Raw genomic sequence first — 56266 nt, forward strand, 5'->3', positions numbered from 1 at the left:
CGAGCTCCGCCTCGATCCGCCGGTGCATGGCGGTCAGCAGGTCGAGCCGGCCGTGCACATCGCCGATCGCGTAGAGACGCATGCCTTGCGGTCCGCGCGCCTCGTAGAAACTGATGCCGGGCTCCGTCAATGCCTGCGTCGCCTCCGTGGTCATGCCGTCACGGGACTTTAGCGCCGAAGCTGATCCTTGCCCATGTCGGTGACCAGACGCTTTCCGCACAGAGCCAGCGTTATGTCCATCTCCTTGCGGATGATTTCCAGCGCCTTGGTAACCCCTTCCTTGCCGAGTGCGCCGAGGCCGTACAGGAAAGGCCGGCCGATATAGGTGCCCTTGGCGCCGAGGCACAGCGCCTTGAGCACGTCCTGGCCGGAGCGGATGCCGCCGTCCATATGCACCTCGATCGCGTCGCCGACGGCGTCGGCGATCTCTTCGACCGCCATGATCGACGACGAGGCGCCGTCGAGTTGGCGGCCGCCATGGTTGGAAACGATGATCGCGTCGGCGCCTGTCCTGGCCGCCATCAGCGCATCCTCCTTGTCGAGTATGCCTTTCAGGATCAGCTTGCCGCCCCAGCGCTCCTTGATCCAGGCGACGTCCTTCCACGACAGATGCGGATCGAACTGCTCCTTCGTCCACGACGACAGCGAGGCGAGGTCGCCGACGCCCTTGGCATGGCCGACGATGTTGCGGAAGCTCCGGCGCTTGGTGCCGGCCATGCCGACGCACCAGCGCGGCCTTGTCGCCATCTGCCAGAGGTGCTTCGGCGTCATTCGCGGCGGCGCCGAAAGCCCGTTGCGGATATCCTTGTGGCGCTGACCGAGGATCTGCAGGTCGAGCGTCAGCACCAGCGCCGAACATTTCGCCGCTTTTGCGCGATCGATCAAATCGAAGACGAAGTCCTTGTCGCGCAGCACATAGAGCTGGAACCAGAACGGCTTCCTGGTCACCGCCGCGACATCCTCGATCGAGCAGATGCTCATTGTCGACAGCGTGAACGGCACACCGAATTCTTCCGCCGCCTGGGCCGCCAGCATCTCGCCGTCCGGATGCTGCATGCCGGTCATGCCGGTCGGCGCCAGCGCCACCGGCATCGTCACCTTCTCGCCGATCATGGTCGATTCCAGCGAGCGGTTGTCCATGTCGACAAGCACACGCTGGCGGAACTTGATCTTCTGGAAATCCTCTTCGTTGGCGCGGTAGGTGCTTTCGGTCCAGGCGCCGGAATCGGCGTAGTCGAAGAACATCTTCGGCACGCGGCGGCGCGCCAGGTCCTTGAGGTCGGCGATGGTGAGAATGCTGCTCATGGATCTTTTTCCGCTGGTTCTTCGCTGGTTCGTCGTTGAATTTTCTGGGCGGTGCCTACGGCTGTTTTCTTGCCGGCTCACCGTCACCGGGCTCGGAGCGCTGCCTGAGCCTCAGCCGCGACACGCGCTGCCAGTCGCCGCTGCGCTCGGCCTCGGCCATCGACCGTTCGACATAAGAGATGTGGTCCATCGCCGCCTGCCGCGCCGCGGCTGCATCGCCGGCCTTGACCGCCGTGTAGATTGCCCGGTGCTGCGAAAGCAGCGTCTCGCGCGCGCCCGGCACGCTGAACACCAGCCGCCGGTTCTGGAACACGCCTTCCGACAGCAGCCGATAGCACGAGCGCAGCGTGTGCAGCAGGATGATGTTGTGCGCGCATTCGCAGATCGCGTGGTGGAACTCGACGTCGATTTCCGCCTCGTCGTCGAAATTGCCGGTCCGGTGCGCCTCGTCCATACGTGCCATGATGCGGTCGAGCAGCGCCAGATCGTCCGATGTGGCACGCCGCGCCGCATATTCCGCCGCCACCGCCTCGATCTCGCGGCGGTACTCCAGATAGTCGGTCACCGCCTTGCGATGCATCGAGATCAGGTCGGTCACCGGCTTGGTGAACAGCTGGCCGATGACATCGGCGACATGGGTGCCGCCGCCTGGCCGTGTCGTCAACAGCCCGCGCCCTTCCAAGGCTTTCAAGGCATCGCGCAGGATCGGCCGCGACACCTCGAACTGGCGCGCCAGTTCGCGCTCGCCCGGCAGCCGGTCGCCGGTGCGCAGGACACCTTCGAGGATCAGGCTCTCGATCTGCTGCACCACCTCGTCGGCGGTGCGCGAATGCTCGATCCGGGAGAAAATGTCGCTCAAACGGGATGCCTGGGGGTTGAACCGATGTCGCGCAAGATAAAGCCAGCGTCGCCAACTGGTCAAATTATTTATCCAATTCGCCGTGGCCGGGTCCGTTTCACAGCCGCGGCGCCATATCATCTTCAGCTAAATTGGGCGTTTGCGTCCCCTGGCGATTGCCTCTAGAGGGACGTCATTGCCAAGGGCTCACAGAAGCCCGGGGGACCAGCCGTGCCAGACGCCGACCCTTCCAACCTCGAATTCCAGCTGCGCGCCAAAGCCGTGGGCGGCACCGTCATGGGCTTTCCGGCGCATGAAGGTCGGCCGGGCGCGCTCGGCGAGGTCCACGCCCGGCCGCAGCCGCTGGTCGAAAAACCGCGCGTGCTGGTGCAGCTTTCCTTCATGACCGAAGCTGGATCCGGGATCGATCAGGCCGTGCTTTCCGAATTGTCGCGACGCCTCGGCATCGCCGCGCCCGACCCTCACGCCCGCCACCACGCGATGAAATGGGGCAAGGGCTCGCTGCGTTGGGAACGCCACACGGAATTCTCGACCTATCTCTGGGAAGGCCCGCTCGCCGAAAACGGCAGGGGGCAAGAAGACACACCCTTCGGCAACGGGTTTTCGCCGCCGGGCACGGTGATTTCCGGCATCAGGCTGGAGATCCGCAAATGGACGCCGGCGAACGAAAAACTGATCGCCGGCTTCGACCCGACCAGCCTGTGCTATTCGCTGGTCGAGCGCGGCAACGCGGCCATCGTCACCGATTTCCGTCAGGATGGCGACGGCTTGACCCGCATGCTGGTGCTCGACCGCGGCCTGACCCCGGCGCGCACCGGGGCACTGTCGCAGCGGCTGATCGACATCGAGACCTACCGCACGCTGGCCATGCTTGGGCTGCCGCTGGCCCTGACGCTGTCCGGTCGCGCCCGCCGCATCGAAGACAGGCTGGCCCAGACCACGTTGGAAATGAAGGTCGCCGAGACCCGCGACAGCCAGACGCTACTTGCCGACTTGACCGAACTGGCCGCCGAGTTGGAGGCCGATGCCGCCTCCAGCCTCTACCGCTTCGGCGCCAGCCGCGCCTATGACGGCATCGTGCGCGAACGGCTGGAGGCGCTCGACGAAGAGGCGGTGCCCGGCTACGACACCTGGGGCGGTTTTCTGCAGCGCCGCGTGGCGCCGGCGATGCGTACCTGCCGTTCGGTCGAGGAGCGTCAGGCCAACCTGTCGACGAAGCTCACCCGTGCCACCACACTGCTGCGCACCTGGGTCGACGTCGAGGTCGAGAAGCAGAACCGCGATCTTTTGGCATCGATGAACAATCGCGCCCGCCTGCAATTGCGGCTGCAGCAGACGGTGGAGGGGCTCTCGGTCGCCGCCGTCTCCTACTATGTCGTCGGCCTCATCGGCTACGTCGCCAAGGGCGCCTCGATCTTCGGCCATGCCTTCGCGCCGGAAATGGTCACCGCCGCCTCGGTGCCGCTCGCCATCGTGCTCGTCTGGTGGGGCGTGCGCCGCGTCCGCCGCATGCACTCCGAACCAGGCAAGCAGCCGGGCGAGTAGTGTGGGGCGCAGCGGCAGATTGCCGCTGCGGAAGGCAGTCTCGGCCATAGGCCTCTCATCCCGGCCAACGCGGCATTTGCAAGCGACCACCGTCGCTGGTAAAAGATTTTTACCAGTCGATCGAAGGAGGCTGTCGATGTCCGGCCTTGCCATGCCGAAACCAGACGACGCCACGATGCGCCGGCGCGACGAGATCGTCGCCGATATGCGCATCATGGTGCCGGGCGAGGGCGTCGTCGACGCCGCCAATGCCATGCGCGCCTTCGAGAGCGACGGGCTCACCGCCTACCGGCAATTGCCGCTGGTCGTGGTGCTGCCGCAGACCGTGGCGCAGGTCTCGCGGGTGCTGAAATATTGCAGCGACCGCAACATCCGCGTCGTGCCACGCGGCTCCGGCACCTCGCTCTCCGGCGGTGCGCTGCCGCTCGAAGACGCGGTGCTGCTGGTAATGAGCCGCTTCAACCGCATCCTCGAGATCGATTTTCAGAACCGCGTCGTCGTCGCCCAGCCCGGCGTCACCAATCTCGGCATCACCACCGCCGTCGAGCAGGAGGGTTTTTATTACGCCCCCGATCCATCCTCCCAGATCGCCTGCTCGATCGGCGGCAATGTCGCGGAAAATTCCGGCGGCGTGCACTGCCTGAAATACGGTCTCACCGCCAACAATGTGCTCGGCATCGAGATGGTGCTGATGAATGGCGAGGTGGTGCGCCTCGGCGGCAGCCATCTCGACGCGGAAGGCTACGACCTGCTCGGCGTCATGACCGGCTCCGAAGGACTGCTCGGCGTCGTAACCGAGGTCACCGTACGCATCCTGAAAAAGCCGGAGACGGCGCGTGCCCTGCTGATCGGTTTCCCGACCAGCGAGCAGGCCGGCCAATGCGTTGCCGACATCATCGGCGCCGGCATCATTCCGGGCGGCATGGAGATGATGGACCGTCCGGCCATCCACGCCGCCGAGGATTTCGTCCAGGCCGGCTATCCCTTGGATGTCGAGGCGCTGCTGATCGTCGAGCTGGACGGGCCGGGTGTCGAGGTCGATCACCTGATCGGCCTGGTCGAAGCCATCGCCTATAGGAACGGCTCGACCATATGCCGCATTTCGCAATCGGAGCAGGAGCGGCTGAGCTTCTGGGCCGGCCGCAAGGCGGCTTTCCCGGCGGTCGGCCGCATCTCGCCCGACTACTACTGCATGGACGGCACCATCCCGCGCAAGGAACTGCCGCGCGTGCTCGCCGGCATGCGCGAGCTGTCGGAGAAATACGGGCTCGGCGTCGCCAATGTCTTCCACGCCGGCGACGGCAATCTGCACCCGCTCATCCTCTATGACGCCAACGTGCCGGGCGAACTCGACAAGGCGGAGAGTTTCGGCGCCGACATATTGCGGCTCTGCGTCAAGGTCGGTGGCGTGCTGACCGGCGAGCACGGGGTCGGCGTCGAGAAGCGCGACCTGATGCCGGAAATGTTCAACCAGATCGACCTCGACCAGCAGATGCGCGTCAAATGCGCCTTCGACCCCAACCATCTTTTGAATCCCGGCAAGGTCTTCCCGCAATTGAGGCGATGCGCCGAGCTCGGGCGGATGCACGTGCATCGCGGGCAAGTGGCGTTTCCGGACATTCCGAGGTTTTGAGTGGGTATGTTGGCGCTTGAACACCCCCCTCTGTCCTGCCGGACATCTCCCCCTCAAGGGGGGAGATTGGCAGCTTGCACGCCTCAGCCTTCTTTCAATATTGACGATTGGCGAAGCCAGACGCGACGTCCGATCTCCCCCCTTGAGGGGGAGATGTCCGGCAGGACAGAGGGGGGCGCGAAGGAACGCGACGTCTTTGCATTTGCCATTGGCGCATCCGCCTCATGACCACCTTCGTCCCCACCACCGCAGCCGAAGTCCTCTCCACCGTCGCCTGGGCCGCGGCGGAAGACGCACCGCTGGAAATCCTCGGCCACGGCTCCAAGCGCGGTATCGGCCGGCCGCAGCAGGGCGAGCATACGTTCGACCTTTCCAAACTCTCCGGCGTCATGCTTTACGAGCCGGCCGAACTGGTGCTGTCGGCAAAAGCCGGCACGCCGCTGGCCGAAATCGAAAGCCTGCTTGCCGAAAACGGCCAGCAACTTGCCTTCGAACCGATGGATTACGGCCCGCTGCTCGGCGGTGAGCCAGCGCGAGGCACGATCGGCGGCGCACTCGCCGCGAACCTTTCCGGCCCGCGCCGGCTGAAGGTGGGTGCTGCGCGCGACCATATCCTCGGCATAGCGGCCGTTTCCGGGCGCGGCGAGGCCTTCAAGTCCGGCGGCCGCGTCGTCAAGAACGTCACCGGCTACGATCTGTCCAAGCTGATGGCCAACAGCTGGGGCACGCTGGCGGTGCTCACCGACGTCACCTTCAAGGTGCTGCCTGCTGCCGAGACCGAAGTCACGCTTGCCATCCGCGGCCTGCTCGACGATCACGCCGCCGCCGCCATGGCGCTGGCGCTGGGTTCCAGCGCCGAAGTGTCGAGTGCTGCCCATCTTCCCGAACGGGTCGCAGCTAGGGTCGCTGGCGGCAGTCTCGGCAGCGATGCCGCGACGCTGCTGCGCATCGAGGGCTTCGGCCCGTCGGTCGCTTACCGCATTGCCGCGCTGAAAGACCTGCTGAAAAACGCTGGGCCGCTGCAGGAGATTTCCGGTTCGGTCTCGTACTCGGTCTGGCGCGATGTCCGCGACTGCGCGTCGTTCGCCGATGGCAGCGAAAGGCCGGTGTGGCGCGTCTCGATGGCGCCGTCGCGGGGCCACCAGATGGTGCTGGCGCTGCGCATGCAGGCCCCGGTCGATGCCTTCTACGATTGGCAGGGCGGGCTGATCTGGCTGCGCATGCAGCAGGACGATCCCGAGGCTGGCCTGTTGCGCGGCCTGATCAGAAGACATGGCGGCGGCCATGCGACGCTGGTGCGCGCAATCCCTGCACATCGCGCCGCCGTGCCGGTGTTCGAGCCGCAGGCGCCACCGCTGGCAGCACTGTCGGCGCGGCTGAAGGCCGAATTCGACCCGAAGAATATCCTCAATCCCGGCCGTATGGCGCCGGGCGCAAGCTCTGCTACTCTCGGGCCGGCAACCGAGGGAGGAGCACAATGAGCGATCCAGGCCAAAACGGTACGTCACGCCAGACCGACCGCTGGCTGGAGCCCGGCCCGACCAACGCGCTGGTCATCTACATCCTCTATCTCGCCGGCCTGGCCATCGGCGTCAGCGGTATTGTCGGCGTCGTCCTGGCCTATATCAATCGCGGCAAGGCCGGCGGCTTCGTCGAGAGCCATTACACATTCCTGATCCGCACCTTCTGGATCGGCCTGCTCTATGCACTGATCTCGGCGCTGCTGATGATCGTGGTCATCGGTGTCGTGCTGATGGTTGCCGTCGCGGTCTGGTTCATCGCCCGCTGCATTCTCGGCCTGCAGGCGCTGCAGCGCGGCGAGCCGGTCAAGAACCCGGAAAGCTGGTTTCTGGGATTATGAGCATGATCCCCAAAAGTGGGTACCGGTTTTGGGAAAAGATCATGCTCAAACGGTAGGGATTCGTTTACGTGCAGACCAATTTCTCAGCTGCCCAGCTCGCCGATCCGCATGTCGCGGAATCGGAGAAGATCCTGCGCAAATGTGTGCATTGCGGCTTCTGCACCGCCACCTGCCCAACCTATGTGACGCTCGGCAACGAACTGGATTCGCCGCGCGGCCGGATTTATCTGATCAAGGACATGCTGGAAAACGGACGGCCGGCCGACAAGCAAATCGTCACCCATATCGACCGCTGCCTGTCCTGTCTCGCCTGCATGACCACCTGCCCATCGGGCGTCAACTACATGCATCTGGTCGACCACGCCCGCGTCCATATCGAGGAGACCTACAAGCGTCCGCTGGCCGATCGCCTGACACGCGCCATGCTGGCCTTCGTGCTGCCCTATCCCTCGCGTTTCCGCGCGGCGCTCAAGCTGGCGAAGCTCGGCCAGCCATTCGCCGGCCTGTTTGAGAAAATCCAGGCCTTGAAGCCTTTCGGCGCGATGTTGAAGCTGGCCCCGGCGTCGGTCCCGGCAGTCTCGCCGATGGCCTCGCCGGGCGTCCATGCCGGGCAGGGCGCGAAGAAAAATGGCCGCGTCGCCATCCTCACCGGCTGCGCGCAATCCGTGCTCGATCCCGGCATCAACGACACGACGATTTCGCTGCTGACCCGGCTTGGCGTTGAGGTCGTGGTGCCCGAGGGCGAGGGCTGCTGCGGCGCGCTGGTACATCATATGGGGCGCGAGGACGCTGCCTTGGCGTCGGCCCGACGGAACGTCGACGCCTGGACGCGCGCCATCGAGCAGGGTGGACTCGACGCCATCGTCATCACCGCATCCGGGTGCGGCACCACCATCAAGGATTACGGCTTCATGCTGCGCCTCGATCCGGCCTATGCCGACAAGGCCGCGCGCGTGTCGGCGCTGGCCAGGGACATCACCGAATATCTGGCAAGCCTCGACCTGCCCGAGCCGGTCCGCAAGCCGGGCACCATCGTCGCCTATCACTCAGCCTGCTCGATGCAGCACGGCCAGAAGATCACCCGCCAGCCGAAGGAGCTTCTGGTCCGTGCCGGCTTCGTCGTGCGCGAGCCGCGCGAAGGGCATCTGTGCTGCGGTTCGGCCGGCACCTACAACATCCTGCAGCCCGGGATTTCGGCAACGCTACGCGACCGCAAGGTCAGGAATATCGAGGCGACCGGTGCCGAAATCGTCGCCACCGGCAATATCGGCTGCATCACCCAGATCGCTTCTGCCGCGAAGCTGCCGGTGGTGCACACGATAAAGCTGCTCGACTGGGCCTATGGTGGGCCGAGGCCCGAAGGCGTTCGCGAAGAGAGGGCGGTTGTCGCGGCCGAGTGATGCGCCAGTCGCCTACTCCGCCGCCAGCCTGTCCGCTATGCCGTAGGTGGCCTGGTAGCGGGCGCGCTGGCGGCTGAGCGCTACCATCGTGTTGCGCAGCAGGATCGCCACCGTGATCGGGCCGACGCCGCCCGGCACCGGCGTGATCCACGACGCGACATGCCTGACGCTCTCGGCATCGACGTCGCCGACGATGCGGCTCTCGCCGTCCGGCCCGATTTCCGAATTGATGCCGATATCGATGACGGCGGCGCCCGGCTTGACCATGTCGGCCTTGATCAGCCGCGGTTTGCCGACCGCGACGAACAGTGCGTCGGCGCGGCGTGCGTGTGCCGCCACCGAACGCGTCATGTGGTGACAGACGGTCACCGTCGCGCCTTCGCTCATCAAAAGGAAGGCGATCGGCTTGCCGACGATCTCGGAATGGCCGACGACCACCACCTCGAGCCCCTTGAGGTCGAGGCCGGTTTCCCTGAGCAGTTCGACCGAAGCGGCGGCGGTGCAGGGCGCCAGGTCGAGCTGGTTGTAGACGATGTTGCCGATCGAGGCCGGATGCATGCCCTCGACATCCTTGAGCGGATGCACCGCCGCCTGCAGCGTCTTGATCGGAATGTGCACCGGCACCGGCCGCTGGATGATGATGCCGGTGACGCGCGGGTCGGCGTTAAGCCCGTGGATTGCCGCTTCCAGCTCGCCGGCGGTGATGTCGGCGCGAAAGCGCCTTTCCTCGAAGCCGATGCCGGCCAACCCGGCCTTGGCGCGCTGGTTGCGGACATAGACGTCGACCGCGGCGGTATCGCCGACGGTGACCGACACCAGCTTGGGCGGAAAGCCTTCGGCGGTGGCGATCGCCGCGTCCTCGCGCACGCCGGCGATGATGCGTTGGGCAACCGGGCCGCCTCTGAGATAGCGGCTGTCATCGGAAAGGGGCATCGGGATGGGCCTTTATCTGGATTTTAGCCGCCACATAGCAAAGCAACCGCGAAAAGGCAGCGCGAAAAGCGAACCGCCATGCCGGTCGCGCGACGTGCCGGCGAAATCTTCCCGTCAATTCTTGCTGGCGTTGGCGGAAACAAAAAGGGCAGCACGGCTTGCCGCGCTGCCCTTTCGTGACTGGCCGCATCCCCACACGGCCCGTCCCCCGTTATTCAATGCTCCCGAGGCTTCTGAGCAGAATCATCGGTGAGGTCAACCGCAGATTACATCACTACAACCGTCGTGCCAACATTGACCCGCTCGTAAAGGTCGACCACGTCCTCGTTGCGCATGCGGATGCAGCCCGACGACACCGCGCCGCCGATCGTCCAGGGCTGATTGGTGCCGTGGATACGGTACTCGGTCGAGCCGAGATAGAGCGCGCGTGCGCCGAGCGGGTTTTCCATGCCGCCGGCGAGATAGGTCGGCAGATAACGGCCCTTGGCGGCTTCGCGGGCGATCATCACCGCCGGCGGCCGCCAATCCGGCCAGACGCGCTTGTTGGTGATCTTGTGGGTGCCGGACCATTCGAAGCCCGGCTTGCCGGTGCCGACGCCATAACGCCGCGCCTTACCGTTCTTCCCGACCAGATAGAGGAAATTCTCTCGCGTATCGATGACGATCGTGCCCGGCTTCTGCGGGCCGTCATAGGCGACTTCCTGCGGCAGATAGATCGGGTCGATCTGCGGCCGCATCACCATGCGCTTGGCCGGCGCCTGCACCGCTGCGGTGCGCAGCTGATCGGGTTCGGCCAGCCGCCGGTAGCGCCGTTGCGGCTGCGCCTCTTGCCGGCTCTGCCGCACGATGCCCGGCGCATGGCCGAGCTGCAGCACCCAGGGCGCCGAAAGATCTGGGCTGACCACCACCGGCGGCCTCTCGGCATAGCGGTCGTTGGCATTGGCGGCACCGGCCGCAAGCACGGCCGCGGCGCCGAACAGTGGGAACAAGAATGTCTTCATCGCAACGCACCTTGATCGTCGAACATGCCGGGGTGCAAAGCCTCCCCGATTTCGCCGACATTGGGCGCGAAGCGGCAACCGAAACATGAATCGGAATGCGTAAAATGCCGATCTGTCAGTAAAGCTTTTGGTGTGGTTACCGCCCGGTTCAGGAATCTGGTAAAGCCGCGGTAAAGCCCGCGTCAAAACGCGTTAACGCCAAGACACGAACGGAATTCCGCCATGGATGAAAAGACAGGTCTGCTTGCCGGTCCCGACGGCATCGCCCGCTGCTTCTGGCACGGCAACCTGCCGGATTATCTGCACTACCACGACCACGAATGGGGCCGGCCGGTCGCCGACGACCGCCGCCTGTTCGAGAAGATCTGCCTCGAAGGTTTTCAGTCGGGCCTGTCCTGGCTGACCATATTGCGCAAGCGCGACAATTTCCGCGAGGCGTTTGCCGGCTTCGATGTCGACAAGATCGCCGCCTTCACCGACGCCGATGTCGAGCGCCTGCTCGGCAATGCCGGCATCATCCGTCACCGCGGCAAGATCGTTTCGACCATCAACAACGCCAAGCGCGCCCGCGAACTCATCGACGAGGCCGGCTCGCTGGCCGCCTGGTTCTGGAAGTTCGAACCCGGCCCCGACGAGCGGCCCGAGATCGTCGACCTCGCGCATTTGCGCGCCAATCCGACGACGGCCGTCTCGGTCCGCATTTCGAAAGAGCTGAAGAAGCGCGGCTGGAGCTTTGTCGGCCCGACCACCGTCTACGCCTTCATGCAGGCGATGGGGCTGGTCAACGACCATCTCGAGGGCTGCGTCTGCCGCGAGCCGGTCGAGGCGGAACGGAAAGCGTTCAAGCGGCCGAAATAGCGGCTCAGGCGCCGCCGGCGCCGGCGAGGAAAAACCCGGCAAGGATGGCCGCCAGCGCGGCGAACACCGGATAGATCACCAGCAGGCCGGTCATCAGCACGTCGCGCATCGTCGGTCCGCTGCGCTGTTGCGCCGCGATCTCGAACGGTCCGGCGATTTGCTTCGTCTTCGGCGCATAACCATCGGCCGGCCGCAGCCGGACCGAGGCGTCGCGTGCGCCGCTATCGATGATGTCGAACTTCTGTAGCGTGGCCATGGCCCCGAGCCCCTTGTTTCGGCGCGCTTATCGGCCCGGATTGTGTCGGCACGATGCCGCGCGCATGGCGCAATTGTTTCAGCTTCTTTTTCGCCTTTCCTTCTCCCCTTGTGGGAGAAGGTGGATCGGCGCGCAGCGCCGAGCCGGATGAGGGGTGTTGGACGGAGTGCCGTCATAGCCAAGCTGGAACACCCCTCATCCGACCGAGCTTCGCTCGGCCACCTTCTCCCACAAGGGGAGAAGGAGAGGCGCAAACCCTTGCCGCTCCCGGCTGCATCGGTTAGGACACCCGCGCCGTGGAAATCGGTCATTTAACCGATCCCCGGAAGCGCCACGAAACACCGAGTACCCATCCCATGGCCGACAAATCCGAAAAGATGAAAGCGCGCCTGCCGCGCGGCTTTGTCGACCGCGGCGCCGACGATCTCCGCGCCGTCGAGAAGATGATGGCGACGATCCGCTCGGTCTTTGAGCTCTACGGTTTCGAGCCGGTCGACCAGCCGCTGATCGAATACACCGATGCGCTCGGCAAATTCCTGCCCGACCAGGACCGGCCGAACGAGGGCGTGTTCTCGTTCCAGGACGATGACGACCAGTGGCTGTCGCTGCGCTACGACCTGACCGCGCCGATGGCGCGCTTTGTCGCCGAGAATTTCGAGCGCCTGCCGAAACCCTATCGCAGCTATCGCTCCGGCTGGGTGTTCCGCAACGAGAAGCCGGGCCCCGGCCGCTTCCGCCAGTTCATGCAGTTCGACGCCGACACGGTAGGCACGCCGGGTGTCGCGGCCGATGCCGAGATGGCGATGATGATGGCCGACGTGATGGAGGCGCTCGGCATCAAGCGCGGCGACTACGTCATCCGCGTCAACAATCGCAAGGTGCTCGACGGCGTGCTGGAGGCGATCGGCCTCGGCGGCGACGAGAACGCTGGCCGCCGGCTGCAGGTGCTGCGGGCGATCGACAAGCTGGACAAGCTGGGCGTCGAGGGGGTTCGTCTGCTTTTGGGCGCCGGGCGCAAGGACGAGAGCGGTGATTTTACCAAGGGTGCCGGGCTGGGTAACGCTCAAATCGATGTTGTGATCAGCTATTTCACGGTCATGGCGCAGCATGATCCCGAACAAATTGTCCAGACACTGGGATCTATCACCCCAGGGCTCAGCAATCTTGTCGAGGAAAGGAAACTCGAACATCTCGGCATAACGAATGCCTCGTTTGTTGAGGGTCTTGCAGAGTTGGAGCAGATAAGAACCATGGTCGCACAAAGCGGCTACGGTGAGGATCGCATTCGCATCGATCCCTCCGTCGTGCGTGGCCTCGAATATTACACCGGCCCGGTCTACGAGGCCGAGCTGCTGGCCGAGATCCCCAACGAGGACGGCCAGATCGTGCGCTTCGGCTCGGTTGGCGGCGGCGGCCGTTATGACGGTCTCGTCTCGCGCTTTCGCGGCGAGCCGGTGCCGGCGACCGGTTTTTCCATCGGTGTCTCGCGGCTGATGACGGCGCTGAAGAACCTCGGCAAGCTCGATACTTCCGATGTCATCGCGCCGGTCGTCGTGCTGACCATGGACAAGGATACGGAAAGCCTCGGCCGCTACCAGAAGATGGTGGCCGAGCTGCGCGCCGCCGGCATCCGCTCGGAAATGTACCTCGGCGGCGCCGGCATGAAGGCGCAGCTGAAATATGCCGACCGTCGCGGCAGCCCGGTCGCCGTCATCCAGGGCGGCGACGAGCGCGCCAAAGGCGAGGTGCAGATCAAGGATCTGATCGAAGGCGCGAAAATGTCGGCCGAGATCGCCGACAACGCCGAATGGCGCGCCGCACGACCGGCGCAGGTGACCGTGGTGGAGAGTGAGCTGGTTGCCGAAGTGAAGAAGATACTGGCGGCGCAGGCCGAGGAGCGGGCGCGTGGCAAGTAGGGCGCCGCTTCCTTCTCCCCTTGTGGGAGAAGGTGGCCGAGCGAAGCTCGGTCGGATGAGGGGTGTTCCAGGGAACGCCGACGCCTCATTTCTTCCGGCACCCCTCATCCGTCTTGGCGCGTCGCGCCAATCCACCTTCTCCCACAGGGGGAGAAGGGAAGGTGGCGTTTTATGACCTCCCGCTACCCCGCCATCGCATCCGACATCACCAAGCTCTTCGCCGCGCGCAACACCCATGCGGTCGAGGTTGCCGTGCTGCAGCCGGCCGATCCGTTCCTCGACATGGCTGGCGAGGATTTGCGGCGCCGTATCTTTCTCACCGAGAGCGAGACCGGGCAGACGCTTTGCCTGCGGCCGGAATTCACCATTCCGGTCTGCCTCGACCACATTACCAGCCAGGCCGGCACGCCGCGCCGCTATTCCTATCTCGGCGAGGTGTTTCGCCAGCGCCGCGAGGGCGGCAACGAGTTCTTCCAGGCCGGCATCGAGGACCTCGGCGACGGCGACACGGCCGCCGCCGACGCCCGTTCGCTGGCCGATGCGCATGCGCTGCTTTCGCTGGTGCTGCCCGGCCGGGAGCTGGCGGTGACGCTCGGCGACCAGACCATTTTCGAGGCGGTGCTGGCCGCCCTTGGCCTGCCGCGCGGCTGGCGCATGCGGCTGGCGCGCGCCTTCGGCTCGGCGCCGATGCTGGAGGCGGCGCTTGCCGACCTCGCCAATCCGCCGCGCAACAGCCAGCTTGCCGGCGTGGTCGCCGCGCTTGTCCTCGACGGCGATCTCGACGGTCTTTCGGCGCATATCGCCGGCGGCATGGAAGAGGCCGGCCTGTCGGCAACGGCCGGGCGTTCGCCGTCCGAGATTGCGCGGCGCCTGATCGAGAAAGCCGAACTGCGCAGCGTACGGCTGTCGAACGAGGCATTCGCGGCACTAAAGAGTTTCCTGGCCATCGACGTGCCGCTCGACAGCGCCGCCGGAGCGCTCGAACGTTTTGCAGCCGATGCCGGGCTTTCACTGGGGGCTGCGCTGGAGAATTTTGCGGCCCGCGCCGCGGCCATCGAAGCCCTCGGCCTGCCGATGTCTGAAATCAGCTACGACGCCGCCTTCGGCCGGCCGCTCGACTACTACACCGGCCTCGTCTTCGAGATCGCGGCGCAGGATGGCGACCGGCCGCTCGCCGGTGGTGGCCGCTACGACCGGCTGCTGACGCTGCTCGGCGCCAAAACGCCGATCCCCGGCGTCGGTTTTTCCGTCTGGCTCGACCGCATCGAGGTGCTGCGGGAGACGGCGCCATGATCACGCTGGCGCTGCCGTCGAAGGGCCGGCTCAAGGAGCAGGCGCTGGAGGTGCTGGCCAAGGCCGGGCTTGCCGTCAGCCTGCCCGGCGACGAGCGCAAATATCGCGCCCGCATCGACGGCCTTGACGGCGTCGAGATAGCGTTCCTGTCGGCCTCGGAGATATCAGGCGAAATCGGCCAGGGCTCGGTCGATCTCGGCATCACCGGCGAGGACCTTTTGCGCGAAAACCTCGCCGATTGCGAGGCGCGCGCCGAAATCATCGCCCGCCTCGGTTTCGGCAATGCCGATGTCGTCGTCGCCGTGCCCGACATCTGGCTCGATGTCGACACCATGGCCGACCTCGACGACGTCGCCGCCGATTTCCGCCAGCGCCACGGCCGCAGGCTCAGGATCGCCACCAAATACTGGCGCCTGACCCAGCAGTTCTTTTCGCAAAAGCACGGCATCCAGGTCTACCGCATCGTCGAAAGCCTCGGCGCCACCGAAGGCGCGCCGGCAGCCGGATTGGCCGATATCGTCGTCGACATCACCACGTCAGGCGCGACGCTGCGCGCCAACCATCTCAAGGTGCTGGCCGACGGCGTCATCCTGCGCTCGCAGGCCTGCCTCGTCGCGTCGCGGAAGCAGCGCGAGGCGGCCGACGAGGCGGTGTTGCGCGATATTGCGGCAAGGATGGCATCGGTGAATTCAGGCTGACGTCGCCAATCTCCCCCCTTGAGGGGGAGATGTCGCCGAAGGCGACAGAGGGGGTCGGTACGTCTTGACGCGACTCTCCTAACGGACAGAACAGGCAGGTGCTCCACGCGAGACGACCCCCTCTGGCCTGCCGGCCATCTCCCCCTCAAGGAGGGAGATTGGCAGCTTGGCCGCTGGCACCGACCTGAAGCGATTTTCTTGACGTACAGCAATTTTGTTCTTGCTTTGTGCCGGCAGCTATGCTACTAATGTCGCTATGGTGCCAATTGGCCCCGAAGCCCGCCCGCCGTGGCGGGTTTTTTATTTTCGGCGCCATCCCTCACGTTCGAACCCCAACCGTACCATCGACGGGATTTCCACTACCCCGCCGGGCTGATAGGCTCGTTCTGTCTGCGGAGGACACGGCGATGCCGATCAATCTCGACGAGTTGAAGAATGCCAGCAATTTGCGCTCCAAGCGCGATGGCGGTTCGTTCATTGCGCCGGTCGACGGCACGGCGCATGTCTCGGGCGAGCGCAGCGTGCCGCTGCTCAACCTGACGATCCCGGCGCTGTTTGCCGATACGGTCGGCAAATACGGCACGCTCGATGCCGCCGTCTTCGTCGAGCAGGACAAGCGCTTTACCTGGGAGGAACTGTCGGAGACGGTCGATGCGCTGGCCGCCGGCTTCCTGGCGCTCGGCCTCGAGAAAGGCGATCGCGTCGGCATCTGGTCGCCGAACCGCTGGGAATGGCTGGTGACGCAATTCGCCACCGCCCGCATCGGCCTGATCCTGGTCAACATCAACCCGGCCTATCGGTTGGTCGAGCTGGAATATGCCTTGAACAAGGTCGGTTGCAAGGCGCTTGTCACCGCCGCCAAATTCAAGAGCTCCGACTATCTCGGCATGATCGAGACGCTGGCGCCGGAGATCGCCAAGGCCACCCCCGGCAAGCTCGACGCCAACAAGCTGCCGGCACTGAAGACAGTCATCCGCATGGACGAGGAGAATTCGCCGGGCATGTTCAATTTCGCCGACGTGCTGGCGATGGCCGGGCGCGACGAGCATGACCGGCTCGACCGCATCTCCGACGGGCTGAAACCCGACGATGCCATCAACATCCAGTTCACCAGCGGCACGACCGGCGCGCCCAAGGGCGCGACGCTGACCCACAACAACATCGTCAACAACGGCAATTTCGTCACCTCGGCGATCCGGCTCACCGTCGACGACCTGCTGTGCATCCCGGTGCCGCTCTATCATTGCTTCGGCATGTCGATGGGCACGATGGGCTGCGTCACCAAGGGCGCGACCATGGTTTTCCCGAGCGAGGGGTTCGATGCGGGCGCCACCCTAAAGGCGGTGGCAACGGAACGCTGCACCGCGCTTTACGGCGTGCCGACCATGTTCGTCGGCCTGCTCGACCATCCGGATTTCGCCTCCTTCGATCTCACCAGCCTGCGCACCGGCATCATGGCCGGCTCGCCATGCCCGATCGAGGTGATGAAGAAGGTGGTGTCGCTGATGCATATGGCTGAGGTGACCATCGCCTACGGAATGACCGAGACCAGCCCGGTCTCGTTCCAGAGCAGCGTCGACGATCCCCTGGAAAAGCGCGTCTCCACCGTCGGCCGCGTCCATCCGCATGTCGAGGTCAAGGCCATCGACGCCGAAAGCGCCACCGTCGCGGTCGGCGCGCCGGGCGAGCTCTGCACGCGCGGCTATTCCGTGATGAAGGGCTATTGGGACGACGAGCAGAAGACCCGCGAGGCCATCGACGCCGACGGCTGGATGCACACCGGCGACCTCGCCACCATCGATGCCGAGGGCTATTGCAACATCGTCGGCCGGGTCAAGGACATGGTCATCCGCGGCGGCGAGAACGTCTATCCGCGCGAGGTCGAGGAGTTCCTCTATCGCCACCCCAAGGTCAAGGAGGTGCAGGTGTTCGGCATTCCCGACCCGAAATACGGCGAGGAGCTGTGCGCCTGGATCGTGCTCAAGCCCGGCCAGATCACCACGGAGCAGGAGATCAAGGCTTTCTGCGCTGGCCAGATCGCCCATTTCAAGATCCCGCGCTACATCCGCTTCCGCACCGAATTGCCGATGACGGTGACCGGCAAGCCGCAGAAATTCCTGATGCGCCAGGCGATGGTCGATGAACTGGGATTGGTGACGCAGAAGACGGCGTGAGCGGGGGCGCGCTTCGGGCTTCGTCAAGGTGCGCAGGGGGCTTGCGCAGAGGGGGCTGAATGAGTGGTTTCGCAAGATCGGCGGTTTCCTACGGCATGCCGTTGGCCGCGCTGGCGATGGCGGTCGCGGTCAGGGCCAGCGGGGTGTCGGTGGACGAAGGGTCGCTGGGCACCAGGATATTCATCGGCGCGCTGTCGAGCGCGATCATGTTCATCACCATTTTCGTGGTGCTCGACCACGCCGAGGCGGTGGCTAGGCGGGTGGGCGAGCCGTACGGCACGTTGGTGCTGACCATCGCCGTGACGGCAATCGAAGTGTCGATCATCGTTTCCATCATGCTGCACGGCGCGAACAACCCGACGCTTGCCCGCGAATCCGTGTTCTCGACGGTGATGATCACGTCGACCGGCGTCGTCGGCATGTGTCTGACGTTTGGCGGCTGGCGCCATCGCAAGCAGGCGATCGTCCGCCAAGGGACCAGCGCCTATCTGGCGGTGCTGGTCGCGCTGAGCGTCATGACGCTCATTCTGCCGACCTACACGCGAACCACCGATCCCGGCACGTTTTCGGCCGCCCAACTTGGCTTCGTCAGCGTCCTTTCAGTGCTGCTCTATGCCGGTTTTCTGTTCGCGCAGACTGTCCGCCACCGCGACGATTTCATCGACGGGCAAGCGCATGGCGCCGCAGTGCGAACCGACGCTCACGAAAGCGTCGCCGCCGGCGCTCTGCTCCTGCTGATCGGGCTGATCGGCATCGTCATGCTGGCCGAGCAGGTCGCCGCCAGCGTCGAGGACGCGCTCGTCGCCTACCAGGTGCCGCAGGCCGACGCCATTGTCGGCGCGATGATCGCCGGGTTGGTTCTGATGCCGGAGGCGATCTCGGCTGTTCGCGCCGCACTCAGCAACGAGCTGCAACGCGGCCTGAACGTCGCCATGGGTTCGGCCTGTGCCACAATCGGCCTGACAATACCGGCAATCGCTGCCGCCAGCCTGCTGACCGGAAGAGGCCTGACCCTGGGGCTGCCGGCGACCGACACGGTGCTTTTGGTTCTGGCGCTCTTCATCTGCAATGTAAGCTTTAGCACCGAGAGAACGACGTTCTTGACCGGCTTGGTGCATCTGGTGGTGTTTTTTACTTGGGTGTTTTTGATATTTGTGCCGTGAGGGTTGGGGGGGAGGTGGCAAACCACTATCGACCGGTTTTCGAACGAGCGGTCATCCGTTTCCGCATTGAGTTGCGAAGTAGGCGAGCCGCAGAAGTTCCGGATGAGGCGATGGTCGAGAATTGAGAGTGGTGACAGCAAAGACGGCTTGAGGGGTGGGCGCCAATTTGTCTCCTTTGCGCCGTGGGCGGACGCTTAGCACCAAGGCCTTGAACGTCTCGATCTGCAGCCGATTGCGGAATGGCGGCTTTAACGTTTGAAGAAGGATTGCGGACGTTCAGCCCGACGGGACCAAGATCTGCTCCCGGGTCTAGCCGTCCCGTCTCAATGGCGTCCCGGACCGCCCGGTGGATCTGCGTTGCCAGTGGCGGGTGGCGGGGCAGCCACAGGGTGGACATTTCAGCCGACATGGAAAATGATCATGTTGCCATGCACAACACTGCAGTGCTCTGATCTCGACGAAAAGCCTGAGCGTAGAAGCGGATCAACCGACCTCCGGGTCCAGCGAGCGAGGACGCAAATGGACACCCCAGAGAATGGGCAATTGCATCGCGACGCGGGCGGGCGACCCTGTCGATCGGCCGGCTGGCTTCCCCGCGCCGCCGTGTCGGCGGCATTCCTGCTCGGCATGGCTTTCAGCAGCACTGCGTTTGCGCAGGACCAGCAGCTACCCGTGGTGACAGCGGCCAAGCCGGTGGTCCGTGAAATCGTCGAAGACGACGAGTTCGTCGGGCGCTTCGAAGCCGTCGACCAGGTCGCCATCCGTTCGCGCGTCAGCGGCTATCTGGACAAGGTCAGCTTCCAGGACGGCGCACTGGTCAACAAGGGCGACCTGCTCTTCACCATCGACGAGCGTCCGTACCAGGCGGCTTATGATGCCGCCAAGTCGCAAGTGGACGTCGCCAAGAGTCTGCTCGAATTCTCCAAGATGCAGCTGGATCGCGCCGACGAACTCGCCAGGACCGGCAATATCTCAACCGCGACGGTCGACGACCGCCGGCGGGAATACCTTTCAGCGCAGGCGCAGATGCAGGGCGCGACGGCTGCGCTGACGACGGCCAGCCTGAACATGGAATTCACCGAGATCAAGGCGCCCTTGTCCGGCCGCATCGACCGCCGGCTGGTGTCGGTCGGCAACCTCGTGCAGCCGGATTCCACCTTGCTGACGACCATCGTTACGCGCGATCCGATCGACTTCTATTTCGACATCGATGAGCGCCTGTATTTCAGCTATGCCCGCGACGCGAAGGAGCGCGGCGGCAGCATGCAGGAAGGCGCCGGCGGGCTCGAGGTGGTGGTGCGCGTCGCCGACCGCGCGGAGGCGGTATTCAAAGGCAAGCTCGATTTTGCCGAGAACCGGATCGACAACGCGACCGGCACCATGCGGGTGCGTGCAAGGTTTCCCAACGCCGATGGCATTCTCCAGCCAGGCATGTTCGGGCGCATCAACGTGCCGGGGTCGCTGCCGCATAGCGGCGTGCTGGTGCCCGACGAGGCGATCGGCGCCGATCAGGATCGCCGCATCGTGTTCCTGGTGGATGAGGCCGGGATGGTGTCGGCGAAGCCCGTGCGCACCGGCCCGCTTCTCGACGGCTACCGGGTCATCCGCCAGGGCCTGACCGGCGACGAGACAATCATCGTCAAAGGGCTGATGCACGCCAGGCCCGGCACCAAGGTGAAGGTCGAGATGGTGACGTTGCCGCCCAAGGCCGAGACCGCCGAGTTGCAGCAATGAGGTTCGCACATTTCTTCGTCGACCGTCCGATCTTCGCATCGGTCGTTTCGATCGTCCTGCTGATCCTCGGCGGGATTGCTTATACCCAGCTGCCGGTCGCGCAATATCCCGAGATCGCGCCGCCGACCATCGTCGTTCGCGCGCAGTATCCGGGCGCCGACGCCGAGACGGTCGCAGCGACGGTGGCAACGCCGATCGAGCAGGAGATCAACGGCGTCGAGGGCATGCTCTACATGTCGTCCTATTCGTCGGGCGACGGGGCGATGGCGCTGACCATCACCTTCAAGCTGGGCACCGATCTCGACCAGGCTCAGGTGCTGGTGCAGAACCGCGTGTCGGTCGCCGAGCCGCGCCTGCCCGAAGAAGTCCGCCGCCTCGGCATCACCACCACCAAGAGCTCGCCCGACCTGATGATGGTCGTGCACATGCTGTCGCCCGACAATACCTACGACCAGCTCTACGTCTCGAACTACGCCCGCTCGCGGGTGCGCGACATACTGCTCAGACTAGACGGCGTCGGCGACCTCATCATCTTCGGCGAACGCGAATATTCGCTGCGCATCTGGCTCGATCCGGAAAAACTGTCCGCCCTGGGGATGACCTCGGGCGATGTGGTGCAGGCGCTGCGCGACCAGAACGTCCAGGTGTCGGGGGGCTCGATCGGCGCGCCGCCGACCAGCACCGGCACGGCGTTCCAGTACACGGTCACCACGCAAGGCCGCTTCAACGACGCACGCGACTTCCGATACGTGATCGTCAAATCGACCGACGACGGCCGCCTGATCTCGCTGCAGGACGTGGCGCGCATCGAGCTCGGCGCCAAGGATTACGTCACCAACTCCTATCTCAACGGCAAACCGGCGGTGGCGCTCGCCATCTTCCAGCGGCCGGGCACCAATGCGCTCGCCGCAGCCGCGGAGATCCAGGACAAGATGAAGGAGCTTTCCCGCGACTTCCCGAAGGGGTTGAGCTACGACATCGTCTACAATCCGACCGAGTTCGTCGCCGAGTCGATCCAGGAGGTCTACAAGACGATTCTCGAGGCGATGCTGCTGGTCATCATCGTCATCATCGTCTTCCTGCAATCGTGGCGCATGGCGATCGTGCCGATCGTGGCGATCCCCGTGTCGCTGATCGGCACGCTGGCGGTGCTTTACGCCGCCGGCTTCTCGCTCAACATGCTGACGCTGTTCGGCCTAGTTCTGGCGATCGGCATCGTCGTCGACGATGCGATCGTCGTGGTCGAAAACGTCGAGCGCAATATCGCCAGAGGGCTGGCGCCCAATGCGGCGTCGCACCTGACCATGGACGAAGTCGGAACGGCCGTCATCGCGATCTCGCTGGTGCTGATAGCCGTGTTCGTACCGACAGCCTTCATCCCCGGCATTTCTGGGCAGTTCTATCTGCAGTTTGCGATCACTATCGCGGTGTCGACGGCGATCTCGGCATTCAATTCGCTGACGCTTTCGCCGGCGCTGGCCGCACTGCTGTTCAAGCCGCATCACGCCGCGGCGGCGCCGCCGCGCTTTTTCCTGGCGCGGTTCGGACGGGCGCTCGCCGACGGCTTCAATCGCGGCTTCGACAGGGTCGCCCATTGGTATTCGAGCATCATCCGCGTGCTGGTCGGCTCGTGGATAACGATCGCCGCCATGCTGGCCGTTTTCGCGGCCCTCATCTACGCCACGGTCTACATGGTGCAGTCGGTGCCGCGCGGTTTCATTCCGTCGCTTGACCAGGGCTATGCGATCGTCGTCATCCAGTTGCCGGACGGCGCTTCGCTGTCGAGGACCGATGCGGTCATCCAGCAGGCGTCGCAGATCATCCAGAAAACGCCAGGCGTCGACTACGCGGTCGCCTTCGCCGGCTTCTCCGGCGCGACGTTCACCAACGCCAGCAACGCGGGCGTGATCTTCGCCAGGTTCAAGCCGTTTGACGAGCGACTGAAAGCCGGCCAGTCGGCGACCCAGGTCATCGGCAATCTGTTCGGCAGCCTGCAAAGCATCAAGGAAGCCTTCATTATCGCACTGCCGCCGCCGCCGATCCGCGGCGTTGGCAATGCCGGCGGCTTCAAGCTGCAGATCCAGGAGCGCAACAGCGCCGACATGCGGCAGATCCTGGCGCTTGCCAACGAAATCGCCGGCAAGGCCAACAAGACGCCGGGGCTGACGGGTGTGTTCACCACGTTCTCCGCGTCGAGCCCGCAATTCTTCCTGGCGATCGATCGCGACAAGGCGCGCATCCTGAACGTGCCGATCCCCAACATCTTCGAGGCGCTGTCGATCAATTTGGGCACCGCCTACGTCAACGACTTCAACGCTTTCGGGCGCGTCTACCAGGTGCGGGCGCAGGCCGACCAGGCGTTCCGTCTCGATCGCGCCGACATCTTGAAACTGAAGGTGCGCTCGGCGACCGGCGCGCTGGTTCCGCTCGGCACGTTGGTCGAGATCCGCGACGTCACCGGCCCGGCGCTGGTCCAGCGCTACAATATGTACGTTTCGGTGCCGCTGCAGGGCAACGCCGCGCCCGGCGTTTCCACGGGCGACGCGCTGGCATTGATGGAAGGGATCACGGCTAAGACGCTGCCGGCCGGTACCTCCTATGAATGGACCGAGCTCGCCTATCAGGAGCGCAACACCGGCAATGCCGCTGTCTATATCTTCGGACTGTCGGTGCTGTTCGTGTTCCTGGCGCTGGCGGCGCAATATGAAAGCTGGGTGCTGCCGTTCGCCATTGTGCTGGTGGTGCCGCTCGGCGTGCTCGCAGCGTTGCTCGGCGTGTCGTTCCGAGGGCTGGACAACAACATCCTCGTGCAGATCGGCCTCATCGTGCTAATCGGGCTTGCCGCCAAGAACGCGATCCTGATCGTCGAATTCGCGCGGCAGGCGCAGGAACGCGGCCTGTCGGCCGCCGAGGCTGCCGTCGAAGCCTGCCGGCTCAGGCTGCGGCCGATCCTGATGACCGCCTTCTCGTTCATCCTCGGCGTCGTGCCGCTGATGATCGCAACGGGCCCGGGCGCAGAAATGCGGCAGTCGCTCGGCACCGCGGTATTCTCCGGCATGCTCGGCGTCACCTTCGTCGGCCTGTTCCTGACGCCGGTGTTCTACGTCACGCTCAGGTCGCTGTTTTCACGGCGCAAGCCCCGTGCCGAGGCCGAGCCTTCGGGGCCGGCAGAGGCGCCATCGGAGACGGCCGCCGAGTAGGGTTACGAATTCGCCGCGTCGGGCGCGGCTTATCACTCCAGAAAATCGGCGCGGCGCGGCAACGGCCGCGATCTGCGCGATCTCGGCGTCGAGGTGCGGCGGAGACCCTGCTCGGTCTGATCCAGCCTAACAGCCGCATCCAGTTCAGCGAGACGATGCCGGGCGGCGAGGCCAATGCGATCTTCTATCTGGTCGACCGGGCGGGGCTTGAGGGCGCAACCGCGACCTCCGGAGTCCTCGCTTGCGATGTCTGCTTTCAGGACGCGGAGAAGCTGATCTCTACGGCCGAGATCGGGCGCGAAGCGGTCATCCACGATCTTCAGGTTTTGACCCAGGACGGCCTTTCCCCGGTAGTGAGCGGAAAGGGCGCGATCGTCGAGCGAGTTGTCAGCCGCCTATTTCCGCAGCCCATTAATGTGCAACTTGGGAAGCCGCTGACATCAATTCCTCCGGATTCGGCGCCTTGGGGGTATTGAGGCCAGCCTCCAGAACTTCAGTGAAGCTCCAGCGTACAATGCCCCCTCGGTCGATGAGAAACTGACCAACCAGCAGCTCCTTAGCGGAAGCCATCATCTGCTGATCGGCTTCCGTAATCTCATACCCCTCCTTCTCGTTGAGCAACTCGTTTATTGCGATGGGGTCCATAGGCTCGGGCAACTCACCCGGGAGATCGATACGGATCCCCATGACCTTGTCCATCCCGATCTCGCGCAAGCCGAAAGCACGGTGCGAGGCCCGCTCCGGGTCGGACGCGGCGAGAAGATCGGGTGTCGGATGGTAACGGAAATAGAGCCGTGCCCGCTCTACCGGCGTATTGACGACCGCCAGGCATTCGACGCCTTTCTCAGCCAGGGCCGGCTTGAGTTGCGCCATAGCCGCGACATTGCGCCGGCAGAACGCACAGTGCAGGCCTCGAAACAAGCCGATCAACAATGGGCTACGACCTCGAAAATCAGTGAGCGCGATTTTGCCTTCGCGGGAGATCGCATCGAGAATAATATTCGGCGCCCGGTCGCCCGGCTGCAGCGGGCGTTCGACATTACTCGTGGACATGGACAACCTCCTCGCCCCGGATAAGCACACCCAGCCATCCGGAGTTGAGTCCGTGCTGGGGGACGCCAGGGCAAAAATTGCTTTCGACCTTTGCCATGTTGCCGAGGTCGAGATTACGCGCGTTGCAGGTGCATCATAACACGAAAAAGCCTCTGCGGGTCGCCTGTTTCGCGAGCCGTCGCGAGCGCTGTGGTAAACAGTGTATCGTCTCATCCGTGCCATGGGACGACACAGCGGCGGGACCGATTGGATATTCACATGCTTGCGGTGCTCAAGTCTTGAAACTTGGGCGGCTTCGATGTGCCCGGACGTCAAATGCCGACCGCACAGATCGCAGATCTCCGACCTCAGCGGAACCGAGCGCCGTGCAGCCGGTTAAGTCGGCATGAAGCTCCCCACCAACCGAGGCCACGCCATGAGTATTCTGCAAACCACGAAGAAAGCCGTCGAGCAGGTCACCGGCGTTGCCAGGCCGGGCAAGCGCGAGGTTTCCGATCTTCTCCGGCCGCGCAAAGCGAATGAATTTCGGTTCAGGGATGATGGCCTGGTGCCCAACCATCCGTTCTGGCCGCTTGTCGTCTATCGCGGCGCCGTGACGCTGTCCGAGGAATTCGATCCTGCGGCTGTCATGGAGGCGCTTTTCGAGGCAAATGGCTGGGGCGATAGCTGGCGCAACGGCATCTACGACTACGTCCACTACCATTCGCGGATACACGAGGTGCTCGGCGTCGCGCGCGGGACGGCGAAAGTCCGCTTTGGCGGCAACAAGGGACGAACGCTCCCCCTGAAGGCCGGCGACGTCGCGGTGCTTCCGGCCGGCACCGGGCACCAGCGTCTTTCCGCGTCCGACGATTTTCTGGTTGTCGGCGCCTATCCTCCATCCGGCACCTATGACCTGTGTACGACCGCCGCCGACCATGCCAAGGCAGTCGTCACGATCCCCAGGGTTGGCCGTCCGCGCAAGGACCCTGTCTATGGAAGCAACGGCCCGTTGCTCGCAGCCTGGGAAAAGGATTGAAGCCGTTCCTTTCTTGCGAGTTGGCTTCGGGGCTAAAACCGGATCCTTGACCCGCCGCTCTACGCTGCCAGCACCGCCGCATCCAGCCCGCGGATGATCTTGGCCAGTTCGACGCATTCGTCGTGGCGCACCTTGTTGCGCCGCCAGGCGAGGCAGATCGTGCGCTGCGGCATCGGTTCCTGGAACGGCACGATCTTCAAATCGGGGATAGTGCTGGCTGGCCCGGCCGCCATCTCGGGGATGAGCGTGACGCCGAGCCCATGCGCCACCATCTGTAAGAGCGTCGTCAGGCTGGTCGCGCCGTAGCTTGCCATCGCCACCGGCCGCACGCTGCCGCAGACGGCGAGCGCCTGTTCGCGCAGGCAATGGCCTTCCTCCAGCAGCATCAGCCGCTCCAGCGCCGGGCTTTCCGGCGGCACCGGCGGCGAGGCGAAGGCGGGGTCGCCGGCCGGCACGGCAAGGAAGAACCGGTCGGAGAAAAGTTCCTCGGTGACCAGGCCGGGGTAATCGAGGGGCAGTGCCGCGACGAAGGCGTCGAGCTTCCCCGAACTGGTGTCCTCGACCAGCGACGCGGTCACCGCCTCGCGCAGTTCCAGCTGCAAGGCCGGGAAATGCCGTTTCAGCTCCGGCAGCACATGCGGCAGCAGATAGGGCGCCACCGTCGGGATGATGCCGAGCCGGAAGCGGCCTTCCAGCGCCGGGCGGCCGCGCCGGGCCGTCGCCTCGACGTCGCGGACGTCGGCAAGAATGCGCTCGATGCGCGGCAGCAGGACCTGCGCTTCGTCGGTCATGCGCACCGATTTGCCGCCGCGCTCGAACAGACGGCAATTGAGCCGCAGCTCCATCTCGGCGATCTGCGCGGACAGCGCCGGCTGGCTGACGCCGGCGAGTTTTGCGGCACGGCCGAAATGCAGCGTCTGCGCCAGCGCCTCGAAATAATGCATCTGCCGGACGGTCAAACCGATCATAAGGAAAACCTATCAGAATAAACAGCAAAGGCAATTTGTCTTTATCGGCTGGGCGGGCTAGTCTGGAACCATTCCAGAATGGCGCGGCCGCTGGCCCTGCCCGGAAAATCAACAAAATCCCGGAAAATCAACAAATCGGAGGCAAAGATGGACGCGAAAACCGACGACAACAGCGCCGGCAAATGCCCGGTCCCACATGGATCGGCCAGGAGGAGCAACCGTGACTGGTGGCCGAACCAGCTCGACCTTGCCGTCCTCCATCAGCAGTCCAGCCTCTCGGACCCGATGGACGAGGACTTCGACTACGCCAAGGAATTCAAGAGCCTCGATCTCGATGCGGTGATCAGGGATCTGCACCAGGTGATGACCGATTCGCAGGATTGGTGGCCGGCCGATTTCGGCCATTACGGCCCGCTCTTCATCCGCATGGCCTGGCACAGCGCCGGTACCTATCGCATCGGCGACGGCCGTGGCGGCGCCGGCGCCGGCCAGCAGCGTTTCGCGCCACTCAACAGCTGGCCGGACAACGCCAATCTCGACAAGGCGCGCCGGCTGCTGTGGCCGGTCAAGCAGAAATACGGCAGGAAAATCTCCTGGGCCGACCTGTTGATCCTCACCGGCAACGTCGCGCTGGAATCGATGGGCTTCAAGACGTTCGGCTTCGCCGGCGGCCGCGCCGATGTCTGGGAGCCGGAGCAGGACGTCGACTGGGGATCGGAAACCAAGTGGCTCGCCGACGAGCGCTATTCCGGCGACCGCGAACTTCACGGCCATCTCGGCGCCGTGCAGATGGGGCTGATCTACGTCAACCCGGAAGGGCCGAACGGCACGCCCGATCCATTGGCCGCGGCGCGCGATATCCGCGAGACCTTCGCCCGCATGGCCATGAACGACGAGGAAACCGTGGCGCTCATCGCCGGCGGTCACACCTTCGGCAAGACCCACGGCGCCGGTGATGCATCGCTGGTCGGGGCGGAGCCGGAAGGCGCCGGCATCGAGGCGCAGGGCCTCGGCTGGTCGAGCAAGCATGCCACCGGCATTGCCGGCGACGCCATCACCTCGGGTCTCGAGGTGACCTGGACCACGACGCCGACCAAATGGAGCAACAATTTCTTCGACAATCTGTTCAACTACGAATGGGAGCTGACCAAGAGCCCGGCCGGCGCCCATCAGTGGACGCCGAAGGGCGGCGCCGGTGCAGGCACCGTACCGGACGCGCACGATCCGTCGAAGCGCCGCGCGCCGGCGATGCTGACCACCGACCTCGCGCTGCGCGTCGACCCGGCCTACGAGAAGATCTCGCGGCGCTTCCATCAGAATCCTGATCAGTTCGCCGATGCCTTCGCGCGCGCCTGGTTCAAGCTGACCCATCGCGACATGGGTCCGGCCGTCCGCTATCTCGGGCCGCTCGTGCCGAAGGAAGAGCTGATCTGGCAGGACCCGATACCGGCAATCGACCACGAGCTGGTCAGCGAACAGGACATCGCCTCGCTGAAGGCGAAGATCCTGGCCTCCGGCCTGTCCGTTTCCGAACTGGTCTCGACCGCCTGGGCCTCGGCCTCGACTTTCCGCGGCTCCGACAAGCGCGGCGGCGCCAACGGCGCCCGCATCCGCCTGGCCCCGCAGAAGGATTGGGAGGTCAACCAGCCGGCGCAGCTGGCCAAGGTGCTCGAGACACTCGAAGGCATCCAGAAGGGCTTCAATAACTCGCAGTCCGGCGGCAAGAAGATCTCGCTTGCCGACCTGATCGTTCTCGGCGGCGTCGCCGCGGTCGAGAAGGCGGCCAAGGACGGCGGCCATGACGTGGGGGTGCCGTTCACGCCGGGCCGCATGGACGCTTCACAGGAACAGACCGATATCCAGTCCTTCGCCGCGCTCGAGCCGAAAGTCGATGGCTTCCGCAATTATGTCAGGGGTAAGCCGCCGATGTCGGTCGAGGCGATGCTGGTCGACCGGGCGCAGCTGCTGACCTTGACGGCGCCGGAGATGACGGTGCTCGTCGGCGGGTTGCGGGTGCTCGGCGCCAACACCGGCCAATCGAAGCACGGCGTGTTCACCGACAGGCCGGGCACGTTGACCAACGATTTCTTCGTCAACCTGCTCTCCATGAACACGGTCTGGGATCCGGCCGCCGGTTCCGATGAAGTCTACGAGGCGCGCGACCGCAAGACCAAGACGGTCAGGTGGACCGGCACCCGCGCCGACCTGATCTTCGGCTCGCACGCGCAATTGCGTGCGCTTGCCGAGGTCTACGGATCGGTCGACGCCGGGCAGAAGTTCGTCAGGGATTTCGCCGCCGCCTGGACCAAGGTGATGAACGCCGACCGTTTTGACCTCGCGGCCTGATCCGGGCGCACGACTTCTCGATGCAACGAAAAAGGCGCGGGCCTTGACCCGCGCCTTTTCCATGAAGCCTTCGAAAGTCAGTCTTTCTCGAAGATACCGGCCTTGGCGACCACGCCGGCAATGGCGCCGCCGATCAGCGGCGCGACGATGAACAGCCACAGCTGGCCGATCGCCGCAGTTCCCGAAAACAGCGCCGGTCCGATCGAACGGGCCGGGTTGAGCGACGTGCCGGTCACCGGAATGATGGCGAAGTGCAGTCCGGCCAGCGTCAGGCCGATGACCAGGCCGGCGAAGGCCGTGGTGTGCTTGGCGTTAGTGACGCCGAGGATCACCGTGACGAAGGTGAAGGTGCCGATCAGCTCCCACAGGAAGGCCGAGCTGACGCCCCATTTCGTCACATCCCAGCCATTGGCGCCGAAGCCGCCGGTGTGGCCGCCGACCTGTCCGGAGACGATGATCCACAGCGCCAGCGACGCGATGATGGCGCCGATGACCTGCGCGATCCAATAGGGAATGACGTCCCTGGCCGGCATCCGCCCGGCGAGGAACACACCGAGCGTCACCGCCGGATTGAGATGCGCGCCCGAAATCGGGCCGATCGCGTAAGCGGCCGCTATCAGGCCAATGCCGAACGCCAGACCGATACCTTCCTGGCCAAGCGGCAGCGCGCCGCCGAAGCCGCCCGTCACCACCGAAGCCGTGCCGATGAACACCAATAGAAACGTGCCTAGAACTTCCGCCAGATAAGTTTTCATTGCCCTCTCCTCGTATCGACCCGCGGCTCCGCTTTTTCTGCGACGCGAATCACCGCGCAAAGAGTATTCGCAACCGCAAAACTTGCAAAGCAGAGCAGTTTCGCAAGCCGCTATGCTTGTGAGCGCCGGACACGAACATTAGAGACTTGTAATATATTGATCGAATTGTTTGGTTCCGCATGCCGGCGCCCGCTTGGTGGCGGCGGCTCGCGATGCACCAATCCACATTCGCCACCCTCCGCATGGATCGTCTCGCCGTCGGCGAAACAGAACTGTTTCAATCAGGGCACGAAAAGCTCTAAGAGCAGGGCCGGAATTAATTTGCTGAGTAATGGAAGACGACAATGAGACTGGGCGGGCGGCTGGCGGCAGCCATCGAAGTGCTTGACGACATTGGCCGGCGCCACCGGCCGGTGGCCGATGCGCTGAAGGACTGGGGCCTGTCGCACCGCTTCGCCGGTGGCGGCGACCGCGCCGCGATCGGCAACATCGTCTACGACGCGCTGCGCCGCAAGCGCTCGGCCGGCTGGCTGTTGGGCGAAGACACACCGCGCGCCATCGGCTTCGGCGCGCTGCTGCTCGAATGGGGCCAGACGGCGCAGTCGCTGAACGAGGCGCTCGAGGGCGACAAGTTTGCGCCGCCGCTGCTTACCGCCGACGAACTGACAACGCTTGCGGCTCGCCGGCTTGCCGATGCGCCGCCGGCTGTCAGGGCAGACGTCCCCGACTGGTGCATGCCGCTGTTCGAACGGGCGTTCGGCACGGCCTGGGTGGAAGAGGGTGCCGCGCTGGCGACACGCCCGCCGCTCGACCTCAGGGTCAACACGCTGAAGGCCGATCGCGGCAAGGTGCTGGCGGAATTGGCGGAGACCGGCGCCAAGCCTGCGCGGATCGCGCCGCACGGTATCCGCATCCCGCCGATCGAAGGCGACGGCAGGCACCCGAACGTGCAGGCCGAGCCGGCCTTCCAGAAAGGCTGGTTCGAAGTTCAGGACGAGGGTTCGCAGATTGCGGCCGAACTGGCCGGCGCCGAACCTGGAATGCAGGTGCTCGATTTTTGCGCCGGCGCCGGCGGCAAGACGCTGGCGCTGTCCGCGGCGATGGACAATCGCGGCCAGATCTTCGCCCACGATGCGGAGAAGGCAAGGCTGGCGCCGATCTTCGACCGCATCCGCCGTTCGGAAAACCGCAATGTGCAGATCGTCACCAGGCCGGCCGAACTGCCGCCGCTCGGCAAGCACATGGATATCGTCCTGATCGATGCGCCCTGCACCGGCAGCGGCACCTGGCGGCGCCGGCCGGATGCCAAATGGCGGCTGACGCAAAGACAGCTCGACGCCCGCAAGGGCGAGCAGGAGACGATACTCGATGCCGCCAGGGACTTCGTCAAACCCGGCGGCCTGCTGGTCTACATCACCTGTTCGGTGTTCGACGAGGAGAATGGCGACCAGGTTTCGGCCTTCCGGGACCGCCATCCCGGTTTTGTCCCGCTCGATCACCGCCAGCTTTGGGACAGCCGTTTTGCGGGCCACGAAGCGGCAATGCGGATAGGCGCCGCGGGCGGCATTTCGCTGTCGCCGTTGCTGAGCGGCACCGACGGCTTTTACTTCTGCGCGCTGCGGCGGGCCGGCTGAATCGTTGCCATCGATACAGGGCTAAGCCGAATGCTGCAGTGCAGCATTTGCGATTGCCTGCCGCCCACCCCTCTGCGATAAATGCCTTTGCAATAAGATTTGCCGAGAAACGAAGGGCGACGGCCATGGCAGCAAAGATCGTTCCTGCTCCCGATTATGAGGACCGCGTCAGGACGTCCTTCGCGCGCCAGAACGCGATGATGACCATTGGCGCCGAGCTGACGCTGGTGACGCCCGGCATCATCGAGATCGAAATGCCCTATTCTGCGGCACTGACGCAGCAGCACGGCTTTCTCCATGCCGGCGTCATTTCGACGGCTCTCGACTCGGCCTGCGGCTATGCAGCATTCTCGTTGATGCCGGAAAATTCCGGCGTGCTGACCATCGAGTTCAAGGTCAATCTGCTGGCGCCCGGCAGGGGCGAGCGCTTCCTGTTCCGCGGCTCGGTGACCAAGCCTGGCCGCACCATCATCGTCGCCGACGGACAAGCCTATGCGTTCGCCGTCGACGGCGAGGCCAAGCTGATCGCCACGATGACCGGAACGATGATGACGGTGCTCGGCCGCGACGGCATCGAGGGCTGAGGAACGGGCAGGGGAGGATGGACGATCATGGCCGGCAAGGCACCTGGTGAGCTCACCCTGATATCCGGCAAGTCCGTTCTCTTCGTCATGGCGGCCGAAGCCGAATACGGTCCACACCTGCAGCGGCTGTTCACGCCGCTGCTGACCGGCGTCGGACCGGTCGAGGCCGGTATCGGGCTCGGCGCCGAACTGTCCCGGCTGCACGCCGGGAAGGCGCTGCCGGATCTCGTCGTGTCGCTCGGGTCGGCGGGCAGCCGGACGCTGGAGCAGACGGAAATCTACCAGGCCGTTTCAGTCGCCTACCGCGACATGGACGCCTCGCCCCTGGGGTTCGAGAAGGGCGCCACGCCGTTCCTCGACCTGCCTGTCAGCGTGCCGCTGCCGTTCAGGATACCAGGCATCAGGCCGGCGGCGCTGTCGACCGGGGCGGCAATCGTCTCCGGCGCCGCCTACGACGCGATCGCCGCCGACATGGTCGATATGGAGACCTTCGCCTGCCTGCGCGCCTGCCAGCTGTTCGACGTTCCGCTTATCGGCCTGCGCGGCATTTCCGACGGCGCGGCCGATCTGAGACACGTTGGCGACTGGACCGAATATCTGCACGTCATCGACGAGAAGCTGGCCGCGGCGGTGCAACTGCTGGAACAGGCGATCGCCTCAGGCGCGATCGACTTCAAGCTTGTTGGGGCGGCAGGTTCTTAGCGTTGCCGAACAGCACGCCGATCATCCTGAAGCGAACGGCGTTGTCGCGATTGATGTAAGTGACTGACCCGGGCTCGTGATCGAGGGTCCAGCGTCCGGTCGCGCCGGTGTCCCAGTCGGCGACATAACCGTCATCGAGCATCCGCCAGCGCCCGCTTCGCGCCTCGCCATCGTCGAGCAGCATGTGCGCGGCACCCTCGCTTTCAAAATAGACGTAAGCCTCCTTGCCGTTTCGTTCCAACACATGGGTCATGCCCGGAATGAGCATTGCAAGGGCTTCCTTCTGAAGTGCTGCCATGATTTCCTCCTGAATTGAACTCGCCGATTGCCTTGACCGGCATCGCCACTTAGAGTGAACTAGTAGTCAAGATGCTTGACTATGTATCGGGCGAGAAGAATTTGGTCAAGGGCCTTGACGAAAAACCTGAAGCGCTGCCGGATCACATAGGTTGGCGGCTGTGGCAGGCGAGCCGCGCCTGGCAGACCGAGTTCGCCGCTGCGATGCGCGCTGCCGGCCATCACTGGTTCACCGAAGCGCGTGCCGGCCTGCTTGGACATATCCCGCGCGGCGGCATGCGCCAGTCGGCGCTGATCGAGCGCTCGGCGATCTCAAAGCAGGCGATTCAGCAATTGCTCGATGGCCTGGAGACGGAAGGTGTGTTGCAGCGTCTGCCCGATCCGCAAGACGGCCGCGGCAAGCTTGTGCGCTACACCCGCAAGGGCCTGGACGCCCTGCGCGATGGCGACCGCATCAAGCTGCAGATCGAACGGAGCTATGTTGCCCGCCTTGGTCACGAGCGTTTCGCGGCGCTGATGAGCGCCTTGCGGTCACTCGATACAACGCAAACTGATGCATTGGACAAAGCCTCTGGCGTTCAGGACGATACACCGGAATCGAAGTGAAAGCGCGACCTCACAACCCATTGCGCCGACTCGTTTCTTTCTCTAAACGCTCGCCATGAAAACAGCCAATCATCCCGACACCGTCCTGATTGTCGATTTCGGCAGCCAGTTCACCCAGCTGATCGCCCGCCGCATCCGCGAGGCCGGCGTGTTTTCCGAGATCGTACCCTTCCAGTCGGCCGAGGCGGCGTTCAAGCGCATCGATCCGAAGGCGGTGATCCTGTCCGGAGGCCCGGCCTCGACCGGCGACATCGGCAGCCCGCGCGCGCCGCAGATCGTCTTCGATGCCGGCGTGCCGGTGCTCGGCATCTGCTATGGCCAGATGGCGATGTGCGTGCAGATGGGCGGCGTCGCCGAAAGCTCCGATCATCGCGAATTCGGCCGCGCCTTCGTCGAGATCGCCAAGGACAGCCCGTTGTTCGAGGGCCTGTGGGCGCCCGGCCAGCGCCACCAGGTGTGGATGAGCCATGGCGATCGCGTCATCTCCCTGCCCAAGGGGTTCGAGGTGCTCGGAAAATCGGAGGGCTCGCCCTTCGCCATCTTCGGCAATGTCGAGCGCAGAATGTACGGCCTCATGTTCCACCCCGAAGTGGTGCATACGCCGGACGGCGCCAGGTTGCTCCGCAACTTCGTCCACAACATCGCCGGCATCGAAGGCGACTGGACGATGCGCGCCTACCGCGAGCACGCGGTCGAGACGATCCGCAAGCAGGTCGGCAAGGGCAAGGTTATCTGCGCGCTGTCGGGCGGCGTCGATTCCTCGGTCGCGGCCTTGCTGATCCACGAGGCGGTCGGCGACCAGCTCACCTGCATCCTTGTCGACCACGGTCTGATGCGCAAGGACGAGGCATCAGGCGTGGTGGAGATGTTTCGCCAGCATTACAATCTGCCGCTGATCCTGGTCGACGCTTCGGACCGTTTCATCGGCGCGCTCGAGGGCGAGTCGGACCCCGAGAAGAAGCGCAAGACCATCGGGCGGCTGTTCATCGAAGTGTTCGAGGAGGAGGCCGAGAAGCTCGGCGGCGCCGATTTCCTGGCACAAGGCACCCTCTATCCCGACGTCATCGAAAGCGTCTCTTTCAGCGGCGGCCCGTCGGTGACCATCAAGTCGCATCACAATGTCGGCGGCTTGCCCGAACGCATGAACATGCAGCTGGTCGAGCCGCTGCGCGAATTGTTCAAGGACGAGGTGAGGGCGCTCGGCAAGGAGCTCGGCCTGCCCGACAGCTTCATTGGCCGGCATCCGTTCCCCGGTCCCGGTCTCGCCATCCGCTGTCCGGGCGGCATCACCCGCGAAAAGCTGGAGATCCTGCGCGAGGCCGACGCCATCTATCTCGACGAGATCCGCAAGGCCGGCCTCTACGACGCCATCTGGCAGGCCTTCGCCGTGCTGCTGCCGGTGAAGACCGTCGGCGTGATGGGCGACGGCCGCACCTATGAATTCGTCTGCGCGCTGCGAGCCGTCACCTCGGTCGACGGCATGACGGCCGACTTCTACCATTACGACATGGCATTCCTGGGAGCAGCCGCCACCCGCATCATCAACGAGGTACGCGGCATCAACCGCGTCGTCTACGACGTTACGAGCAAGCCGCCCGGCACCATCGAGTGGGAGTGAGGGAAACGGCGATGATAGGCGGCTCTAACGTAGAATTTCGCAGAAAATACAATGATTTGCGGGCAGGGCAGACTGCTAGCCAGGGCACATTGTCAATGGAATTGACAAACCTATCAAGTCATTGAAATCGTTAAGTTTATCGGAGCGCTTGGCGCGGCTCGCAGCTTGTAGCAGATCACTCTGACGGTACTTTTGACGGTGCTTTTCGTATCCGACAGAGCATTCTAAAAAGTACCGTCATTCCTTTTTAGGGTTTGACGGTACTTTTCTGTGTGTCAACGCTTTGAAATATATAACGAAAATTACCCGTAGCATGACATTTCCGCGCTGACGGTACTTTAGTTATCGACATACATAGTTTCAGCTTTGGCTGCGGTACCGATCGATGTTCCGGACCCGATCGCATATCGTCGGATGGCACCTTCGCATCACCTATCAAATGTTGTCCCGACTGCTGCCGGATCTGCGATGGAGAGAAGCGTCGACCGCATCCAGGCGGGAGCTTGGACCGCGGTAGATGCGAGCGTCTTTTTATCGTTGGGAGAAAGATGAGGTGCCGCGATCTGTGCAAGCTCGGCCGCGCGCGCCGGCCCAATATGACGAAGCGCCTGGACGACGGTCCCGGCCAAGCTGCCCGGAGCAATCAAATGCTTATCCGCCCGCGTGGTCGTTGCCACCGTGCGCGGCGATGAACATGGCGACGGCCGACCGGCAATAGGATTCGATTTCGTTGTCGTCCTCTGCTCTCGCCTCATCGAAGCGTGCGATAATCAGGAGATCGGATCCTTTGAAAAGCGCGGCAAACAAGCGGGCGGACCGGAGAGGATCGGGCACGTTCAGAACCGCCTTCGCGTGCAACTGACGCAACAGGGCCTCGATTTGGGCGATGACATGGGCGGGGCCGGCTTCGTATTGGAGCTTGCTTAACGACTTTTGATTCGTCTTGTCGGCCATGATCATGGCTTCGACACTGCGGACGTCCGAGCTCAACAGCGTGCGAAGCAGGGATGATCCCACCGCCATGAGCTGATCTTCGGCCGAACCGTCGACGCCTTCAAAAAGGGCCTGTGGTGCAAACTGATGGCAGCGGGCCGCGATGGCCGCGCTGAACAGCGCCTCCTTGTTCTCGAAGTGCCGATAGATGCTGAGCTTGGATATCTTCGCCCGCTGGGCGACCTTGTCTAATGTCGTCGCTTGAAAACCCAATTCCACAAAGAGTTCGCACGCGGCGTCGACTATCGTTTGGCCAAGCGCCTCGTTGGCGGGCCGGCCGCGCCGGCCCTGGCTGTTTTCGGTCACGACAATTCCAGTACTTGACAGTATCCTAATTCTTGCATTACGATACCATTTAGTATCTGAAATGTGCAAGCCAATGGATAGGTTTCAACCTGTCCTCCAAATCAAGTTTCCCCGGGCCGCCCGGCGATATCGAATGCGGCATTGTCCGGCCGGTCAACACAGTGATGGGCGACTTTCTCGTCGATGCCGAAGCCCTGCTCGCTGCCCGTCTCGAGCGCGTATCGCTGGACGATATTTCGCGCCAGGCCCAGCCCAACCCTCTCCATCCACAACACGGAGCTTATCACCATGGATGACGTCATCATCATCGGCGGCAGCTTTGCCGGTCTCGCCGGTGCCCTGCAGCTCGGCCGTGCCCGCCGCAAGGTCACCGTTCTCGATACCGGCCTGCCGCGCAACCGCTTCGCCGGCCACTCGCATGGCCTGCTCGGCCACGATCACAAGCCACCGCTGGACATCCTGGCCGAGGCGCGGCAGCAGCTGGCGCGTTATCCCACGATCAGGCTGGTCAATGCCCGGGCCGACAGCGTCTCCGGCGCCGTCGACGATTTCTCCGTCCTCACTGGCGATGGCGAAAGCCTTGGGGCGCGCCGCCTGATCCTGAGCTATGGCGTCGCCGACCAGATGCCTGATGTTCCGGGCTTTGCCGAAGGCTGGGGCACGTCCATCGTGCCCTGCCCCTATTGCGACGGCTTTGAAGTCGCCGGCCAGCATTGGGGCCTCGTCTGGTCCGGCCCGCAGTCGCACCAGTCTGTCAGGCTGTTCCACGATTGGACCGACAGGTTGACGCTCTTCGCCGATGGTCACGACATTCCGCCCGATATCCGGGCCGATCTCGCGCGCCGCAACATTCCTGTCGTCGATGGCCGGATCATCGAGATCGCCCATCGCGGGGGCCATATCGCCACCGTCAATCTCGAGACCGGCCGCAATGTCGCGGTCGACATCCTGTTCGCCCATCCGCGCAATAAGCCGTCCGCAAGCCTGCATGAATCACTGGGCCTCGCCACGGTCGATACGCCCGGCGGCATCGCCCTCAAGGTCGATGAGCGCCGCGAAGCCAGCATTCCCGGCATCTACGCCGCCGGCGACCTCGCCAACCCCCTCATGGCCTCGGTCACCACGGCATCATCGCACGGCGCGATGGCGGGCATCTTCGCCCAGCAGTCGATGCTGGTTTGAGAGCACAGATTCCCTTCTCCGGTTGCCGCGGGCTATCAAATTCAGAAGGTTGCGGGCCGGTGTCACGGAACGCGGGCCCCCTCTCGCCTGAGGGGAGAGCCTAGCAAAGAAAGAATCAGAACAAGGATATGGCATGGCAGAGAAAAATGTTTATCAGGTAGCCGACTGGAATGGCCAAAGCGGGGAGCGCTGGGTCGCTTACCAGGCCCGGCTCGATGCCATGATGGCGGTGTTCGGCCAGGCCGCGATCGAAGCCGCCGCGCCCGCCACGGGCGAACGCGTGCTGGACGTCGGCTGCGGCGCGGGGGCGTCTAGTCTGGATCTGGCCGCCCGCGTCGGCGCGGGGGGCCATGTGCTAGGCGTGGACATATCCGAACCGCTGATCGGCAGAGCGCGCGCGCTAGCGCCGCAGGATACGCCGGCCCTGTTCCAGGTGGCCGACGCCAGCAGCACCGCGTTGCCCGAGGGCGCGTTCGACATCCTGTTCTCGCGCTTCGGAGTGATGTTCTTTGACGATCCTACGGCGGCGTTCGCTCATATGCGCCGTGCGCTCAAGCCGGGCGCGCGGGTCGCTTTCGTCTGCTGGCGCGGCATGGCCGAGAACGATTGGGTGCGCTTGCCGATGGGCGCGATCAAGGGCATCGTCCCGCCGACGGCGCCGCCCGATCCCGAAGCGCCCGGCCCGTTCTCGTTTGGCGACCAGGGGCGGGTGGCGCGTATTTTAACGGCGGCTGGCTTCACCGATGTCGCTATCGCGCCATTCGATGCCTCCATCCCGTTCGGCGAGGGGGGGACGCGGGACGCGGCGATCGACGACGCGGTGGAGATGACACTCGAGGTCGGCCCGCTGTCGCGCGCTCTCGCTGATCAGCCCGACGACATCCGCGCCCGCGCCTCGGCCGCGGTTCGTGCCGCCTTCGCGGGCCTCCCCGGCGAGCGGTCGGTGATGATCGACGGCGCGGCGTGGATCGTCATGGCACGCAATCCGGCAAGCTGACAGGGATTAACAGGGGAGACGCCCCCGCTCGGTGGAGCGGGGCGTCTTTGGCCGGTCAGATTGATGTCCCTTCTGGCTTGGAAGCCGCCATTAGCGAGCTAGAGGCTTTGATGGCGGGGTACAGCGTTTGCACGACACTCGAAAACGTTGGTGCACGTGCTTACGGAGCACGTAGCGGGTACGACGTCCGCACGCGATGTATTCGAGGCTGCACAGAACGCCGCCAAGGCGTAAGTCCGGGACGGATCAAGGCATGAGAGGAACTGCGTGTCGTTCAGGCTCTTGCGAGCCGTGACGGTCTTTTTGCCGACGGGATCGTGAAGGCACAGCTAAAGAATGTCGAAAATCGACCAATCGATGCCGATAGTCGCTGAAACCGAGCAGATTTTGAATCGCCGAAATTCTCCTTTGAATTCAAGAGCGCAAATTTCTGACGGATCGGGGAGACGGTTCTTCATTGCGTGCAGAAAGAATTTGTGCGTGGAATTCAATGCGTTACGATCACTTAAAACAATCGAGTGGGAATGAGGGGGCGTAGGTTGGAGTACTGTCGGATATATTCGGAAATTGTTGGTCAACGATAGGAGGCGATAGTTCGCGGGCGATTCTGCAAGAACAAGCAGCCGTTTTGCAGGTCGGCGATAGACCTTCGATTATGTGTAGAGATGCTCAAAGGGATCGATACACCGCGCCGTTCACAGCACATGCTTTGGATTGGGATCGGAGCGCCGATCCAATTCCTCGGACAATAGACATTATGTTCCGCGGATTTGTATCATGGTCTAAGCCCCCGGGGCGGGACCAACGAGACGGGCGCACGGCCGCCGAGCACAGCGGGGACGGCGCCGTAGCTGAATACGTTCTCGTGCCTCGCATAGTTTCAGAGTGCCCCCGCAATGCGTGGATCGTGCGCATGCCGTGCGGCAGATCCCTGTAGACTTAAGCGTGCCATGCTTCAGCAGCTTGGCCGACAGCGGACCCGAGTTGGCGAACGGAACAATTTGGTCGTCCTGCTACGCGACGAAGCGGACCACGCCACCATCCACCCGCAAAGCCGCGCCGGTGGTCGCCGAAGCCTGCTCCGAGCATGTGTAGATGATCATGTTGGCCACCTCATCGGTGGTCGCGAAGCGGTGGATGAGGCTCGTCGGACGCATCGCCTGCAGGAAGCCCTGCTCGGCTTCGTGCTGCGTGATTCCATTTGCGTCAGCCTGTTTCGCCATGAAGTTGCCCAGGATCTCAGAGCGGGTAGGTCCCGGCAGGACGGCGTTGACGGTGACGCCCGTGCCCGCGACCGCCTCGGCAAGCCCGCGTGAGACCGCGAGTTGAGCGGTCTTGGTCATGCCATAGTCGAGCATTTCCTTAGGGATGTTGACTGCGGATTCGCTACTTATGAACACGACGCGGCCCCAGCCTTTCGCCACCATCCGCGGCAGGTAATGACGGCTCGCGCGCACGCCACTCATTACGTTCAACTGGAAGAGGTCAAGCCAGTCCTCATCGGGGATATTTGCGATATCCTCGACGCCGTTGTAGCTCCGGATGTGTGCTGTACCGACGTTGTTCACAAGGATATCGGCGTCCGGCGCATGCGCGATCAAGGCCTTTGCCCCCTCCGCTGTCGCAAGATCAGCGGCGATACCCGAGATGTCGCTGCCGGGGAAGGCCTGCCGCATCTGCCGCACCGCCTCATCGACCCGAGCGTTTCCACGGCCGTTGACGACGACCGATGCACCGGCACGCGCCAACCCCTCCGCCGTCGCGCGGCCGATACCGGCGGTGGATCCGGTAACAATGGCCTTGCGGCCTTTGAGTTCGATATTCATCTCATTCATCTCCAAAATTAAATAGGAAGCGCAATCAATCCACTGTCGTCTTCGCTGTTTCCGCCTCCGCTGCGCGGGCGAGGCTTTCGACCCAGTCTTGGTGATACCGGTAGAGTGCGCCGGGATGTTTGCGCCCGAGCTCATCGAGGAAGAAGGGGCCCTGCTGCGTTTCCTCGGTCAGCACGTGGCAGCCATGGTCCGTAGGCGTGATGACCCAGCCATGGTATGCGGTTGAGCCGGTCTCGTCGCCATCAACTGTCGTCGCCCATGCGAGCCTACGAAGGGGCTCGCATTCCGTCACGACCAGACTCATCGGAAATCCAACCGTCACACGGCTGTATCGCGTTCCGAGCGCCAGTTCCGGCTCCCCCGTCAGAATCTTGACCTGATCCTCGGCGGGAAAGTAGCTCGACCAATTCTCGGCTTCGACGAGCAGCTTCCAGACCGCTTCAGGCGGCGCCTTCACGTCAATGTCGTTGAGTGCGTAGATGGCCGACGTTTTCGGATCATATCGCTCGGGCCAGGTCACATGGTCGTACATCGATTACTGCTCCTTCTTGAACAAATCCTGGAAGATGAGCTGGCCCCAAGTGCGGCCGCGCGCGCGCACCAGCGCGCCACCCTCGTTGAGCTTTCCCAGCTTGACGGGTGCGAACCCGAGTTGTTTGGCCAAGGCCGCCACGGGAGCGGTCGCGTCCTCGTCGTCGCTCGACAGAAAGACGACACGGTGCCCGCCCTCGACGATCGGATCGGCAGCCAGGGTGGCCGCAACCAGGTGATTGAACCCTTTGACGAACTTGGCGCCGGTGAACGCCTTCGCGACGAAGGCGGAGGACGGGAGACCGTCCAGCTCTTCAGGCACTGGAAACACGTTCGTCGCGTCGATGACTGTCTTGCCTTCCCAGTTCGGCAGAGCCTTCGCAACTTCGCGGTGCTCTCCGAACGGGACTGCCAAGATGATTGTGTCGGCCTCGAGTGCATCCCGCAGCGACTTGGCGACGACCGTGGGTCCAATCGCCCGAGCCTGCGGCGCCAACGCCTCGGGCGGCCGGCGGCTCGCGACGGCCACGTCGATGTTTTTACGGGCGAAGGCGTGGGCGAGGGCCTGGCCTATCTTACCGAATCCTACAATTGCGTAGCTCATGATGCTTCTCCGATCCGTGTTGGTATTGATTTCCCCGGCCTTCAACGGCGCTGGGTTATTCGTTGCGCTGTGTGGCGACCTTTGCGTGGTCGTTCCACCATGGACACGCTAGTTCCCGCCGGTCAGCCGCTTCCCGCGATCCGGCGCGATTTCAGATGGCCGAGAAGCCGCCATCGACAGACAACTCCACCCCATTCACGAAGCTCGAATCGTCGGAAGCAAGAAACAGCGCGGCCGTCGCAATTTCCTCAGGACGCCCCATCTTTCCCCGCGGGATCAGGGATTCGAACATCTGCTTCGCCTCCTCGGTGAGGACTTGGTCCTGCATCGGTGTGGCGATCGGCCCCGGGTGCAGCACGTTCACCCGGATATTCCTGCCCTTGAGTTCGTTGAGCCACCCGCGTGCGAATGCGTGCAGCGCCGCCTTGCTCGCCGCATACACGCTGTAACCAGGAAAACCTTTCACCGAAGCAACTGACCCGGTCATGAAGATCGATCCGCCATCGTTGAACAGCGGCAACGCCTTCTGAACCGTAAACAGCGTGCCGCGCGTATTCAGGCCGAAGGCCGCATCGAAGTGCTGCTCGGTAATCTCGCCCAGTGGGACGGCTTCGCCTGTGCCGGCGCTCGCGTACAGGACGTCGATCCTGCCCTTTTCCCGCTTGACTGTATCGAACAGGCGGTCGAGGTCGTCGAGATTGGCCGCGTCGCCGCGCACGCCGGTCACGTTCCGGCCGATCAGCTTGACGGCCTCGTCCAGCGCCTCCTGTCTCCGGCCCGTGATGAAAACATAGGCGCCTTCTTCAACGAACCGCCTGGCGCTCGCCAGCGCCATGCCGCTCGATCCACCCGTGATGACCGCAACCTTACCCTCAAGCTTTCCCATGACTTCTCCTTTTCGTGGTGTCGGGACAGCATCTGCCCCCGAGAGCCTCGAAATGGGTCCGCCGGCGTCAGTTGTTGAGTGCGGAAGCGCGCACATCGGTGGTGCGAAATCGATCCGGCTGGACGCCTGACGCCAGCCGCGACGATCGGCGTCCGCCGTTCGGAATTGAGCCGCACTCGTCGACATAGGCTATGATGACCGCCCGTACTGCTGTTCGATGTGTTAGATACGGGCCTTGGAAGGCGCACCGCGCGGTGCCGGATTGCACCATGATCGACTGGGATGACGTTCGCTACTTTCTTTCCGTCGCGCGCGGAGGCTCGGTGCGGGCCGCCGCCGAGCGCCTCGGTGTGAACCACTCGACCGTGCTGCGACGCGTCGCCCAGCTCGAGGAACGCCTCGGGGTGCAGATGTTCGAAAAGCTGCCTTCGGGCTACCGCCTGACGGCTGCGGGCGAGGAGGTCCTCGAGTTCGCGGACCAGATGGAAGTGTCGTCGCACCTGCTGGAGACGCGCGTCTTCGGGCGCGACCAGAGCGTGCGCGGGCTTCTGCGGGTGACGCTGGCACCGCCCCTCGCGACACACCTGCTCATGCCGGACTTCGCCGATTTCGCGCGTCTGCATCCGGACATCGAGATGGAAATCTTGTCGTCCGGCGAGCTGGCAAATCTGACCAACCGAGAGGCCGACGTCGCGATCCGCGTCGTCTACGACCGCAAAACCCTGCCGCTCAATCTTCATGGCCTGAAGGGACCGGAGGTGTTCGGCGGCGTCTATATGTCCTGTGATCGACTAGCCGCGTGGCGTGCGGGCGCGCCTGATCCCATCCGGTGGATCGTCATAAGCATTCATGGAATTCCGGAATGGGCCAGCGAGGGTGAGGTTCGCACCACGGGGGTTCCCTTCAGGACCACGGACGCCGAGGCGCAGATCGTTGCTGTACGGCAAGGGCTCGGGATCACGACACTGCCCTGCTTCGTCGGCGATGCCGACCCCCTACTGGTGAGGGTGCCGGGCACCGAGCTGCACATGTACGGAACGCTCTGGCTTCTCACACAGGGGGAGACACGCAAGACGAAGCGCGTGCGGCTCTTCACGGAGTTCGTATCCCACAGGCTCGCCGCGTACGCGCCGCTTCTCGCGGGGCTGTCCATATCGCGCGACTGACGCCTGGCAGGTCACCGATGGCGCTGTCTCGAGCGTACCGCTGTATCAACGACGCAGCCCGATGTAATCTCGCGACGGACTCTGGTCGTAGACCGCCTCGTGACGGTCTTTTTTGGGAACTGCCGTTACGGCTCGGTCGGCGGCCGTCAGAAAGAAATCGACCTATTGATACTGATAGTCGCCGAAACCGAGCAAAACGTGGACCGTCGAAATTGGTGTTTGAATTCAAGAGCGCAAATTTCTGACGGATCGCAAGAGGGTTCTTCGTCGTGCGCAAAGGATTTGCGATGCGAAATCAGCGAGTTACCATACCTATGAACCATTGAGTGGGAATGAGGGGGAGTCTTAGCGAGCAGCCGAGAGCAGAGTGGCGGAAGCGATAATACTCCGGCAGATGTAGGCGTAGTGGCCTCTAGTCTCTGAAGGCGACGAGAAGGGCCATTCTCGGCGTTGAAAAACAATTGCTCTTTGAAGACTGTGGCGCGTACAGCTATTTCGAAATCCATGATTGGTATGAGAAGCTTTGCCCGAGCACCGCGCCGCACGAATGATGACGCGCAGCGCAACCAAATTGGGGAGGATTCAAAATATTGGTATGCGATGTTTGATTGTCACGGCTCATCCACTCAATCCAAGCCTTTGCCAAACGCTTTCGAACGCAGCTATCGACACCCTGATGGATGCGAAGCACCAGTGCCGACATGTTGATCTGTATCGATCTGGCTTCTTCCCGGCTCTTACACCGGCGGAGCGCGCGAGCTACTATTCCGGATTCGAGACTACAGAGGTAGCTAAAGAGATTGAGGATCTTCTCTGGGCCGAGACTATCGTCTTGATTTTTCCCACGTGGTGGTTCGGACCTCCAGCTATATTGAAGGGCTGGTTCGACAGGGTATGGGTGCCTGGTATTGCATACGATCACGCAGCCGATCTTGGTGCCATACAACCGCGACTTCGCCAGTTAAGGAAGGTGGTTGCAATAACCACTTTGGGCTCACCTTGGTGGGTCGATTGGCTGATCCTCAGGCGGCCAGTGCGGCGTGTTCTCAAGACAGCTATTCTGAATACCTGTGCTCCTCAAGCCTCGCTTACGTTCCTTTCATTTTACAAGGTTGAAAGTCTGCCTAGGCAAGGTGTCGATGCTGCGATAAATCGCATTAGATCAATGCTACAGCATCTATAGCTAAGCCCCGTCACAATGCTCCTTTTCTTTGAAGGGCGCAGGTAGAGCAATGCCCGTGGGGACAGCGCGGCTCGTGACCGCTGCCCTTATCGGTATGTACGCGCATACGCGCCGAAAGCGTCACCATCGGTAGATGGCAGCACCGCGGATATCTACCGTCACGACCTGGCATTCCTGGGCGCCGCCGCCACCGGCATCATCAACGAGGTGCGCGGCATCAACCGCGTCGTCTATGACGTGACGAGCAAACCGCCAGGCACAATCGAGTGGGAGTGACGAGGAGTACTGCGGAGTAGAAGAGGATAGAGCAGCATGTTTAAGGCGATGTTGGCTCGGCGATAATAGTCAATAGTCCCAGCCCCCGGCCACCCGGCGACGGCATAGACGAAGCATCCGGCCGATCGGCGAATGTCTGGAACGAACGTCCCACAGAGAAGGGTGGAGCAGCCTAGCCTTGCTGGGTTTGACAACCGGGGTCCGCGGCAACTGCCACCGGCGAGGCGTTGCATCTGCCGGCCACGTATCCTTTCGCTGGGTTCATCCGTCTTAGCTGTTCATGGGCACGGTCATCCTTGACATCGCCCTCCTGGACGAATTGGAGCGTGACAAATGAACAGCAAGCAGAGCCTAGCGAACAAGATACACTACGAAACGCTCGCGGAGGCTTTTCGCAGCGGTCGAGAATCGCCACAGGAAGCATCCGAGTGGTCCGTTTTGACGGCAGAACCGGGCGGCGTCGATTACGTCGAGACGACCCTCGGCGACACGACCGCGCTGTGGGTTCAGCCAAAACTGGCGGCCAAGGATCGGGTCATGCTCTACGCGCACGGCGGTGGTTATGTTGGCGGATCGATCTGGACCCATCGCAAGATGGTCGGACACCTTGCTAAGGCGATCGGCTGTTACGCTCTGCTCGCTACGTACGACTACGTTTTCCAGAGCAAGTTTCCGCGCCAGATCGAGCAGACCCTGACCGCGTTCGAATGGCTGCTCGAGCAGGGTGTCGCGCCGAAGCACACCATAGCTGCAGGCGATTCCGCTGGCGCGGGCCTGATCCTCGCGGCCTCGATTAAGCGCCGCGACGCCGGACGTCCGCTGCCGGCGGCGATCCTCAGTATCTCCGGCTGGCATGATATGTCCGCGAGCGGACTCTCCTACGAAGCGAACCGTGAGAAGGACGCCTTCTTCCAGAAGGCCAGCGTGGACATGCTCGCGTCGCAAGTCCTCGGTGAGGTCGATATCCGACATCCCTTGGCCAGCCCGATCTTTGCCGATCTCAAGGGCCTGCCGCCGATCTATTTGCAGGCGGGCGAAGAGGAAACCCTGCTCGACGACAGCCGAGCGCTCGCCGAGCGTGCAAAGGCCGCCGGCGTCGAGGTGCGCTTAGACGTATTTCCGGGGATGCTGCACTCGTTCCAGATGATGGCCGGCCGCGCTCCCGAAGCCGACGACGCGATCGCGCGGTTGGCACAATGGGTTCGCCCCAAGCTTGGTCTGGCCGCAACCGCGGCAATACGCGCTGAAGGTCAGGAGGTCGCATGACTGGCAAATTGAAACCAAGATGTGGCAGCTGAAGGACATGCCCGAGCGACCGACCGGCCTGTTCGATGCGCGATATCGCGCCTTCCTCGAGACGGTGTCAGGCGTCCGCGCCCAACTGCATCGCTACTGCGCCCGCATGACGGGCTCACGCCTCGACGGTGAGGATCTCGTGCAGGAGACGCTGTTCGAGGCCTACACGAAGATTGAGACCCTCGACGATGCCCGCCGGCTGAAGCCCTGGCTGTTTCGCATCGCTCACAATCGCTGCATCGACTTTCTGAGGCGACGCGATGTGCGCGAGCGCGCGGAGCACGCCTATTCGGACGACGTCGGCGTTGTCTCTGCAGAGCCGGCAGCGACCGATGCACGCCGCGCCATCGAACGGCTGGTTGGCCGCTTGCCGCCCAAGGAGCGCGCCTGCATCCTCCTGAAGGACGTGTTCGACTATTCGCTGGAAGAGACCGCAGAACTCGTGGACTCGACGGTTGGGGGCGTCAAATCCGCGCTCTCCCGCGGACGGGCGAAGCTCGCCGACTTGCCCCCTGAACCTGCCGGTGAACCGAACCGTCCGCTTGATCCCGACACCGCGCGGCTCTTGCAGCGCTATGTTGACCTCTTCAACCGCCATGACTGGGATGGCGTGCGGAGCCTCACCAGCGCCGATGCTCGGTTGCGGGTCGCCGACTGCTTCGACGGCCTGCTCAGAAGTTCTCCCTATTTCGTCGAATACGAGCGAAACCCGGAGACGTGGACCATGGAGTTGGGGGCGATCGACGGACAGCCTGTCCTGATCGTGCTCTTCCAGCGAGGCGACCGGTGGCAGGTCGCGTGGCCGGTTCGTGTCCATGTCGCCGGTCGCGTCATCGATCGCATCGAAGATTATTATGCCTGCCCATGGATGTTGGAAAACGCCGCGGAATCCGACCTGAAACTCATGACTGGGCCAGCCGTTTTGGGAAGAGCATAAGGCGACGATTTCTCACTTCTGGCCTGGCGGAGCTCCGCCGGCGGCCGGGCAACGGGCAATTTGAGTTCCGGAATTTTGGCGTCGGCGGCGACTTGGCCTACAACGCGCTGCAGCGGTTGCCGGATGTGCTCGCCTGTCGTCCCGACAAGGTCATCGTCTGGGTCGGCGGGAATGATGTTCTCACGCTCGTGTCACGCAAAGTGCGGCGGTTCTTTACGTTTTGGAAGCGTCTGCCCCGCACGCCTTCGCCCGATTGGTTCCACGAGAATCTGGCCGAGATAGCACGCAGGCTGAAGCGCGAGACGGCGGCGGACATCGGCCTTTGCTCGCTCCCTCCGATAGGAGAAGCGCCGGATTCGGACGACCCGTTCCAGAGCGAGTTCAACCGGCGGATCAAGGAATATTCTGCGATCGTGGCGGCCATCGCGCACGAGGAACGCTGCGGCTATGTCCCGCTCCATGAGGCGCTCACCGAGGCGGTTCGCGCCTCGCCCTGGCCGGGCCTACACGGCGTTCAACTTTCTTCCATTCTATCGCGATGCTTTTCGCGTACTGGTGCTGCGGCAGCGTCCGGATGATGTCGCCCGCGTAAATGGCTGGCTATTTCACACCGACGGCGTGCACTTGAACAGCCGGGCAGGGCTGATCGTGGCGGATCGCCTACAGAAATTCGTTCAGGCCTGAACCCTGAGCGGCAAGGCTGTATCCGATTTGCGCACCTATCTGAATGTCTTATCGCGCAGGCTGGCGGCCGGTTTATCGACCTAGCAACATCGCCACGCGCGATGCCAAAAGTTTAACGACGAACCCTAGAGGATAACCCCGGTGGCTCGGCACGTCGTCAGGAATGACATCGCTGTCCGACTTGAACTTAGTGCAAATCCGCAGCTGCAGTGGCGGGAGTTCTCCGTGAAACCGCGCTCTGTATGCCGAGACCCAATGCGGACCTCTATCGAAGTTCATTAACATCGCTGAATTGCAGCACATGGCGATGACCCTATTCGTGGCTGAAGTTTCCTTAAGCTTGTAACCCCTCAGCAATTCGGCCCCCTTGGAGCACTCGATGCGGTCCTTTCGATAGAGGATGTATGCGGTGCCGCCATCGGGATCGCGTATGGCGCCAGCACCTGGCAAAGCTTCGATCTGATCAGCTCCCTTCCGGCAGTCGTCGCAGTAGCAGGCACTGCTCACGATCGGCCTGCCAAAGGCTTTGAGTTCGACGCCACCGCAAGAGCAAGTTGCGGTCATGATAGGTGAGTGCGTCATCTGCTGGTGATCATCATGCGATTGCCCTCGCTGTCCCGAAATTCCGCGATCGTGCGCCCCGGTTGCCATGGCGCGGGGCGCGGTTCTGCTATGATCTCGGCGCCTCGCGATTTGAGTCTCTGAACGGTGACTTCGATTTCGTTGTCAACCAGCACGAGGACGGGCCCCTCAGATGGTGTTTCGTCCTTGCGCCTTAGGAAGTGGAGGGTGGTTTCGGCACCTGGAAATCCGAGTTCGATCCATCGCCACCCATCATTGCCCATTGGCTGATCGGCGACGACGCGGCAGTTCAGGTGATCGATGCAGAACGCCTTGGCGCGTTCCTGGTCGAACACCGGAAGCTCCGCGAACTGGATGTGCATTGTCGATCTCTCCCCATTGCATCTCGGTCCAAATCAAACTAGACGGTCCAGTACCATGAGTCAATCGGCAGCGGACACGCCAGGAGCATGACCACGACGCGTTCAGCAGGTGTTTCAGAAGAACTCGAACCGCACGGCCGGTCGGCGAAAAAGCGGCGGGCCATCCTCGAGGCGGCGACAGAAGTGTTTCTGCAAAAGGGCTATCTGGCCACCAATATGGACGAGATCGCGGCGCTTGCGGCGGTGTCGAAACAGACCGTCTACAAGAATTTTCCGAACAAGGAGATGCTGTTCGTGGAGATCGTGAGCAGCGTGACCAATCGAGCCAGCGATAGGGTCCACAGTAAAATGCCCGAACTCGCCGAGGGCGAAGATATTGCCGATTATCTTCAGCGCTATGCGTACCGACAGCTTACCACTGTACTCACGCCGCGCGTCATGCAGCTGCGCCGTCTGGTGATCGGCGAGGTCGGCCGCTTCCCAGAACTGGCAAAGGCGCTCTTCGATGGCGGACCCGGGCGCGCAATTGCGGCGATGGCAGTGTTGTTCGAGCGCTTGGCTGATCGCGGCCTGCTTGCGATCGATGATCCGGCCGTCGCCGCTTCCCAGTTCAATTGGTTGATTATGGGCGAGCCATTGAACAGGGCCATGCTGTTGGGTGACGAGTCGATTCCGAAACCGGCGAAGCTTCGACGGCACGCCGCGGCCGGCGTACGGGTGTTCCTTGCGTCATACGGCAAGTGAGGCACGCCACGGCGACGAGCGAATGCCGGGCGCTACCGTGCGGACCGTTCGGCCGTGTTTGACGGTCCTTTTTTGGTCCCCAGTGGGTCGCGGCTTGTTGCGGCGCGGCTGTCGAAAATCGACCGATTGTTGTCGATAGTCGCCGAAACCGAGCCGATCCCGAATCGCCGAAATTCCCTTTTGAAATCAAGAGCGCAGATTTCTGACGGATCGCAGAGTCGGTTCTTTAGGGCGTGCAGAAAAGTTTGTGCTGCCGCGTCAACGCGTTACCATGGCTCAAAACGATCGAGTGGGAATGAGCTCAAATTCGGTCCGACGGACGTTAGGGTGTCGGGTGGGTTGTGATCAGGCGGGAACGTACGTCAACCTGATGGCGTCCTCGCCAACCCGGTCGCTGGCCACGAGACGCAGCGGCGGCCGCGGGCCGGCGAAGAATGGCTTGCCGCGACCAAGCACGATGGGACGGAAGTAGAGCCGGTACTCATCGATAAGGCCAAGCTCGGTCAGACTACCCGCAAGCTCCGGTCCGGCGACTTCGATCTCGCCCTCGTGTTCGGCTTTAAGCGCCCTAACGAACCCTTTGAGATCGTCGTCCACCAGCGTGGCGTTCGGCCCGACCGACTTCAGGGTGCGAGAGACGACCCATTTCGGCTGCGCCCGCCAGGCCGCCGCAAAGTCGCGCCCGACCTGGTCCTGTCCCGACTGATCCTCGTCCCAATAGCGCATTACCTCGTACATGCGCCGGCCGTAGAGGCTGCCGGCGATCCCGCGCACATGGGCGTTGAAGTGGCGATGGAGCGCCTCTCCGGGCATCGGCAGCCCGGGCCCGCCCTCGGCGCCAGCGACATAGCCGTCGAGCGACTGCATCATTCCGAATACAAGCTTCGCCATGCACAGGCTCCTATCGATCGACGACGATCCGAAGGGATCGCATTCATTTATACCTCGCCCTCACTTCGTCGGTTCGTTGGTTGCACACATTCTCTGACGTGTTCACGTTGGCCGGTAAATCTGCGCCACCGCGCCCCCCGGGAAGGCTTTCGAGCTCACCAGCTTGAGAGACATCGGCGCGACCAGTTCGGAGAACAGCGGCAGGCCTTTGCCCAGCGCCACGGGGGCCACCGTCAGGGCGAGCTGGTCGACCAGTCCTTGGGCGACGAGACTGCGGGCGAAGCTCACTCCGCCGTGGGCGATGATCGGCTTGCCCTCTTGGGCTTTCAACTTCGCGACTTCCTCCGCCAAGTCACCGCTCGCCACATAGGCCTCCGCCCAACTTTCACCACCGGGCTGCAACTTCGCCGGCTGTCCGGTTCCCGCGTTGACGGCGCGAGCCTCATCGAGCGCCGCCGACTTGCTCACCTCCCTCAGGATCTCCGGTCCCCGTCGTGAGAAGACGGCCTTGGGGATCTGGTTCATCGGCGCCGCGAACTGGTCGCAGGAGATCGGCCACCAGGCGGCCATGTCACGGAAGCTGCGGCTGCCCATGATGTGCAGGCTCGAGTTCCATATGAACTCTACGCCCCAGGCCTTCGCCTCTTGATCGGCGCCGAACATCCATGTGTTTCGGCCATCCAGGTCACTCACGAAGCCGTCGATCGATATGGACATCTTCAAGATCAGGTCTCTCATCGCTTCTTCCTTGCGCTGGTGAGACCCAAGGACGGGCCAGATCGGTCAGTTCCGACAATTCGTTGCGGGATAGTCCGACAACGCTTGCGCGCCGCCGAAGAAGGGATACCTAGCTTCCTTGCCTGGTCGGCGAGGGTGTCGTTGATGCCGCGCCAAATTCTGGTTCAGCGCCGTTTGTCAAAGCAGCGCACCTGAAGGTTGCGGCTGAGGCAACTGCCGTCCGCCAGGTGGCGAGAGACATGTGAGACGAAGCCGGTGCACGCCGACTGATTTGATTCCCAAAACCGGATACGGGTCTTTCCGTAACGGCGCCAATCAGCTTATCCATTTTTCTCGGCCGGGTTCTCCTTTCGTGGCACCGAGGCGGGTAAGCAGATTGAGCGTGATCCTGCCGACATCGTTCATGGCGCCTGCGGCTGGCAGCGCGCCGCACCAGGCAACCGAGCTTGCGGAAAAGATCAAGCCGCCTGCTGCGAGCTTTCGCAGGGTCATTTCGGCGCAGCGGCGGGCGATGCGTTGCCTATCCCCGCCCTCATACCAGCGCGTCGGATCCTGGAAGAAGCTGTCGGGAAATCCCGTCGCCCGCGCGATCACGACGGTGTCAGCGGAAGTGCCGAGGGCTGGATCCGTCGCATCCACTTCGTAGCCCGCGGCACCGCCCAGCACGATGCCGTCGGTGCCGAAGGTCGCATTTTCAACGCCTTCGAACAGCCATGCGCATCCTGCTTCATGGCTTTCCTCAGTGCGCGTGAAGGGGCGTGCGCCATCGAAACCCATCAGTGAGATCGCGCCACCGATCAGCGTGAATTCGCCTCGGCCGCGGCAACGGAGATAGCCGCCTGGTTCGTTGGTGATCGACAGCGCCTGTTCGGCGACCGGGCCGTCCCAGGTTCGGCCGGCCTCCAGCGGCGAGCGCCGCAACTCCATCAGATCGTCCTTGAAAGCCACAGTGGCAGCAAAGCCGTTTCCGCCGAGATAGGCGATGCTGCCGCCTTCGGCCACAAACTGCCGCAGCGCCTGCTCCATCTCGATCGACATATATTCGGGATGACTGCCGGTGACGACGGCTTGATGTCGACGCAAACCGTCTATGCCGCATTCGTGCAAATCGTGATCGGTCATGACGTCAAACACGATTCCATTGTCGTGGCAGAATCGGAGGAAGTGCAGATCGACCGGCAAATTGTGTGGGCAGCCGCAGAGCGGATAATCGTAATCGTCCCTGAGCGTCACTTTCGGCTTTTTGTAGGAGCAGATGGAAACACCGCTAAGGTCGGAATGGTAGTCGTAAAGGGATTTCAGATTGTTGGAGATCGCGAAGCGATGTCCCCGGTCGTCGCCTTTCCATTCATAAAGATGATCCGGGAGATATTCGTCCGCATAAGCGAGATAGGTGGCCGTCGGCACGAGATACAACAGCGGCGACGAAACCTGTGAAGAGGTGACGAAGAACACCACGCGTTCGTAGCCACCCTCCCATTCGACCTGGAACGCGTAGACGCCTGGGTGTGCGTTTTCGGGGATCGTCGCGCGGTGCGAGACCGGCCACCCAAGCGGGCCGATGTCGTCGTCGTGGCAATGGATAGCGTCGTAGTGCGACGGCACCAAGCGAGGCTCGAAGCTCGATCCGTCCCAGCGTGCCGAAGTCACGCAGAAGGCTGGCTGATTGATCACGTCGAGGAGCAACGGATCTGCTCCGCCCGACGACAGGATCGGCTGCGTTGGTAACAGCGTCGGGAAATCCCAGGCAATGGTCCCCTGTGGGGTGTCGAGCCGGATCGCAGCAAATTTCGCGTTGAGGGTAGGTTCGTGGTTGGTGGCACTTGCGCCGAAATGGATGTCGTGCGCCTGGAGGGTCCGCTCAGGGCTGGCAAAACCTTCGTGGAGTTCGTAAGGCGCGAGACGGTCATGGGATTTGATGCGCAGGCGCAACTGCTCCTGCCGCAGGTCCAACTCGACAGTGAGCCACACACCAGTTGGCGCCTTCTTCTCGACAAGGGTTTCGCCGCCGATTTCCACGACAAATGCGCCGTCGCGGAGGCGCAGCCCGAGGGCGCCTGCCTCCAGGATCGTGCGCGCACCTTCGTTGCGCGTGAGGAACAGCTCAAAACGTATGCCGTGGACGGCTTGTACTTTGGCCAGTTCGCCGGCTCGCACGAACAGGAACGACCCTTGGTCGAAATGCCGACGCCGTGCTTCACCTACCGTTTCGATGGGCCAGGCGAGAAATTCCGGAGCCGGCTTGTCGAGCCGGCAAATTCGTGTGGCCTTTATCGGCCGATCGCATGACAGGCTGAGCTTGATCCGCTGGCCTGCTTTGGCACTCCAGGGGGTGGTATAGCCAACCACGCTCATCGCGTCGTGGTCTACTGCGCGCTTCATCTATCCCTCCCGATGAACTCCAGATGGGCTGGGGCGAACCGCGTAGTCCGGTCCGATGTCGGCCAATGCGCTGCCGCTCTGACAAGCAAAGTTCCGCATGGCGCACTACAGCCATGATGTACATGCTTGTATAGATAAGCTGCATTCGGATAGTCTCGACGCGATCGGTCCAAGCGCGACATTACCAAGGAGGATGACATGCGCAACGCATCTCTCTTCGATCTGTCAGGCAGGAAGGCGCTTGTAACCGGCGCAAGCCGTGGCATCGGGCGCAGCATCGCCGAGGCGCTCAGCGCGGCCGGCGCCGACGTCGCGGTCACGGCGCGCAGCGTGGCCTCGCTCGAGAAGACGATGGCCGCCATCCGCACCGCCGGCGGGGTCGCGCACGCCATCGCCCTGGACGTCACCGATGTCGACCGCTGCCTGGCGGCGACAGCCGAGGCCGGCAGCCTGCTCGGAGGTCTCGATATTCTCGTCAACAATGCAGGTACGGAAGAGGTCCGGCCTTCACTCGATGTCGACGAGGTCTTGTGGGACAGGATTGTCGATACGAATCTCAAAGGCGCCTTCTTCTGCGCCCAAGCCGCCGCGCGGCAGATGAGAGACGCCGGACGGCCCGGCGTCATTATCAATCTCTGCTCGCTGACCTCCGAGGTTGGGGTTCCCACGGCGGTGCCGTACGGCTCGTCGAAATCAGGCCTCCTCGGCATGACGCGGGCGCTTGCAGCGGAGTGGGCCGATCTCGGGATCCGGGTCAACGCCATTGCGCCTGGCTATTTCAGGACAGCGATGACAGACGTGTTCTACAGCAACGAGGCATGGCAGCAATCGATGCTCGCCAAGATTCCGCAGCGCCGTTTTGGTGATCTCTCGGACCTGCACGGAATCGCGGTGTTCCTCGCTTCGGATGCGGCAGCCTACATAACCGGCCAGTCCATTCCCGTGGATGGAGGCTTTCTCGCATCGATTTGAAGGCTTCAGGGGCCGGAGACGTGTCCCAGAAGTGATCGACAAGCGCTAATCGTAATTGCGTTCTAAGAAAAGGAGCCGCCATGTCTGACGTCAGCTTCCACCGCCTGTCATCCCTCAGTGTCGATCAGCGGGCCAGTTTACTGAAACGCGCCGAAGGAGATCTGTCTTCCTTCATCGAAAAGGTCCGTCCAATCATCCAGGCCGTCAAGGATGAAGGTGACGCGGCATTGCTCCGGTTTGCACGCGAACTCGACAAAGCCGATGTTGCCGACGGTGGACTGAAAGTTTCGGAAGCGGAGTTCGACGCGGCATTCGACAAGGTCGAGAAGGATGTCGTGGAGAGTATCCGGTTCGGCATCGAGAACATAAGGCATTTCCACGAGGAGCAGCGCCCGGAAACGATGTGGCTCAAGGAAGTTCGGCCGGGCGCCTATGCGGGCGACCGATACACACCGATTGCTTCCGTTGCGCTTTATGTTCCGCGCGGCAAAGGCGCCTTTCCCTCGGTGACGATGATGACCTCGGTTCCGGCGGTGATTGCCGGGGTTCCCCAGATCGCGATCGTGACGCCTGCGACTTCGGATGGTTCCGTCGACGCCGCGACGCTGGTTGCTGCCCGCCTCGCCGGCGTGGAGACCGTGTACAAGTGCGGCGGCGCCCATGCGGTCGCCGCCGTCGCCTATGGAACCGAGACCGTGAAGCCTGCCGTCAAGATCGTCGGGCCGGGGAGCCCGTGGGTGGTGGCGGCAAAGAGCGTGTTGTCCCCGATCATCAACACAGGTCTGCCCGCCGGTCCTTCCGAAGCGATCATTTTTGCCGATCACAGCGTCGACGGCGGCCTGGCTGCTCTTGACCTGTTGATCGAGGCCGAGCACGGGCCGGATTCCTCGGCCTACCTGGTGACGCACAGCCGCAAGGTCGCCGAAGCCGCGTTGATTGCGATACCGGAACACTGGTCCCGGATGAGCGAACAGCGTGTGGAGTTCTCACGCGCGGTGCTGACTGGGAAGCGCGGCGGCATCGTGCTGACCGAGTCGCTGGAGGACAGCTACCGCTTCATCAACGACTATGCGCCGGAGCACCTCGAGATTCTGTCAACGGAGCCATTTGCGCATCTCGGACGTATCACGGAAGCTGCCGAGATCCTCATGGGTCCGCATACGCCGGTGACCCTCGCCAACTTCGTCCTGGGACCCAATGCGGTGCTGCCGACCAGCCGGTGGGCGCGAACCTTTGGACCGCTTTCCGTGACGGATTTCGTCAAGAGATCGTCGGTCGGCTATGTGACCTCGGCGGCCTATCCGGAACT

General features: G+C 63.3%; 52 protein-coding genes and 3 pseudogenes (2 of these 55 cut by a window edge). 32 read left to right on the plus strand and 23 right to left on the minus strand.

The window, feature by feature from the left end; translation table 11 throughout:
- The 3 genes in view from NKI54_RS08070 to NKI54_RS08080 are tightly spaced (at most 55 nt apart) and all read right to left on the minus strand, a layout consistent with a single transcriptional unit that may run on beyond the window.
- A protein-coding gene (locus tag NKI54_RS08070; protein WP_352634747.1) for a metallophosphoesterase crosses the window boundary here: on the minus strand, positions 1-130 show its start. 641 nt of this gene lie to the left of the window's left edge; only the first 130 of its 771 coding nucleotides appear in the window; its start codon is at positions 128-130; the stop codon falls past the left edge of the window.
- 38 nt (positions 131-168) lie between these two features.
- The gene (locus NKI54_RS08075) at positions 169-1305 is read right to left on the minus strand and encodes an alpha-hydroxy acid oxidase (RefSeq protein ID WP_352634631.1); all 1137 of its coding nucleotides are present in this window, start codon (positions 1303-1305) and stop codon (positions 169-171) included.
- A 55-nt stretch (positions 1306-1360) separates the two neighbouring features.
- Entirely contained in the window at positions 1361-2164 is an 804-nt protein-coding gene (locus NKI54_RS08080) for an FCD domain-containing protein (protein ID WP_352589305.1), read from the minus strand.
- Between the two features lie 210 nt (positions 2165-2374).
- Here NKI54_RS08080 and NKI54_RS08085 point away from each other — a divergent pair, with 210 nt between their 5' ends.
- From NKI54_RS08085 to glcF, 5 genes are all read left to right on the plus strand, one after another.
- Entirely contained in the window at positions 2375-3709 is a 1335-nt protein-coding gene (locus NKI54_RS08085) for a DUF3422 family protein (RefSeq protein WP_352571607.1), read from the plus strand.
- Between the two features lie 136 nt (positions 3710-3845).
- On the plus strand, positions 3846-5342 hold the full coding sequence (locus NKI54_RS08090; RefSeq protein WP_352589307.1) for an FAD-linked oxidase C-terminal domain-containing protein: 1497 nt from the start codon (positions 3846-3848) through the stop codon (positions 5340-5342).
- A 224-nt stretch (positions 5343-5566) separates the two neighbouring features.
- On the plus strand, positions 5567-6823 hold the full coding sequence (locus NKI54_RS08095) for an FAD-binding protein (protein WP_352691089.1): 1257 nt from the start codon (positions 5567-5569) through the stop codon (positions 6821-6823).
- Positions 6820-7203 (plus strand): DUF4870 family protein, encoded by a 384-nt coding sequence (locus NKI54_RS08100; RefSeq protein ID WP_352577553.1) that lies wholly within the window; start codon positions 6820-6822, stop codon positions 7201-7203. The genes NKI54_RS08095 and NKI54_RS08100 overlap by 4 nt, the downstream gene beginning before the upstream one ends.
- A gap of 68 nt (positions 7204-7271) precedes the next feature.
- The gene (gene glcF / locus NKI54_RS08105) at positions 7272-8603 is read left to right on the plus strand and encodes a glycolate oxidase subunit GlcF (protein ID WP_352634625.1); all 1332 of its coding nucleotides are present in this window, start codon (positions 7272-7274) and stop codon (positions 8601-8603) included.
- Positions 8604-8615: 12 nt separating this feature from the next.
- On the opposite strand, the gene NKI54_RS08110 is transcribed toward glcF, so the two are convergent.
- Positions 8616-9536, minus strand: coding sequence for a bifunctional 5,10-methylenetetrahydrofolate dehydrogenase/5,10-methenyltetrahydrofolate cyclohydrolase (locus NKI54_RS08110; protein WP_352691091.1), 921 nt, complete (start codon positions 9534-9536; stop codon positions 8616-8618).
- A 266-nt stretch (positions 9537-9802) separates the two neighbouring features.
- Positions 9803-10537, minus strand: coding sequence for a L,D-transpeptidase (locus NKI54_RS08115; protein WP_352472683.1), 735 nt, complete (start codon positions 10535-10537; stop codon positions 9803-9805).
- Positions 10538-10759: 222 nt separating this feature from the next.
- Between NKI54_RS08115 and NKI54_RS08120 the strand changes: the two genes are divergently transcribed.
- Complete coding sequence (locus tag NKI54_RS08120) at positions 10760-11395, plus strand: DNA-3-methyladenine glycosylase I (RefSeq protein ID WP_352634621.1); 636 nt, start codon at positions 10760-10762, stop codon at positions 11393-11395.
- 4 nt (positions 11396-11399) lie between these two features.
- On the opposite strand, the gene NKI54_RS08125 is transcribed toward NKI54_RS08120, so the two are convergent.
- Positions 11400-11651 (minus strand): hypothetical protein, encoded by a 252-nt coding sequence (locus NKI54_RS08125; RefSeq protein WP_031213141.1) that lies wholly within the window; start codon positions 11649-11651, stop codon positions 11400-11402.
- A 356-nt stretch (positions 11652-12007) separates the two neighbouring features.
- Here NKI54_RS08125 and hisS point away from each other — a divergent pair, with 356 nt between their 5' ends.
- The 8 genes from hisS to NKI54_RS08165 all read left to right on the plus strand — a co-directional run bounded on the left by hisS (position 12008) and on the right by NKI54_RS08165 (position 24305).
- Positions 12008-13567: a histidine--tRNA ligase gene (gene hisS / locus NKI54_RS08130; protein ID WP_352634619.1), complete on the plus strand. Its 1560-nt coding sequence runs from the start codon at positions 12008-12010 to the stop codon at positions 13565-13567.
- Positions 13568-13738: 171 nt separating this feature from the next.
- Positions 13739-14860: an ATP phosphoribosyltransferase regulatory subunit gene (locus tag NKI54_RS08135; RefSeq protein WP_352634617.1), complete on the plus strand. Its 1122-nt coding sequence runs from the start codon at positions 13739-13741 to the stop codon at positions 14858-14860.
- Complete coding sequence (gene hisG / locus NKI54_RS08140; protein ID WP_352634615.1) at positions 14857-15558, plus strand: ATP phosphoribosyltransferase; 702 nt, start codon at positions 14857-14859, stop codon at positions 15556-15558. Before NKI54_RS08135 ends, hisG begins: the two co-directional genes overlap by 4 nt.
- A gap of 407 nt (positions 15559-15965) precedes the next feature.
- Positions 15966-17732 carry an AMP-binding protein gene (locus NKI54_RS08145; protein ID WP_352634613.1) on the plus strand — a complete coding sequence of 589 codons (1767 nt, stop codon included), beginning with the start codon at positions 15966-15968 and terminating at the stop codon, positions 17730-17732.
- 59 nt (positions 17733-17791) lie between these two features.
- The gene (locus NKI54_RS08150; RefSeq protein WP_352634611.1) at positions 17792-18895 is read left to right on the plus strand and encodes a calcium:cation antiporter; all 1104 of its coding nucleotides are present in this window, start codon (positions 17792-17794) and stop codon (positions 18893-18895) included.
- 627 nt (positions 18896-19522) lie between these two features.
- Positions 19523-20629, plus strand: a complete 1107-nt coding sequence (locus NKI54_RS08155) for an efflux RND transporter periplasmic adaptor subunit (protein ID WP_352634745.1) — start codon at positions 19523-19525, stop codon at positions 20627-20629.
- Positions 20626-23829, plus strand: coding sequence for an efflux RND transporter permease subunit (locus tag NKI54_RS08160; RefSeq protein WP_352691093.1), 3204 nt, complete (start codon positions 20626-20628; stop codon positions 23827-23829). The genes NKI54_RS08155 and NKI54_RS08160 overlap by 4 nt, the downstream gene beginning before the upstream one ends.
- A gap of 155 nt (positions 23830-23984) precedes the next feature.
- Complete coding sequence (locus tag NKI54_RS08165; protein ID WP_352691095.1) at positions 23985-24305, plus strand: hypothetical protein; 321 nt, start codon at positions 23985-23987, stop codon at positions 24303-24305.
- On the opposite strand, the gene NKI54_RS08170 is transcribed toward NKI54_RS08165, so the two are convergent.
- Complete coding sequence (locus tag NKI54_RS08170; RefSeq protein ID WP_352691097.1) at positions 24241-24882, minus strand: peroxiredoxin-like family protein; 642 nt, start codon at positions 24880-24882, stop codon at positions 24241-24243. The genes NKI54_RS08165 and NKI54_RS08170 overlap by 65 nt on opposite strands.
- A 415-nt stretch (positions 24883-25297) precedes the next feature.
- On the opposite strand from NKI54_RS08170, the gene NKI54_RS08175 reads away from it, so the two are divergent.
- The gene (locus NKI54_RS08175) at positions 25298-25900 is read left to right on the plus strand and encodes a cupin (RefSeq protein ID WP_352691098.1); all 603 of its coding nucleotides are present in this window, start codon (positions 25298-25300) and stop codon (positions 25898-25900) included.
- 59 nt (positions 25901-25959) lie between these two features.
- Here the strand turns inward: NKI54_RS08175 and NKI54_RS08180 are convergent, their stop codons facing one another.
- Positions 25960-26868, minus strand: a complete 909-nt coding sequence (locus NKI54_RS08180) for a hydrogen peroxide-inducible genes activator (RefSeq protein ID WP_352691100.1) — start codon at positions 26866-26868, stop codon at positions 25960-25962.
- A gap of 147 nt (positions 26869-27015) precedes the next feature.
- Here NKI54_RS08180 and katG point away from each other — a divergent pair, with 147 nt between their 5' ends.
- Complete coding sequence (gene katG, locus NKI54_RS08185; protein ID WP_352691102.1) at positions 27016-29214, plus strand: catalase/peroxidase HPI; 2199 nt, start codon at positions 27016-27018, stop codon at positions 29212-29214.
- Positions 29215-29291: 77 nt separating this feature from the next.
- On the opposite strand, the gene NKI54_RS08190 is transcribed toward katG, so the two are convergent.
- A complete protein-coding gene (locus NKI54_RS08190) occupies positions 29292-29969 on the minus strand; it encodes an MIP/aquaporin family protein (protein ID WP_023677138.1) in 678 nt (225 codons plus the stop codon).
- Positions 29970-30313: 344 nt separating this feature from the next.
- On the opposite strand from NKI54_RS08190, the gene NKI54_RS08195 reads away from it, so the two are divergent.
- The 3 genes from NKI54_RS08195 (at position 30314) to NKI54_RS08205 (ending at position 32889) form a co-directional block, all read left to right on the plus strand.
- Complete coding sequence (locus tag NKI54_RS08195; protein ID WP_352691103.1) at positions 30314-31603, plus strand: RsmB/NOP family class I SAM-dependent RNA methyltransferase; 1290 nt, start codon at positions 30314-30316, stop codon at positions 31601-31603.
- A gap of 125 nt (positions 31604-31728) precedes the next feature.
- On the plus strand, positions 31729-32187 hold the full coding sequence (locus NKI54_RS08200) for a PaaI family thioesterase (protein WP_023677140.1): 459 nt from the start codon (positions 31729-31731) through the stop codon (positions 32185-32187).
- Between the two features lie 27 nt (positions 32188-32214).
- Positions 32215-32889 (plus strand): 5'-methylthioadenosine/S-adenosylhomocysteine nucleosidase, encoded by a 675-nt coding sequence (locus NKI54_RS08205; RefSeq protein ID WP_352691105.1) that lies wholly within the window; start codon positions 32215-32217, stop codon positions 32887-32889.
- Here NKI54_RS08205 and NKI54_RS08210 read toward each other — a convergent pair.
- Positions 32861-33187 carry a hypothetical protein gene (locus NKI54_RS08210; protein ID WP_352541802.1) on the minus strand — a complete coding sequence of 109 codons (327 nt, stop codon included), beginning with the start codon at positions 33185-33187 and terminating at the stop codon, positions 32861-32863. The two genes, NKI54_RS08205 and NKI54_RS08210, sit on opposite strands and share 29 nt — an antisense overlap.
- Positions 33188-33258: 71 nt before the next feature.
- Between NKI54_RS08210 and NKI54_RS08215 the strand changes: the two genes are divergently transcribed.
- Positions 33259-33792, plus strand: a complete 534-nt coding sequence (locus tag NKI54_RS08215; RefSeq protein WP_352691106.1) for a MarR family winged helix-turn-helix transcriptional regulator — start codon at positions 33259-33261, stop codon at positions 33790-33792.
- A gap of 55 nt (positions 33793-33847) precedes the next feature.
- The gene (guaA, locus tag NKI54_RS08220) at positions 33848-35410 is read left to right on the plus strand and encodes a glutamine-hydrolyzing GMP synthase (protein WP_352691108.1); all 1563 of its coding nucleotides are present in this window, start codon (positions 33848-33850) and stop codon (positions 35408-35410) included.
- Between the two features lie 428 nt (positions 35411-35838).
- Here guaA and NKI54_RS08225 read toward each other — a convergent pair.
- From NKI54_RS08225 to NKI54_RS08235, 3 genes and pseudogenes are all read right to left on the minus strand, one after another.
- Positions 35839-36066: pseudogene (locus tag NKI54_RS08225) on the minus strand (hypothetical protein); the annotation flags it as partial.
- Complete coding sequence (locus NKI54_RS08230) at positions 36062-36709, minus strand: TetR/AcrR family transcriptional regulator (protein ID WP_352569201.1); 648 nt, start codon at positions 36707-36709, stop codon at positions 36062-36064. The pseudogene NKI54_RS08225 and the gene NKI54_RS08230, both read right to left, overlap by 5 nt.
- Positions 36710-36810: 101 nt before the next feature.
- Entirely contained in the window at positions 36811-36999 is a 189-nt protein-coding gene (locus NKI54_RS08235; protein ID WP_352569202.1) for a hypothetical protein, read from the minus strand.
- Between NKI54_RS08235 and NKI54_RS08240 the strand changes: the two genes are divergently transcribed.
- Positions 36998-37891 carry an NAD(P)/FAD-dependent oxidoreductase gene (locus tag NKI54_RS08240; protein WP_352569203.1) on the plus strand — a complete coding sequence of 298 codons (894 nt, stop codon included), beginning with the start codon at positions 36998-37000 and terminating at the stop codon, positions 37889-37891. The genes NKI54_RS08235 and NKI54_RS08240 overlap by 2 nt on opposite strands.
- Before the next feature lie 133 nt (positions 37892-38024).
- On the plus strand, positions 38025-38888 hold the full coding sequence (locus NKI54_RS08245) for a class I SAM-dependent methyltransferase (protein ID WP_023676202.1): 864 nt from the start codon (positions 38025-38027) through the stop codon (positions 38886-38888).
- Positions 38889-39785: 897 nt separating this feature from the next.
- Here the strand turns inward: NKI54_RS08245 and NKI54_RS08250 are convergent.
- The 5 genes and pseudogenes from NKI54_RS08250 to NKI54_RS08270 all read right to left on the minus strand — a co-directional run.
- A pseudogene (locus tag NKI54_RS08250) lies at positions 39786-39898 on the minus strand (alpha/beta fold hydrolase); the annotation flags it as partial.
- Positions 39899-39901: 3 nt separating this feature from the next.
- Entirely contained in the window at positions 39902-40714 is an 813-nt protein-coding gene (locus NKI54_RS08255) for an SDR family NAD(P)-dependent oxidoreductase (protein ID WP_352569204.1), read from the minus strand.
- A gap of 34 nt (positions 40715-40748) precedes the next feature.
- A complete protein-coding gene (locus NKI54_RS08260; RefSeq protein ID WP_352569205.1) occupies positions 40749-41255 on the minus strand; it encodes an SRPBCC domain-containing protein in 507 nt (168 codons plus the stop codon).
- Positions 41256-41258: 3 nt separating this feature from the next.
- A complete protein-coding gene (locus NKI54_RS08265; RefSeq protein ID WP_352691112.1) occupies positions 41259-41858 on the minus strand; it encodes an NADPH-dependent F420 reductase in 600 nt (199 codons plus the stop codon).
- Positions 41859-42009: 151 nt separating this feature from the next.
- Entirely contained in the window at positions 42010-42744 is a 735-nt protein-coding gene (locus tag NKI54_RS08270) for an SDR family NAD(P)-dependent oxidoreductase (RefSeq protein ID WP_352569207.1), read from the minus strand.
- A 269-nt stretch (positions 42745-43013) separates the two neighbouring features.
- On the opposite strand from NKI54_RS08270, the gene NKI54_RS08275 reads away from it, so the two are divergent.
- The 6 genes and pseudogenes from NKI54_RS08275 to NKI54_RS08300 all read left to right on the plus strand — a co-directional run bounded on the left by NKI54_RS08275 (position 43014) and on the right by NKI54_RS08300 (position 48180).
- Positions 43014-43910 (plus strand): LysR family transcriptional regulator, encoded by an 897-nt coding sequence (locus NKI54_RS08275; RefSeq protein ID WP_352569208.1) that lies wholly within the window; start codon positions 43014-43016, stop codon positions 43908-43910.
- 595 nt (positions 43911-44505) lie between these two features.
- A complete protein-coding gene (locus NKI54_RS08280) occupies positions 44506-45093 on the plus strand; it encodes an NAD(P)H-dependent oxidoreductase (RefSeq protein WP_352451024.1) in 588 nt (195 codons plus the stop codon).
- Between the two features lie 108 nt (positions 45094-45201).
- Positions 45202-45369: pseudogene (locus NKI54_RS08285) on the plus strand (GMP synthase (glutamine-hydrolyzing)); the annotation flags it as partial.
- A 333-nt stretch (positions 45370-45702) separates the two neighbouring features.
- Positions 45703-46635, plus strand: coding sequence for an alpha/beta hydrolase (locus NKI54_RS08290; RefSeq protein WP_352569210.1), 933 nt, complete (start codon positions 45703-45705; stop codon positions 46633-46635).
- Positions 46636-46654: 19 nt separating this feature from the next.
- A complete protein-coding gene (locus tag NKI54_RS08295) occupies positions 46655-47602 on the plus strand; it encodes a sigma-70 family RNA polymerase sigma factor (RefSeq protein WP_352569211.1) in 948 nt (315 codons plus the stop codon).
- The gene (locus NKI54_RS08300) at positions 47530-48180 is read left to right on the plus strand and encodes an SGNH/GDSL hydrolase family protein (RefSeq protein WP_352634590.1); all 651 of its coding nucleotides are present in this window, start codon (positions 47530-47532) and stop codon (positions 48178-48180) included. Before NKI54_RS08295 ends, NKI54_RS08300 begins: the two co-directional genes overlap by 73 nt.
- A gap of 178 nt (positions 48181-48358) precedes the next feature.
- On the opposite strand, the gene NKI54_RS36480 is transcribed toward NKI54_RS08300, so the two are convergent.
- Positions 48359-48937: a GFA family protein gene (locus tag NKI54_RS36480; protein ID WP_502897618.1), complete on the minus strand. Its 579-nt coding sequence runs from the start codon at positions 48935-48937 to the stop codon at positions 48359-48361.
- Positions 48865-49230: a VOC family protein gene (locus tag NKI54_RS08305; protein WP_352569213.1), complete on the minus strand. Its 366-nt coding sequence runs from the start codon at positions 49228-49230 to the stop codon at positions 48865-48867. The genes NKI54_RS36480 and NKI54_RS08305 overlap by 73 nt, the downstream gene beginning before the upstream one ends.
- 87 nt (positions 49231-49317) lie before the next feature.
- Here NKI54_RS08305 and NKI54_RS08310 point away from each other — a divergent pair, with 87 nt between their 5' ends.
- Entirely contained in the window at positions 49318-49974 is a 657-nt protein-coding gene (locus tag NKI54_RS08310; RefSeq protein WP_023676206.1) for a TetR/AcrR family transcriptional regulator, read from the plus strand.
- A gap of 345 nt (positions 49975-50319) precedes the next feature.
- On the opposite strand, the gene NKI54_RS08315 is transcribed toward NKI54_RS08310, so the two are convergent.
- The 3 genes from NKI54_RS08315 to NKI54_RS08325 all read right to left on the minus strand — a co-directional run bounded on the left by NKI54_RS08315 (position 50320) and on the right by NKI54_RS08325 (position 53985).
- Positions 50320-50865, minus strand: coding sequence for a dihydrofolate reductase family protein (locus NKI54_RS08315; RefSeq protein ID WP_352634588.1), 546 nt, complete (start codon positions 50863-50865; stop codon positions 50320-50322).
- A gap of 102 nt (positions 50866-50967) precedes the next feature.
- On the minus strand, positions 50968-51603 hold the full coding sequence (locus NKI54_RS08320; RefSeq protein ID WP_023676193.1) for a dihydrofolate reductase family protein: 636 nt from the start codon (positions 51601-51603) through the stop codon (positions 50968-50970).
- Positions 51604-51918: 315 nt separating this feature from the next.
- Positions 51919-53985, minus strand: coding sequence for a N,N-dimethylformamidase beta subunit family domain-containing protein (locus tag NKI54_RS08325; RefSeq protein WP_023676192.1), 2067 nt, complete (start codon positions 53983-53985; stop codon positions 51919-51921).
- A 198-nt stretch (positions 53986-54183) separates the two neighbouring features.
- On the opposite strand from NKI54_RS08325, the gene NKI54_RS08330 reads away from it, so the two are divergent.
- Both NKI54_RS08330 and hisD read left to right on the plus strand, forming a co-directional pair.
- Positions 54184-54957 carry an SDR family NAD(P)-dependent oxidoreductase gene (locus NKI54_RS08330; protein WP_023676191.1) on the plus strand — a complete coding sequence of 258 codons (774 nt, stop codon included), beginning with the start codon at positions 54184-54186 and terminating at the stop codon, positions 54955-54957.
- Positions 54958-55037: 80 nt separating this feature from the next.
- Positions 55038-56266, plus strand: partial view of a histidinol dehydrogenase gene (gene hisD, locus NKI54_RS08335; protein WP_352569218.1) — the 5' portion only. The gene runs 94 nt beyond the window's last position; 1229 of the gene's 1323 nt are visible here — the first part of the coding sequence; its start codon is at positions 55038-55040; the stop codon falls past the right edge of the window.

It is taken from the genome of Mesorhizobium sp. M0663 (assembly GCF_040320585.1).
In the GTDB taxonomy this organism is placed as follows: Bacteria; Pseudomonadota; Alphaproteobacteria; order Rhizobiales; family Rhizobiaceae; genus Mesorhizobium.

Coding starts and splice junctions, on each gene's coding strand:
- NKI54_RS08075 (WP_352634631.1), bottom strand. CDS start 1,305: ATGAGCAGCATTCTCACCATCGCCGACCTCAAGGACCTGGCGCGCCGC.
- NKI54_RS08090 (WP_352589307.1), top strand. CDS start 3,846: ATGTCCGGCCTTGCCATGCCGAAACCAGACGACGCCACGATGCGCCGG.
- NKI54_RS08095 (WP_352691089.1), top strand. CDS start 5,567: ATGACCACCTTCGTCCCCACCACCGCAGCCGAAGTCCTCTCCACCGTC.
- NKI54_RS08100 (WP_352577553.1), top strand. CDS start 6,820: ATGAGCGATCCAGGCCAAAACGGTACGTCACGCCAGACCGACCGCTGG.
- NKI54_RS08110 (WP_352691091.1), bottom strand. CDS start 9,536: ATGCCCCTTTCCGATGACAGCCGCTATCTCAGAGGCGGCCCGGTTGCC.
- NKI54_RS08115 (WP_352472683.1), bottom strand. CDS start 10,537: ATGAAGACATTCTTGTTCCCACTGTTCGGCGCCGCGGCCGTGCTTGCG.
- NKI54_RS08120 (WP_352634621.1), top strand. CDS start 10,760: ATGGATGAAAAGACAGGTCTGCTTGCCGGTCCCGACGGCATCGCCCGC.
- NKI54_RS08125 (WP_031213141.1), bottom strand. CDS start 11,651: ATGGCCACGCTACAGAAGTTCGACATCATCGATAGCGGCGCACGCGAC.
- hisS (WP_352634619.1), top strand. CDS start 12,008: ATGGCCGACAAATCCGAAAAGATGAAAGCGCGCCTGCCGCGCGGCTTT.
- NKI54_RS08135 (WP_352634617.1), top strand. CDS start 13,739: ATGACCTCCCGCTACCCCGCCATCGCATCCGACATCACCAAGCTCTTC.
- hisG (WP_352634615.1), top strand. CDS start 14,857: ATGATCACGCTGGCGCTGCCGTCGAAGGGCCGGCTCAAGGAGCAGGCG.
- NKI54_RS08145 (WP_352634613.1), top strand. CDS start 15,966: ATGCCGATCAATCTCGACGAGTTGAAGAATGCCAGCAATTTGCGCTCC.
- NKI54_RS08150 (WP_352634611.1), top strand. CDS start 17,792: ATGAGTGGTTTCGCAAGATCGGCGGTTTCCTACGGCATGCCGTTGGCC.
- NKI54_RS08155 (WP_352634745.1), top strand. CDS start 19,523: ATGGCTTTCAGCAGCACTGCGTTTGCGCAGGACCAGCAGCTACCCGTG.
- NKI54_RS08160 (WP_352691093.1), top strand. CDS start 20,626: ATGAGGTTCGCACATTTCTTCGTCGACCGTCCGATCTTCGCATCGGTC.
- NKI54_RS08165 (WP_352691095.1), top strand. CDS start 23,985: ATGCCGGGCGGCGAGGCCAATGCGATCTTCTATCTGGTCGACCGGGCG.
- NKI54_RS08170 (WP_352691097.1), bottom strand. CDS start 24,882: ATGTCCACGAGTAATGTCGAACGCCCGCTGCAGCCGGGCGACCGGGCG.
- NKI54_RS08175 (WP_352691098.1), top strand. CDS start 25,298: ATGAGTATTCTGCAAACCACGAAGAAAGCCGTCGAGCAGGTCACCGGC.
- NKI54_RS08180 (WP_352691100.1), bottom strand. CDS start 26,868: ATGATCGGTTTGACCGTCCGGCAGATGCATTATTTCGAGGCGCTGGCG.
- katG (WP_352691102.1), top strand. CDS start 27,016: ATGGACGCGAAAACCGACGACAACAGCGCCGGCAAATGCCCGGTCCCA.
- NKI54_RS08190 (WP_023677138.1), bottom strand. CDS start 29,969: ATGAAAACTTATCTGGCGGAAGTTCTAGGCACGTTTCTATTGGTGTTC.
- NKI54_RS08195 (WP_352691103.1), top strand. CDS start 30,314: ATGAGACTGGGCGGGCGGCTGGCGGCAGCCATCGAAGTGCTTGACGAC.
- NKI54_RS08200 (WP_023677140.1), top strand. CDS start 31,729: ATGGCAGCAAAGATCGTTCCTGCTCCCGATTATGAGGACCGCGTCAGG.
- NKI54_RS08205 (WP_352691105.1), top strand. CDS start 32,215: ATGGCCGGCAAGGCACCTGGTGAGCTCACCCTGATATCCGGCAAGTCC.
- NKI54_RS08210 (WP_352541802.1), bottom strand. CDS start 33,187: ATGGCAGCACTTCAGAAGGAAGCCCTTGCAATGCTCATTCCGGGCATG.
- NKI54_RS08215 (WP_352691106.1), top strand. CDS start 33,259: ATGCTTGACTATGTATCGGGCGAGAAGAATTTGGTCAAGGGCCTTGAC.
- guaA (WP_352691108.1), top strand. CDS start 33,848: ATGAAAACAGCCAATCATCCCGACACCGTCCTGATTGTCGATTTCGGC.
- NKI54_RS08240 (WP_352569203.1), top strand. CDS start 36,998: ATGGATGACGTCATCATCATCGGCGGCAGCTTTGCCGGTCTCGCCGGT.
- NKI54_RS08235 (WP_352569202.1), bottom strand. CDS start 36,999: ATGGTGATAAGCTCCGTGTTGTGGATGGAGAGGGTTGGGCTGGGCCTG.
- NKI54_RS08245 (WP_023676202.1), top strand. CDS start 38,025: ATGGCAGAGAAAAATGTTTATCAGGTAGCCGACTGGAATGGCCAAAGC.
- NKI54_RS08255 (WP_352569204.1), bottom strand. CDS start 40,714: ATGAATATCGAACTCAAAGGCCGCAAGGCCATTGTTACCGGATCCACC.
- NKI54_RS08260 (WP_352569205.1), bottom strand. CDS start 41,255: ATGTACGACCATGTGACCTGGCCCGAGCGATATGATCCGAAAACGTCG.
- NKI54_RS08265 (WP_352691112.1), bottom strand. CDS start 41,858: ATGAGCTACGCAATTGTAGGATTCGGTAAGATAGGCCAGGCCCTCGCC.
- NKI54_RS08270 (WP_352569207.1), bottom strand. CDS start 42,744: ATGGGAAAGCTTGAGGGTAAGGTTGCGGTCATCACGGGTGGATCGAGC.
- NKI54_RS08275 (WP_352569208.1), top strand. CDS start 43,014: ATGATCGACTGGGATGACGTTCGCTACTTTCTTTCCGTCGCGCGCGGA.
- NKI54_RS08280 (WP_352451024.1), top strand. CDS start 44,506: ATGCGATGTTTGATTGTCACGGCTCATCCACTCAATCCAAGCCTTTGC.
- NKI54_RS08290 (WP_352569210.1), top strand. CDS start 45,703: ATGAACAGCAAGCAGAGCCTAGCGAACAAGATACACTACGAAACGCTC.
- NKI54_RS08295 (WP_352569211.1), top strand. CDS start 46,655: ATGTGGCAGCTGAAGGACATGCCCGAGCGACCGACCGGCCTGTTCGAT.
- NKI54_RS08300 (WP_352634590.1), top strand. CDS start 47,530: ATGGATGTTGGAAAACGCCGCGGAATCCGACCTGAAACTCATGACTGG.
- NKI54_RS36480 (WP_502897618.1), bottom strand. CDS start 48,937: ATGGCAACCGGGGCGCACGATCGCGGAATTTCGGGACAGCGAGGGCAA.
- NKI54_RS08305 (WP_352569213.1), bottom strand. CDS start 49,230: ATGCACATCCAGTTCGCGGAGCTTCCGGTGTTCGACCAGGAACGCGCC.
- NKI54_RS08310 (WP_023676206.1), top strand. CDS start 49,318: ATGACCACGACGCGTTCAGCAGGTGTTTCAGAAGAACTCGAACCGCAC.
- NKI54_RS08315 (WP_352634588.1), bottom strand. CDS start 50,865: ATGGCGAAGCTTGTATTCGGAATGATGCAGTCGCTCGACGGCTATGTC.
- NKI54_RS08320 (WP_023676193.1), bottom strand. CDS start 51,603: ATGAGAGACCTGATCTTGAAGATGTCCATATCGATCGACGGCTTCGTG.
- NKI54_RS08325 (WP_023676192.1), bottom strand. CDS start 53,985: ATGAAGCGCGCAGTAGACCACGACGCGATGAGCGTGGTTGGCTATACC.
- NKI54_RS08330 (WP_023676191.1), top strand. CDS start 54,184: ATGCGCAACGCATCTCTCTTCGATCTGTCAGGCAGGAAGGCGCTTGTA.